This is a genomic window from Streptomyces sp. NPDC042002 (assembly GCF_055588305.1).
This window is the reverse complement of the sequence record NZ_JBVJCT010000004.1, coordinates 22904-76702: the sequence shown is the minus strand read 5'-3', so window position 1 is coordinate 76702 and position 53799 is coordinate 22904. Positions and strand designations below refer to the sequence as shown.

The 53799-nt window shown below is 71.4% G+C and carries 44 protein-coding genes and 3 pseudogenes; 24 read left to right on the top strand and 23 right to left on the bottom strand.

Features of this window, described 5'->3' with window-relative positions; all coding sequences use genetic code 11:
- Nucleotides 1-1002 (bottom strand): annotated as a pseudogene (locus ACZ6KY_RS08035) (sulfatase-like hydrolase/transferase); the annotation flags it as partial.
- Nucleotides 1003-1067: 65 nt separating this feature from the next.
- On the opposite strand from ACZ6KY_RS08035, the gene ACZ6KY_RS08030 reads away from it, so the two are divergent.
- Nucleotides 1068-1439, top strand: a complete 372-nt coding sequence (locus ACZ6KY_RS08030; RefSeq protein WP_469309470.1) for a hypothetical protein — start codon at nucleotides 1068-1070, stop codon at nucleotides 1437-1439.
- A gap of 181 nt (nucleotides 1440-1620) precedes the next feature.
- Here the strand turns inward: ACZ6KY_RS08030 and ACZ6KY_RS08025 are convergent, their stop codons facing one another.
- A complete protein-coding gene (locus tag ACZ6KY_RS08025; RefSeq protein WP_469309469.1) occupies nucleotides 1621-2286 on the bottom strand; it encodes a HalD/BesD family halogenase in 666 nt (221 codons plus the stop codon).
- A gap of 31 nt (nucleotides 2287-2317) precedes the next feature.
- On the opposite strand from ACZ6KY_RS08025, the pseudogene ACZ6KY_RS08020 reads away from it, so the two are divergent.
- A pseudogene (locus ACZ6KY_RS08020) lies at nucleotides 2318-2581 on the top strand (hypothetical protein); the annotation flags it as partial.
- A gap of 13 nt (nucleotides 2582-2594) precedes the next feature.
- Here ACZ6KY_RS08020 and alc read toward each other — a convergent pair.
- Together alc and allB are read right to left on the bottom strand one after the other, a co-directional pair.
- Nucleotides 2595-3749, bottom strand: coding sequence for an allantoicase (alc, locus tag ACZ6KY_RS08015; protein WP_469309468.1), 1155 nt, complete (start codon nucleotides 3747-3749; stop codon nucleotides 2595-2597).
- A gap of 176 nt (nucleotides 3750-3925) precedes the next feature.
- A complete protein-coding gene (gene allB, locus ACZ6KY_RS08010; RefSeq protein ID WP_469309467.1) occupies nucleotides 3926-5266 on the bottom strand; it encodes an allantoinase AllB in 1341 nt (446 codons plus the stop codon).
- A 294-nt stretch (nucleotides 5267-5560) separates the two neighbouring features.
- Between allB and ACZ6KY_RS08005 the strand changes: the two genes are divergently transcribed.
- A complete protein-coding gene (locus tag ACZ6KY_RS08005) occupies nucleotides 5561-6367 on the top strand; it encodes an IclR family transcriptional regulator (protein ID WP_469309466.1) in 807 nt (268 codons plus the stop codon).
- 174 nt (nucleotides 6368-6541) lie between these two features.
- Here ACZ6KY_RS08005 and ACZ6KY_RS08000 read toward each other — a convergent pair whose 3' ends face one another.
- Both ACZ6KY_RS08000 and ACZ6KY_RS07995 read right to left on the bottom strand, forming a co-directional pair.
- A complete protein-coding gene (locus ACZ6KY_RS08000) occupies nucleotides 6542-7228 on the bottom strand; it encodes an ABC transporter ATP-binding protein (RefSeq protein ID WP_469309465.1) in 687 nt (228 codons plus the stop codon).
- 154 nt (nucleotides 7229-7382) lie between these two features.
- Complete coding sequence (locus ACZ6KY_RS07995) at nucleotides 7383-8420, bottom strand: ABC transporter permease (protein WP_469309464.1); 1038 nt, start codon at nucleotides 8418-8420, stop codon at nucleotides 7383-7385.
- 223 nt (nucleotides 8421-8643) lie between these two features.
- Between ACZ6KY_RS07995 and ACZ6KY_RS07990 the strand changes: the two genes are divergently transcribed.
- The gene (locus ACZ6KY_RS07990; RefSeq protein WP_469309463.1) at nucleotides 8644-9909 is read left to right on the top strand and encodes a sensor histidine kinase; all 1266 of its coding nucleotides are present in this window, start codon (nucleotides 8644-8646) and stop codon (nucleotides 9907-9909) included.
- The gene (locus ACZ6KY_RS07985) at nucleotides 9906-10538 is read left to right on the top strand and encodes a response regulator (RefSeq protein WP_469309462.1); all 633 of its coding nucleotides are present in this window, start codon (nucleotides 9906-9908) and stop codon (nucleotides 10536-10538) included. Before ACZ6KY_RS07990 ends, ACZ6KY_RS07985 begins: the two co-directional genes overlap by 4 nt.
- Before the next feature lie 50 nt (nucleotides 10539-10588).
- On the opposite strand, the gene ACZ6KY_RS07980 is transcribed toward ACZ6KY_RS07985, so the two are convergent.
- The gene (locus tag ACZ6KY_RS07980) at nucleotides 10589-10912 is read right to left on the bottom strand and encodes a DUF5955 family protein (protein WP_469309461.1); all 324 of its coding nucleotides are present in this window, start codon (nucleotides 10910-10912) and stop codon (nucleotides 10589-10591) included.
- A gap of 225 nt (nucleotides 10913-11137) precedes the next feature.
- On the opposite strand from ACZ6KY_RS07980, the gene ACZ6KY_RS07975 reads away from it, so the two are divergent.
- Together ACZ6KY_RS07975 and aceB are read left to right on the top strand one after the other, a co-directional pair.
- A complete protein-coding gene (locus ACZ6KY_RS07975; RefSeq protein ID WP_469309460.1) occupies nucleotides 11138-11737 on the top strand; it encodes a nucleotidyltransferase family protein in 600 nt (199 codons plus the stop codon).
- 276 nt (nucleotides 11738-12013) lie between these two features.
- A complete protein-coding gene (aceB, locus tag ACZ6KY_RS07970; RefSeq protein ID WP_469309459.1) occupies nucleotides 12014-13648 on the top strand; it encodes a malate synthase A in 1635 nt (544 codons plus the stop codon).
- A 7-nt stretch (nucleotides 13649-13655) separates the two neighbouring features.
- Here the strand turns inward: aceB and ACZ6KY_RS07965 are convergent, their stop codons facing one another.
- Nucleotides 13656-13964, bottom strand: coding sequence for an Rdx family protein (locus tag ACZ6KY_RS07965; protein ID WP_469309458.1), 309 nt, complete (start codon nucleotides 13962-13964; stop codon nucleotides 13656-13658).
- Nucleotides 13961-14875: a HipA family kinase gene (locus ACZ6KY_RS07960; protein WP_469309457.1), complete on the bottom strand. Its 915-nt coding sequence runs from the start codon at nucleotides 14873-14875 to the stop codon at nucleotides 13961-13963. The genes ACZ6KY_RS07965 and ACZ6KY_RS07960 overlap by 4 nt, the downstream gene beginning before the upstream one ends.
- Nucleotides 14876-15596: 721 nt before the next feature.
- Between ACZ6KY_RS07960 and ACZ6KY_RS07955 the strand changes: the two genes are divergently transcribed.
- A complete protein-coding gene (locus ACZ6KY_RS07955; RefSeq protein WP_469309456.1) occupies nucleotides 15597-19826 on the top strand; it encodes a golvesin C-terminal-like domain-containing protein in 4230 nt (1409 codons plus the stop codon).
- Between the two features lie 57 nt (nucleotides 19827-19883).
- On the opposite strand, the gene ACZ6KY_RS07950 is transcribed toward ACZ6KY_RS07955, so the two are convergent.
- Both ACZ6KY_RS07950 and ACZ6KY_RS07945 read right to left on the bottom strand, forming a co-directional pair.
- Nucleotides 19884-20513 carry a DUF6461 domain-containing protein gene (locus ACZ6KY_RS07950; RefSeq protein ID WP_469309455.1) on the bottom strand — a complete coding sequence of 210 codons (630 nt, stop codon included), beginning with the start codon at nucleotides 20511-20513 and terminating at the stop codon, nucleotides 19884-19886.
- Nucleotides 20514-20602: 89 nt separating this feature from the next.
- Nucleotides 20603-22078, bottom strand: a complete 1476-nt coding sequence (locus ACZ6KY_RS07945; protein ID WP_469309799.1) for an IucA/IucC family protein — start codon at nucleotides 22076-22078, stop codon at nucleotides 20603-20605.
- Nucleotides 22079-22224: 146 nt separating this feature from the next.
- Here ACZ6KY_RS07945 and ACZ6KY_RS07940 point away from each other — a divergent pair, with 146 nt between their 5' ends.
- From ACZ6KY_RS07940 to ACZ6KY_RS07930, 3 genes are read left to right on the top strand one after another with little or no spacing between them, the layout of a single operon-like run.
- On the top strand, nucleotides 22225-23736 hold the full coding sequence (locus ACZ6KY_RS07940) for an IucA/IucC family protein (protein WP_469309454.1): 1512 nt from the start codon (nucleotides 22225-22227) through the stop codon (nucleotides 23734-23736).
- 54 nt (nucleotides 23737-23790) lie between these two features.
- A complete protein-coding gene (locus ACZ6KY_RS07935; protein ID WP_469309453.1) occupies nucleotides 23791-25053 on the top strand; it encodes a VWA domain-containing protein in 1263 nt (420 codons plus the stop codon).
- A complete protein-coding gene (locus ACZ6KY_RS07930) occupies nucleotides 25053-25898 on the top strand; it encodes a hypothetical protein (protein ID WP_469309452.1) in 846 nt (281 codons plus the stop codon). The genes ACZ6KY_RS07935 and ACZ6KY_RS07930 overlap by 1 nt, the downstream gene beginning before the upstream one ends.
- Before the next feature lie 101 nt (nucleotides 25899-25999).
- Here ACZ6KY_RS07930 and ACZ6KY_RS07925 read toward each other — a convergent pair whose 3' ends face one another.
- Nucleotides 26000-26638, bottom strand: coding sequence for a winged helix-turn-helix transcriptional regulator (locus ACZ6KY_RS07925; protein WP_469309451.1), 639 nt, complete (start codon nucleotides 26636-26638; stop codon nucleotides 26000-26002).
- Nucleotides 26639-26722: 84 nt separating this feature from the next.
- On the opposite strand from ACZ6KY_RS07925, the gene ACZ6KY_RS07920 reads away from it, so the two are divergent.
- From ACZ6KY_RS07920 to ACZ6KY_RS07905, 4 genes are all read left to right on the top strand, one after another.
- Complete coding sequence (locus ACZ6KY_RS07920) at nucleotides 26723-27931, top strand: pyridoxal phosphate-dependent aminotransferase (protein ID WP_469309450.1); 1209 nt, start codon at nucleotides 26723-26725, stop codon at nucleotides 27929-27931.
- 121 nt (nucleotides 27932-28052) lie between these two features.
- Nucleotides 28053-28703, top strand: coding sequence for a histidine phosphatase family protein (locus ACZ6KY_RS07915; RefSeq protein ID WP_469309449.1), 651 nt, complete (start codon nucleotides 28053-28055; stop codon nucleotides 28701-28703).
- Between the two features lie 54 nt (nucleotides 28704-28757).
- Nucleotides 28758-29411 (top strand): hypothetical protein, encoded by a 654-nt coding sequence (locus tag ACZ6KY_RS07910; RefSeq protein WP_469309448.1) that lies wholly within the window; start codon nucleotides 28758-28760, stop codon nucleotides 29409-29411.
- A 143-nt stretch (nucleotides 29412-29554) separates the two neighbouring features.
- Nucleotides 29555-29977, top strand: coding sequence for an acyl-CoA thioesterase (locus tag ACZ6KY_RS07905; protein ID WP_469309447.1), 423 nt, complete (start codon nucleotides 29555-29557; stop codon nucleotides 29975-29977).
- A gap of 27 nt (nucleotides 29978-30004) precedes the next feature.
- Here ACZ6KY_RS07905 and ACZ6KY_RS07900 read toward each other — a convergent pair whose 3' ends face one another.
- On the bottom strand, nucleotides 30005-30406 hold the full coding sequence (locus tag ACZ6KY_RS07900; RefSeq protein ID WP_469309446.1) for a winged helix-turn-helix transcriptional regulator: 402 nt from the start codon (nucleotides 30404-30406) through the stop codon (nucleotides 30005-30007).
- A 152-nt stretch (nucleotides 30407-30558) separates the two neighbouring features.
- Between ACZ6KY_RS07900 and ACZ6KY_RS07895 the strand changes: the two genes are divergently transcribed.
- Nucleotides 30559-32169, top strand: coding sequence for an MFS transporter (locus ACZ6KY_RS07895; RefSeq protein ID WP_469309798.1), 1611 nt, complete (start codon nucleotides 30559-30561; stop codon nucleotides 32167-32169).
- A 143-nt stretch (nucleotides 32170-32312) separates the two neighbouring features.
- Entirely contained in the window at nucleotides 32313-33128 is an 816-nt protein-coding gene (locus tag ACZ6KY_RS07890) for a chitosanase (RefSeq protein ID WP_469309445.1), read from the top strand.
- Between the two features lie 168 nt (nucleotides 33129-33296).
- Here the strand turns inward: ACZ6KY_RS07890 and ACZ6KY_RS07885 are convergent, their stop codons facing one another.
- The 6 genes and pseudogenes from ACZ6KY_RS07885 to ACZ6KY_RS07860 all read right to left on the bottom strand — a co-directional run bounded on the left by ACZ6KY_RS07885 (nucleotide 33297) and on the right by ACZ6KY_RS07860 (nucleotide 37664).
- Nucleotides 33297-34673, bottom strand: a complete 1377-nt coding sequence (locus tag ACZ6KY_RS07885) for an 8-oxoguanine deaminase (RefSeq protein WP_469309444.1) — start codon at nucleotides 34671-34673, stop codon at nucleotides 33297-33299.
- A gap of 183 nt (nucleotides 34674-34856) precedes the next feature.
- Nucleotides 34857-35834 (bottom strand): factor-independent urate hydroxylase, encoded by a 978-nt coding sequence (gene pucL / locus ACZ6KY_RS07880; protein ID WP_469309443.1) that lies wholly within the window; start codon nucleotides 35832-35834, stop codon nucleotides 34857-34859.
- 5 nt (nucleotides 35835-35839) lie between these two features.
- Nucleotides 35840-36241 (bottom strand): hydroxyisourate hydrolase, encoded by a 402-nt coding sequence (gene uraH, locus ACZ6KY_RS07875; protein WP_469309442.1) that lies wholly within the window; start codon nucleotides 36239-36241, stop codon nucleotides 35840-35842.
- A 104-nt stretch (nucleotides 36242-36345) separates the two neighbouring features.
- Nucleotides 36346-36849 (bottom strand): annotated as a pseudogene (gene uraD, locus ACZ6KY_RS07870) (2-oxo-4-hydroxy-4-carboxy-5-ureidoimidazoline decarboxylase); the annotation flags it as partial.
- 189 nt (nucleotides 36850-37038) lie between these two features.
- Complete coding sequence (locus ACZ6KY_RS07865) at nucleotides 37039-37407, bottom strand: helix-turn-helix domain-containing protein (RefSeq protein WP_469309441.1); 369 nt, start codon at nucleotides 37405-37407, stop codon at nucleotides 37039-37041.
- Nucleotides 37404-37664, bottom strand: a complete 261-nt coding sequence (locus ACZ6KY_RS07860) for a thiamine-binding protein (protein ID WP_469309440.1) — start codon at nucleotides 37662-37664, stop codon at nucleotides 37404-37406. The genes ACZ6KY_RS07865 and ACZ6KY_RS07860 overlap by 4 nt, the downstream gene beginning before the upstream one ends.
- Nucleotides 37665-37902: 238 nt before the next feature.
- Here ACZ6KY_RS07860 and ACZ6KY_RS07855 point away from each other — a divergent pair, with 238 nt between their 5' ends.
- The 3 genes from ACZ6KY_RS07855 (at nucleotide 37903) to ACZ6KY_RS07845 (ending at nucleotide 40264) form a co-directional block, all read left to right on the top strand.
- Nucleotides 37903-38742, top strand: coding sequence for a TIM barrel protein (locus ACZ6KY_RS07855; protein ID WP_469309439.1), 840 nt, complete (start codon nucleotides 37903-37905; stop codon nucleotides 38740-38742).
- A 44-nt stretch (nucleotides 38743-38786) separates the two neighbouring features.
- Nucleotides 38787-39680, top strand: a complete 894-nt coding sequence (locus ACZ6KY_RS07850) for a 2-hydroxy-3-oxopropionate reductase (protein WP_469309438.1) — start codon at nucleotides 38787-38789, stop codon at nucleotides 39678-39680.
- Nucleotides 39681-40024: 344 nt separating this feature from the next.
- Entirely contained in the window at nucleotides 40025-40264 is a 240-nt protein-coding gene (locus ACZ6KY_RS07845) for a hypothetical protein (RefSeq protein WP_469309437.1), read from the top strand.
- Between the two features lie 539 nt (nucleotides 40265-40803).
- Here the strand turns inward: ACZ6KY_RS07845 and ACZ6KY_RS07840 are convergent.
- Together ACZ6KY_RS07840 and gcl are read right to left on the bottom strand one after the other, a co-directional pair.
- On the bottom strand, nucleotides 40804-41709 hold the full coding sequence (locus ACZ6KY_RS07840; RefSeq protein ID WP_469309436.1) for an alpha/beta fold hydrolase: 906 nt from the start codon (nucleotides 41707-41709) through the stop codon (nucleotides 40804-40806).
- 99 nt (nucleotides 41710-41808) lie between these two features.
- A complete protein-coding gene (gene gcl / locus ACZ6KY_RS07835) occupies nucleotides 41809-43593 on the bottom strand; it encodes a glyoxylate carboligase (RefSeq protein ID WP_469309435.1) in 1785 nt (594 codons plus the stop codon).
- A 318-nt stretch (nucleotides 43594-43911) separates the two neighbouring features.
- Between gcl and ACZ6KY_RS07830 the strand changes: the two genes are divergently transcribed.
- Nucleotides 43912-44826 (top strand): hypothetical protein, encoded by a 915-nt coding sequence (locus ACZ6KY_RS07830; RefSeq protein WP_469309797.1) that lies wholly within the window; start codon nucleotides 43912-43914, stop codon nucleotides 44824-44826.
- 67 nt (nucleotides 44827-44893) lie between these two features.
- Here the strand turns inward: ACZ6KY_RS07830 and ACZ6KY_RS07825 are convergent, their stop codons facing one another.
- Nucleotides 44894-46501, bottom strand: coding sequence for an AMP-binding protein (locus ACZ6KY_RS07825; protein WP_469309434.1), 1608 nt, complete (start codon nucleotides 46499-46501; stop codon nucleotides 44894-44896).
- Entirely contained in the window at nucleotides 46498-48177 is a 1680-nt protein-coding gene (locus ACZ6KY_RS07820) for an AMP-binding protein (protein WP_469309433.1), read from the bottom strand. Before ACZ6KY_RS07820 ends, ACZ6KY_RS07825 begins: the two co-directional genes overlap by 4 nt.
- Before the next feature lie 132 nt (nucleotides 48178-48309).
- Here ACZ6KY_RS07820 and ACZ6KY_RS07815 point away from each other — a divergent pair, with 132 nt between their 5' ends.
- From ACZ6KY_RS07815 to ACZ6KY_RS07805, 3 genes are all read left to right on the top strand, one after another.
- Nucleotides 48310-49131, top strand: coding sequence for a helix-turn-helix transcriptional regulator (locus ACZ6KY_RS07815; RefSeq protein ID WP_469309796.1), 822 nt, complete (start codon nucleotides 48310-48312; stop codon nucleotides 49129-49131).
- Between the two features lie 151 nt (nucleotides 49132-49282).
- Nucleotides 49283-52132, top strand: coding sequence for an ATP-binding protein (locus ACZ6KY_RS07810; protein ID WP_469309432.1), 2850 nt, complete (start codon nucleotides 49283-49285; stop codon nucleotides 52130-52132).
- 571 nt (nucleotides 52133-52703) lie between these two features.
- Nucleotides 52704-53495 carry a S1 family peptidase gene (locus ACZ6KY_RS07805; RefSeq protein ID WP_469309431.1) on the top strand — a complete coding sequence of 264 codons (792 nt, stop codon included), beginning with the start codon at nucleotides 52704-52706 and terminating at the stop codon, nucleotides 53493-53495.
- Nucleotides 53496-53799: the final 304 nt, after the last annotated feature.

The following is a 53799-nucleotide window of genomic DNA, read 5'->3' as shown; positions in this document are numbered from 1 at the left end:
GCCGGTGGCGCGGTGGCGCGGTGGCGCGGTGGCGCGGTGGCGCGGTGGCGCGGTGGCGCGGTGGCGCGGTGGCGCGGTGGCGCGGTGGCGCGGTGGCGCGGTGGCGCGGTGGCGCGGTGGCGCGGTGGCGCGGTGGCCGAGCATCTCGAAGTACTGGGTGCGGTGCCGTGTCGGCGCCCCGGGGTCGTCGAAGGTGTGGGCGAAGCCGACCCCGTGCAACGGGGACTGGGTGACACCGTTGACCGTCGCGGGCGGCTCGATCCCCAGCACGTCCAGGATCGTGGGGGTCATGTCGACCAGGTGGGCGTACTGGGTGCGCACCTCGCCGCGGGCCTTGATGCTGGCCGGCCAGTGGACGAGGAAGGGATCGCTGGCGCCGCCGCGGCAGGTCTCCCTCTTCCAGCGGCGGAGGGGGGTGTTGCCCGCCCAGGTCCAACCCCACGGGTAGTGGTCGAAGTGGTCAGGGCCGCCGAGTTCGTCGATCGCCTTGATGGACTTCTCGATCGGCTCGGCGGCGTTGTTGGAGAACTGGGACTCGTTGGTCGTTCCGGTGACGCCGCCCTCGGCACCGGCACCGTTGTCGGAGACGACCATGATCAGCGTGTTGTCGAACCCGCCGATCTCCCTGAGGTAGTCCGGCAGCCGCCCGATCTGGTGGTCGGTGTGCGACAGGAACCCGGCGTAGACCTCCATCATGCGGGTGGCCAGGCGCCGCGCGTCGGGGGTCAGTGAGTCCCACTCCGGGACGTCCGGGTCGTGGCGGGACAGCACGGCGTCCGGGGGTGCGACGCCGAGGCCCTTCTGCTTGGCGAACGCCTTCTCGCGGTAGGCGTCCCAGCCGTCGTCGAACAGCCCCCGGTAGCGGTCCGCCCACTCCTTGGCCACGTGGTGCGGCGCGTGCGTGGCCCCGGTGGAGAGGTTGAGGTGGAACGGCTTGTCCGGGGCAGCCTGCTTCGCGTCGGAGATGAACGTCATCGCCCGTTCCGCCAGATCTTCTGTGAGGTGGTAGCCCTCCGTTTCCCCGGGTGGGTGCCTACGTGGTCAGCCGAGCGGTGGCCGGTCAGTAGGTGGCTCGGGTCGCCGCCCTAGATGTCGCCGACGGCGAACTCGTCGATGGTCGAGCCGTAGCTGGTGACGCCTCCGAGCAGGCATCCTGCGCTGAGTTCGACCAGGCTGCTGGTGGTGCGCCCGCGGGCGCGCGTGGTTCCCCCGGCGAAGGTGCCGGTGGCGATGGATCCGCCCTCCAGGGAGAAGGACTGTGTGTCGCCGCGGACGTCGTCTGGTCGATGACCGTGCGGCTTCCGTCGTTCCAGTTGATCGTCGCCTTGGCGTATCCGGGCCCGAAGGGGCCGGGGCAGGCAGCGGTGAGGGTGGCTTCGATCCGGACCGTGCCGCCGGTGATCTTCGGGTGTGTGGTGGAGGAGCAGATGCCCACCTGATCAGCGCACGCCGACGGCCGAACAGGGAATCTTCACGGTTCGACTCGGGATCTCCGCACGCAGCGAGCCACGTTCCGCCTGGGGCGGCTGTCTCGTCTTGCGTGACTTGTCTCCGTCTCACCCGACGTTGTCCCGCTGCCAGGGGCAATGTCCATGGAACAGCGCAGGACGACGGTGGTGATCAGTACAGCTGGGAGCTGGAAGGGGTCACAGCCCGTTGCCGGTCCGGGGTGGTGTAGGCGAAGTTGAGGACAGTACGACGCAGGCCGGGGTGGCGGAGCGGGGTGACGCGGTGGGCGGTGGTGTCGCTGCGCAGCAGATAGCCGTCGCCGGGCCGGTGGTGGGCGTGGCGGGCTGTGTTGGTCTGCAGGGTGTCCAGGTCGACGGTGTGGGGGACGTACTCCAGTAGTCCGCCGTGGTCGGGGTCGGCAGGTGCCTCGATGAACAGCACCAGGGCCAGGGGGTAGTCGTCGGTGTGAGCGCCGTGGGTGTCCCCCTGCTGGTGGAGGCTGTTGATGACGTGCCGTTCGAGCGGGTCCTTCACCGGGACGGCCTCCATGCCTGCGATCCGGCCGAGCAGGCCGAGCAGGTGCTCGTCGCGGTACAACTGCGGGATCAGCTCGGATTCCCGGGCGATGACGTGGCCGCCGAGTGTGGTCATGTGGCGGGGCGAGCGATCCATGCATTCCATGTCGAAGTCTCGCCGTGCGGCAAGTTTTCCCAGCCGTCGCACCTCGCTGTCCAGGACCGGCAGCACCTCGGGCCGCACCAGGGCCGGCAGGGGCAGGTAGCCGTCGGCGGCGAAGCAGTCACGCAGGACGCAGGTGTACTCGGGTAGGGACAACACGGACACGCCTTACCCGGCTCCGTCCGCAACCATGTCGTGTGGGTCACCTCGTCACCCATACGGCATGGTTGGTCCCGGAAACGCAACTGAGGGACAACCTCGGGTGAGACGGCAGGGCTTGCGACGTCTCACCCGGCCGCCGCTCCGCCGCGACGGACGTGTCGACGCCCGCCCGGCACTGGTCGCCGAGGAACATGACTCCAACGCCTGCAACGGCGTCCTGAACGCCCTCGGAGTCGCCGACGCCCTCATCGGCTGCGGCCGCTACCGGCGGGTCCTCGTAGCCTGCGGCGAGACCCTGGGCCGGCTCAGCCGCCCAGTTCCTGGTGGCGTGCCGTCAGGCGTGATGCGCCCTCTTCCGTCAGGGAGCCGAAGAGGCGCAGGCGGGAGATACCGCCGTCGGGGAAGATGTCCACGCGCGCGTGGGTACCGACGACGGGTTCGGCGAGGGTGAAGCGGTGGTTGGTGTCGGGCTGGAGACGGGTGCGGGGCAGGATCTCCGTCCACTCCCCCGCACCGCCTTCGCCGCGTTCTCCGCCTTCGCCGTTCCTCACCGACACCGACGCCCATCCGGCGCTGTTGCCCTTCAGGTACGCCGTGTCGATCTCGATGGCTCGGATCTCGGACCGGGCCACGAGCCGGTAGCGGATCCAGTCGTTGCCGTTGTCCCGGCGCCGGCGGGTCTCCCAGCCGTCGTCCATCTTGCGGGAACGGCCCGGCTGGATGGTGTTGGTGGCGGGTGAGTAGAAGAGGTTGGAGGCGTCCTCGACCTGTCCGCCGTTCTCCAGGGCGACCACGTCGAAGGTACCGAGGGCGGACAGCCAGCGCGGGTCGGGCACGACCTCTCCGTACACGCGCAGTCGCGCGATGCCCCCGTCGGGGTGCTGGTTGACGCGCAGGTGGGTGAAACGCTGCTCTACGGAGACGGCGAATCCGTTGGCCGCGTGACCGCCGACCGGCGTACGCGGTACGAGGGCCGTCCACTTCACGTCGTGCGCGAGGAGTTCCTCGGGAGAGGGTGAACCGGACACCGACGTGCCCTCGACCGACACCGCTTGCGGATAGTTGCCGCGGAAGTGGGCCGTGTCGATGACGATCCCGCGGATGACCCCGGGGGCACCGAGGCGTACCAGGGCCCAGTCGTGGTCCTCTGCGGTCGGCCAGGGGTGCCCGGCCGAGGCACCGCGGCGCCGGCGGGTCTCCCAGCCGTCCATGATCTTGCCCTTGTGACCGAAGCGCTCGGGGTCGAACGCGGCGGCCTCGGCCACGAGGAGGTTCTCGCGCTGGGCGAAGAACTCGTCGTTGGCGGCGACGACCCCGGCGCCGAGCTGCCGGTCCGCCAGGTTGGCGTACTGGGTGAAGGGGAAGTCGGCGGTGCGGTAGTCCGCGTACGGGTCGCCGCCTCCGTAGGGGTTCGCGTCTCCGGTGAAGGTGGCCGGAACGGGTGGGCGCTGCGCCGTCACGATGATCGATCTGCCTTTCGGGGGTCGGCCGTTGCGGATGCGGTGCGGATGCCGGAGTGCGGTGCGGATGCCGGAGTGCGGTGCGGCGGTCGGAGTGCGGTGCGGCGGTCGGTGTGCGGATCCGTGAAGCGAATCGGTTCGAGGTGAATCGCATACGGGTGGCGGGCGAGGTCAGGTCAGGGGTGGCGGGTGAGGAGGTGTCCGGTGGGCTCGGTGAACCGGCCCTCGGCGGCGATGCGTTCGCCGCGCAGCCAGGTCGACTTCACGACGCCGCTGAGGGTCCTGCCCGCGTACGCCGTCACCCGGTTGCGGTGCTGGAGCGCGGCGGGGTCGACGGTGAAGGTCTCGTCGGGGGCGAGCACCGCGAAGTCGGCGTCGCGGCCCGCCTCGATGGCGCCCTTGCGGTCGCCGAGGCCGACCAGTTCGGCCGTACGGGAGGACATCCAGCGGACCACGTCCTCCAGGCCGTGGCCGCGCCTGCGGGCCTCGGTCCAGACGGCGGACAGGCTCAGTTGAAGGCCGGAGATGCCGCCCCACGCGGTCGCGAAGTCGTCCGTCTTCAGGTCGGCGGTCGACGGCGAGTGGTCGGTGACCACGCAGTCGATCGTGCCGTCGGCCAGCGCCTGCCACAGCAGGTCCTGGTTGGCGGCCTCGCGGATGGGCGGGCAGCACTTGAACTCGCTGGCGCCGTCCGGTACTTCCTCGGCGGTCAGGGTGAGGTAGTGCGGGCAGGTCTCCACGGTGAGCCGGACGCCGTCGGCCTTCGCGGCGGCGATCAGCGGGAGTGCGTCGCTCGACGACAGGTGCAGCACGTGCACGCGCGCGTCGAGGCGCCTGGCCTGCGCGACGAGGCTCGCGATGGCGGTGTCCTCGGCGTCACGGGGGCGCGAGGCGAGGAAGTCGGCGTACTTCCGGCCGCTCCTCTGCGGGGCGGCGGCCAGGTGGTGCGGGTCCTCGGCGTGCACGATCAGCAGGCCGCCGAAGCCGGCGATCTCGGCGAGGGACCGGGCCAGTTGCTCCTGGTCGAGTTCGGGGAACTCCTCGACCCCCGAGGGCGACAGGAACGCCTTGAACCCGAAGACCCCGGCGTCGTGCAGGGGTCGCAGGTCCTTGACGTTGTCGGGCAGCGAGCCGCCCCAGAAGCCGACGTCGATGTGCGCCTTGGAGCGGGCGACGTCCTTCTTCGTACGGAGGTTGTCGACCGTCGTCGTGGGCGGGAGGGAGTTGAGCGGCATGTCGATCAGGGTGGTGATGCCGCCGGCCGCCGCGGCGCGCGTCGCCGTCCAGAAGCCCTCCCACTCGGTGCGGCCGGGGTCGTTCACATGAACGTGGGTGTCGACGAGGCCGGGCAGCAGCACGTCGTCGCCGAAGTCCTCGAACCGGGCGCCGGGTGGTACCTCGGCCTCGTGCGGGAGCACGGCCGTGATCTTCCCCGCGGCGACCGCGACCGAAGCGGCACGCGTCCCCTCGGGAGTGATGACGCGCGTCGAGCGCAGCACCAGTTCGACATCGGACACCCGGACCCCTCTCTCCGCGGCCGTTGACTCCCGCTGTCGCCGGTTTACTTCCGCGTAACGGAATTCAACTTTCTGTTGAAGAAGTCTTCACTCCGGCCCTCCCGCCGTCAAGGGTTCGTTTCTCCAGCCTCCCTCGATCCGTCCCACTCCCGCCGCCGACCTGCCCGACTCTGGAGGTTTCCACAAGGCGAAATCAGACTTCCGGCAGGCAGAATGCAGTAGTGCACAACCCGGCAGTCGATCGACTGCCGGGTAGGCTGCGTTCCTGCCCGCCCGCCCGAAAGGACCGCCGCCGTGCCGCCGTCCAGCGCCAGCACCACCGACGCCGCCAAATCATCCGCTCCCAGTGGCGGCGTCCAGTCCCTCGAGCGCGCTTTCGATCTGCTGGAACGCATGGCGGACGCCGGGGGCGAGGTCGGTCTGAGCGAGCTCTCCGCGAGCAGCGGGTTGCCGCTGCCGACCATTCACCGGCTGATGCGCACCCTGGTGGCCTGCGGATACGTACGGCAGCAGACCAACCGCCGATACGCGCTCGGTCCCCGGCTGATCCGCCTCGGCGAGTCCGCCTCCCGGCTGCTCGGCACCTGGGCCCGCCCCTATCTGGCGCGCCTGGTCGAGGAGACCGGCGAGACCGCGAACATGGCGCTGCTCGACGGGGACGAGATCGTCTACGTCGCCCAGGTGCCGTCCAAGCACTCCATGCGCATGTTCACCGAGGTGGGCCGCCGGGTGCTGCCGCACTCCACGGGCGTCGGCAAGGCGCTGCTGGCCCACACCCCGGACGACGAGGTGCGCGCGCTGCTCGCCCGTACCGGGATGCCCGCCGCGACGGAGAAGACGATCACCACGCCGGACGGCTTCCTCGCCGCGCTCGACGAGGTGCGCAGGACCGGCTACGCGATCGACGACAACGAGCAGGAGATCGGCGTCCGCTGCCTGGCCGTCTCCGTGCCCGACTCCCCGACCGCCGCCGCGATCTCGATCTCCGGCCCGGCCGGCCGGGTCACCGAGGCCGCCACCGAGAAGATCGTGCCGGTACTCCAGCAGGTCGCGGCCGAGCTGTCGGAGGCCCTGGCCAGCTCGGGCCCGGGCACCAACTGACGCGACCGGATCCCGGCTCTGTTCAGCCCGGGCCGACGTGAAGCAGGCCCGCCACCCGACCCGACCGGATCAGCCCAGGCCGGCCGGCTTTAGCCCAGGTCGGCTCGACCCGGCTCAGCTCCGGCCGACTCGAATCAGGCCCGCCCGGTCCAACCCGGGCCGACCGAGTCCGGCTCAGTTCGATCCGGACGTCGCGACGGGTGCCTCCAGGCGTCCGTCCGCCATCTCCCGTACCGCGTCCGCCTCGCCGAGGTGGGCGCGGTCGTGTGTCACGAGGACGGTCGCCGTTCCGCGTTCACGGGTGAGCCGGACCAGCAGGTCGAGCACCGCCGTGCCGCGTTCGTGGTCGAGGGCACTGGTCGGCTCGTCGACCAGGAGCACCGACGGCTCGTTGACCAGCGCGCGGGCGATGTTCACCCGCTGCCGCTGACCGCCGGAGAGCTGGTGGGGACGCCGGTGCGCCAGCTCGCCGAGCCCGACCGCGGCGAGCAACTCCCTTGCCCGGTCCGCCACTTGGCGGCGTCCGTCCAGGTGACCCATCACCTGGAGCTGCTCCAGCGCGGTCAGTGAGGGCAGCAGGTTCGGCTGCTGGAACACGATCCCGATCTCGCGCCGCCGCAGCACGGCCCGCTCGGCGGAGGTCAGCGTCCCCGTCTCCGTACCGCCGACGAGAACGCGCCCGCGCTCCGGCGTGACGAGAGTCGCGGCGACCGCGAGAAGGCTGGACTTGCCGGATCCCGAGGGGCCGACGACAGCCGTCATGGTTCCGGCCGGTACCAGGAGGCCGACACCGTCCAGAGCGGTCAGCCGGCCGTCGCCGTCCGGGTAGGTGAGGGTGATGTCGTCCAGGGTCAGGCTCATGGGGCACTCTCTCGTGGGTCGGTCCGGCACTTCGGTCCGCCGTCGCCGGGCACTCCCGGCACCTTCATCGGGCACTCCCCGGGACCGTCATCGGGCGCTCCCTGAATTCGTGTCGGGCACTCCCCGGCACTCTCATCGGGCACTCCCAACACCCTCATCGGGCGCTTCCCAGCGCGGTCAGCGGGTCGACGGCGGTGATCCGCCGGACGGACAGGCCCGCGCCCAGCGCCCCGAGGGCGATCATCACGGCGGCGGGTCCGAGCACGGTCGGCCCGTCCAGCACGAACGGCACGTCGCCACCCCGTACGAGGGCGCCGGCTCCGGCGGCGAGGCCGGTACCCAGCAGCGTCCCGGCGGCGAGCATGAGCACCGCCTGACCGAGCGCGTCCCGCAGCAGATACGGCGTGGAGGCGCCCAGCGCCTTCAGGACGGCGATGTCGGACGACCGCTGGATCGTCCAGACCGTGAAGAACGCCCCTATGACGAGTGCCGAGATGACGAAGAGGAATCCGCGCATGAGCTGGAGCGAACCGTTCTCGGCCCGGTAGGAGCCGATGGCGGTGAGGGCGTCGTCCCGGGTGAGCGTCTTCGTCCCGGCGGCACGGTCGGCCGCCGCCAGATCAACGCCGTCGGTCCGCAGCGCGATCACCGTCGCCGGGCCGGAGAGTTCCGTCCACACGACGGGGGTGTGGCTGTACGAGGCATGGCCCGCCACGGCCGCGACGGTCAGCGCGGAGCCGCCGAGCCGTACCCGGTCCCCGGGCGTGACGTCGAGCGCGGCGGCTGCCTTCTCGGACAGCACGACACGGCCGGGGGCGACCCCCGCCGGGGCGATCCCCGAGTCAGGCCGCACGGCGAAGGAGGACACCGCGGCCGTACGCTTCCCGGCGGCCGCGTTCAGAGTGCGGATGCCGATCGGCTCGGCCGAGGTGACGCCGGGCCTGTCGGCCCAGGTCCGCCCCGCGCGCGAGGACACCTCCGAGCCGGTGAAGGCCACGGACTGCCCCGCGGGTGGCGCGGCGAAGGCCAGGTGGTCGGCGGCCAGCCCGGTGACCGCCGAGGTGTTCTCCTCGGCGAGCCCGGCGGTCAGCCCGGACAGCAGCCCCACGAGCAGGGTGATCAGTACGACCACGGCTCCCATGAGGGTGAACCGCCCCTTGGCGAACCGTAGGTCTCTCCATGCGACGAACATGCCTCAACCCTGCTGCCCGGACCGTGTCCGGGGCATCGCGCCACGGCATGGTTCACCCGCGCCGGAAGAGGGGCGCCCGTGTCACCGGGAGACGGACCGGCGGGAACCGGAGGAACGACGGCCCACGGACGGGGGAGGTAGGCCGCGCGGCCAAAGGGGGCGGCCGGGTTTCAACCTTTCGGTTGACCGTGGCCGGCCCCGCCCCGCCTACCCTGGAACGACCATGAATGTCCGCCGCCACTCCCCCGTCGTCGCCACCCTGCGCCTGTGCCTGTACGTCCTGCTCGCGGGGCTTCTCCTGCTGGCCGCCCTGCGTTCCAAGGACAGCGGGCACCCGACGGCGGTCGTCCTGTCGGTCCTCGTGACCGGCGCGGTGCTCGTGGCGGGCGCGGCCGGCCCGGCGGTCCACCGTTCACGGCGTGCGGCCGCGGTGTGGGTGGCCGCCCTCAGCGCGAGCTGGCTGGTGCTCGTCACGCTCTCACCGGACGGGCTGTGGGTGGCGTTCCCGCTCTACTTCCTGCAACTGCATCTGCTGCCGGTGCGCTGGAGCCTGCCCGCGGTCGCCCTGACCGCCGGGGCGGCCATCGCGAGTTTCGTGGCGCACGGCGCGCCCCTCACACCCGGCGCGTTCATCGGCCCGCTGCTCGGGGCGGGGGTCGCGGTCGCCACGGTCCTCGGGTACGAGGCGCTGTACCGGGAGAGCGAGCGCCGCCGCGAGCTGATCGAGGAGCTCATCGCCGCCCGCGCCGAGCTGGCCGAGGCCGAGCGCGCCGCGGGCACGCTCGCCGAGCGGGAGCGGCTCGCCCGCGAGATCCACGACACGCTCGCCCAGGGCCTGTCCAGCATCCAGCTCCTGCTGCGCGCCGCCCAGCGTCTGCTGCCCGCCGGCTCCCCGGCCGCCCCGCATCTGGAGCAGGCCCGCGCGACCGCCCAGGACAACCTCGCCGAGGCCCGCCGCTTCGTACGCGCTCTCACCCCGCCCGATCTGGAACACGGCTCGCTGGCCGCCGCGCTGGAGCGGCTGTGCCGGTCGGCCGCCGTGGACACGCCGAAGGTCCACTTCTCGGTGAGCGGCCCGCCTGCCGAGCTTCCGACCCCGTACGAGGTGGCCCTGCTGCGGATCGCGCAGTCGGCGCTCGGCAACACGCTGCGCCACGCGCGCGCCGGCCGCGCGGAGATCACGCTCAGCTTCATGGACACCTCGGTCGCCCTGGACGTGGTCGACGACGGTGCCGGCTTCGCCCCCGGCGGCGTACGGCCGGACGGGAACCGTACGGAAGCGGACCAGGTGGACGGGGGCTTCGGCCTCCCCGCGATGCGCTCGCGGGCCGAGTCGCTGGGCGGGACGTTCACCGTCGAGTCGGCACCTGGACAGGGCACCGCCGTGGCGGTCACGCTGCCGCTGCCCGTCACCGGGGAGCCGCCGGAGACGGCGTCCGCGGACGCCGACCGGCTTCCGCTGCCGCGCGCCGCGGGGAGCCGCACATGACCGTTCGTCTGCTGCTCGCGGACGACCATCCCGTCGTCCGCGCCGGACTGCGCGCCGTGCTGTCCGCGGAGCCGGACTTCGAGATCGTCGCGGAGGCGCCGACGGCGGAGGCCGCGGTGGAGCGCGCCGGAGCGGGCGGCGTGGACGTGGTCCTCATGGACCTCCAGTTCGGTGCCGGGATGCACGGAGCGGAGGCCACGGCGGTCATCACGGCACGCCCCGGCGCGCCCCGGGTCCTCGTCCTCACCACCTACGACACCGACGCGGACATCCTCGCCGCGGTCGAGGCGGGCGCCTCCGGCTACCTGCTGAAGGACGCCCCTCCCGAAGAGCTCTCCGCCGCCGTGCGCACCGCCGCGTCGGGTCACTCGGCACTCGCCCCGAAGGTCGCCGACCGCCTCATGGACCGCATGCGCACCCCCGCCGCCGCCCTCAGCCGTCGCGAACTGGAAGTCCTCGAACTGGTCAAGGACGGTCTCTCGAACCAGCAGATCAGCAAGAAACTGTTCCTGAGCCAGGCGACCGTGAAGTCCCATCTGGTGCACATCTACGCGAAGTTGGGCGTGGACTCCCGCACCTCGGCGGTGGCGGCGGCCACCGAGCGGGGCGTCATCCGCAGACGGGGCTAGGTCCTCGTGCCCCGCGTACGTCTGCCGCCGGGTCCAGTGCGGGGATTCGCCTACTGGCGGGTTCGGTGCGGGGGTTCTCCGAAGAGTTCGATCGCGTTGCGGACGTCCGCGAGGCGGGTCGACAGGGCGCTGACCGAGCCGATCGCGCCCGCGACCAGGAGGAGCGAGCGGCGCAGCCGGGGGATCTCCGGGAGGCCTCCGGCGGCCATCGCGGCGAGGGCCGCGAGCTCGTCCTCGGCGATGCCGCGGTCGGGGAACTCGACCGGATGCACGGCGAGTTCACGGCGCAGCCGGGAGACGGCGGTGCGTAACTCCGCCACTCTCGGATCCTCGTCGCTGCCGGTCACTGACCTCTGTCCCAAGCTCCGCAACACAGCTCTCCCCCTCGCGCGCCGTTCTGCGTCGGTCCCTCGTAGTCGGTCCCTCGTATGTCGGCCCCAGCTCCCCGTGGCGGTGGTCGGGCGCCGGGGGACGCGGGCCAGTAAACGCCACCTGGTGCGCCGGGCGCCACCGCGCGGACCGAAATTCAGCCCCGGGGACACCGGGGTGAGGGCCCGGGTTCCGGGGCGTGCTCCGGCCCGGTCGGGTATGCAGGGAACATGACGGAGAACAAGGACGAGGTGGCCGGGCTGTTGCTGGCGGCCGGCGGCGGACGGCGTCTCGGGGGCCGCCCCAAGGCACTCCTGCCCCACCGGGGACGACCTCTCGTCGAACACGCGGTCGGGGTGTTGCGCGCCGGCGGCTGCACCCGGATCCATGTCGTCCTCGGCGCGCGGGCCGATGACGTACGGGATCAGACGTCGCTGGCCGGGTGTGTCCTCGTGGACAACCCGCGGTGGGAGGAGGGCATGGGTTCCTCGCTTCGGGCCGGGCTCGACTCGCTGACGGACTCGGGGGCGCGGGCCGCGCTGGTGTCGTTGGTCGACCAGCCGGGGATCGGCCGGGAGGCGGTGGCCCGGGTGCTCGCCGCGTACACCTCTCCGCAGACGCTCGCCGCGGCGGCCTACGACGGGGAGCGCGGCCATCCCGTGCTGTTCGGGGCCGGCCACTGGGCCGGGATCGCGGCGACCGCCACCGGCGACCGGGGAGCGCGCGCCTACCTGAAGGCCCATGAGGACGCGGTCACCCTCGTCGAGTGCGGGGATGTGGCGCGGGCGTACGACATCGACACGGAGGCCGACCTGGTCCACCTTGAGTGAGCGGGGTGGCACCCAGCGCCACCTTCTGTCGACCCGGAGAATCTCGACATCAACAAACCATTGAACTTCCACGATGAGGAAATTAGTATCCACTGTTCAGAAGCGCCCCGCCGTGTCGAGGGCGGCCGGCGCCGTCCCCGCGCGCCACGGCACCGGGTGCCAGGCGCGGTGACGCCGCCCATGGTTCGCTCGCATGACCCGTATGCGGATCGCCCGCACGCGGTTCGTCCGTATGTGGCTCGCCCGCACGTAGCTCGCTGAAGGAAGTGACAGCTCATGTCCGCACCAGCGCCGTCCCCGCTGGCCATCGTCGACGCCGAGCCCCTGCCCCGGCAGGAGGAGGTCCTCACCGACGCGGCCCTCGCCTTCGTGGCCGAGCTGCACCGGCTGTTCACGCCCCGGCGTGACGAGCTCCTCGCCCGCCGCGCGGAGCGCCGCGCCGAGATCGCCCGCACCTCCACGCTCGACTTCCTCCCGGAGACCGCCGCGATCCGCGCGGACGACTCCTGGAGGGTGGCCCCCGCTCCGGCCGCGCTGAACGACCGCCGGGTCGAGATCACCGGCCCCACCGACCGCAAGATGACGATCAACGCCCTCAACTCGGGCGCCAGGGTCTGGCTCGCGGACTTCGAGGACGCCTCGGCGCCCACCTGGGAGAACGTGGTCACCGGTCAGCTCAACCTGATGGACGCGTACACCCGCGGCATCGACTTCACCGACCCGGGCTCCGGCAAGTCGTACGCCCTCAAGCCGGACGACGAGCTCGCGACCGTCGTGATGCGGCCGCGCGGCTGGCATCTGAACGAGCGTCACCTCGTCGCCGCCGACGGAACGCCCGTCCCCGGCGCGCTGGTCGACTTCGGCCTGTACTTCTTCCACAACGCCCAGCGGCTGATCGACCTCGGCAAGGGCCCGTACTTCTACCTGCCGAAGACGGAGTCCCACCTCGAAGCCCGCCTGTGGAACGAGGTGTTCGTCTTCGCGCAGGACTACGTCGGCATCCCGCAGGGCACGGTCCGCGCGACCGTCCTGATCGAGACGATCACGGCCGCGTACGAGATGGACGAGATCCTCTACGAACTCCGCGACCACGCCGCCGGGTTGAACGCCGGACGCTGGGACTATCTCTTCTCCATCGTCAAGAACTTCCGTGACGGCGGTACCAAGTTCGTGCTGCCGGACCGCAACGCCGTCACGATGACCGCGCCGTTCATGCGCGCCTACACCGAACTCCTCGTCCGCACCTGCCACAAGCGCGGCGCCCACGCGATCGGCGGCATGGCCGCGTTCATCCCCTCGCGGCGCGACGAAGAGGTCAACAAGGTCGCCTTCGAGAAGGTCAAGGCCGACAAGGACCGTGAGGCGGGCGACGGCTTCGACGGCTCGTGGGTGGCCCACCCCGACCTCGTCCCGATCGCGATGGCCTCCTTCGACGCCGTCCTCGGTGACCGGCCGAACCAGAAGGAGCGGCTGCGCGAGGACGTGTCGGTCGCGCCCGGCGACCTCATCGCCGTCGACTCGCTCGACGCCCGGCCGACGTACGACGGTCTGGTCAACGCCGTTCAGGTCGGCATCCGTTACATCGAGGCCTGGCTGCGCGGGCTCGGCGCGGTCGCCATCTTCAACCTCATGGAGGACGCCGCCACCGCCGAGATCTCGCGCTCGCAGATCTGGCAGTGGATCAACGCCGGTGTCGTCTTCGAGCACGACGGCCGGACCGTGGCGGCCACCCCGGAACTGGCCCGTGAGATCGCCGCGCGTGAACTCGCGGACATCCGCGCCGAGACCGGCGAGGAGACCTTCGCGGCCGGCCGCTGGCAGCAGGCGCACGACCTGCTCCTGAAGGTCGCGCTGGACGAGGACTACGCGGACTTCCTGACGCTGCCCGCGTACGAGCAACTGACCGGCTGAGACGGCCTCAGTTCGCGCTGTCCGTCCGGTCCCGGTTCGCCGGTCCGTCCGAGTGGCCCAGGGATCGCTCCGGGGCCACTCGGTCGCGTACCAGGCGCTTGACCGCCGTGGGCTCGGGGAAGCCCTGCTCGCGGCGGTCCCAGATCACCTCGTCGTTGACCCGGACGACGAAGACGCCACCGGTGCCGGGCTTCAGCGACAGCTCGTCGAGCTCCGCCTCGAAGGTGGTCAGCAGCTCCTGGGCCAGCCAGGCCGCGCGGGGCAGCCAGCGGCACTGGGTGCAGTACTCGATCTGGACCCGCTGGGCGTCCGTCATCCGAGATGCACCGACCAATCCTGTTCGGCCGCCGGTTTGCCGTGCAGGTCAGGGACCTGCTTGAGCCAGTCGGGCCGCCCCCTCCGGGTCCGCTCCGCGCGATCGGCGTCCTCGGCGGCGAGCTGCTCGCGGGTGGGGAAGTCCGTGGGGAGCCAGGCCGCGGAGGCCCGGGCCCGGGCGAGGAGATAGCCGACGTACGCCTCACGGACCGCGTCGGGGCCCGAGAAGCCGGGCTCGTCCGTGAGCCAGGCGTCGGGCACCTCGGCCAGGACCGCGCGCAGCAGCTCCTCGGTCACCCGGGGCGCGAGTTCGGCGTCGGCCGCGCGGGTGTCCGGGTGATGGCCGCCGAGCGCGTGGCGCCGGAAGTCGTACGCCTTCTCCGGCGAGGAGGTGTCCCAGCGGTGGTGGAAGACGAGGGCGGCGCCGTGGTCGATCAGCCACAGTCGCGGCGGCGCGACGCCGAGGGTGGGCCAGATCATCAGGTTCGAGCTGTGCACGGTGCGGTCCACGTTGACCGTGAGGGCGTCCAGCCAGATCACCCGGCCCGCCTCCAGCGGGTCGACGGGGAACGCCCTCGCGACCTCCGGGGTGAAGTCCTTCGCGCCCGGCAGCCAGTCCATGCCCAGGTTGAGCCCGGCACTGGCCCGCAGCAGGTCCTGGACCTCCTGGTGGGGCTCGTGCCCGCCGACGGCCGGGTCGAAGTGGACGAGGACCAGCTCGGGGAACCGCAGCCCGAGGGCGCGGGCCAGCTCACCGACGATGATCTCGGCGACCAGCGCCTTGTGGCCCTGGGCGGCACCGGTGAACTTCACGACGTAGGTCCCCAGGTCGTCGGCCTCGACGAGACCCGGCAGTGAGCCGCCCTCACGCAGGGGCGCGACGTAGCGGGTCACGGTGACGTCATTCAGCATTTTCCCAGGCCATCCGAGTCCTCGGCCTCACAGTCCAGGTTTGACTCCAGGCATTGCGTGACCATGGTAACCGCGCGTCACCAGCGGCGAGGCGCGTCCCGCCGCCACGTCGATTTCTGGTCACTTCGTCGGCCATTTCCGCGCTGCCCCGCCCGGCGCAGAGGGCACCGCCTCCACTGGGGCAATCGGAGATCGCCCCACTTGGCCCCACTTATGAGTGACGAGATTTTGATCCCATAGGGGACGCCCGAGGATTTCGTCAGGAATTTTGTCGCATCTTGGCTATTTCCTGTTCGCGACGCCAGCCCCCGGAAAATACTTCGCGGGCGCATTCCCACCCTTGTTAGGGTCTGCGCCGCACGCCATCACGGCGCCGAATTCGAACGAGCCGGACCGGGCAATTCCGGCGCGGAGACACGGTCGCGGTTCAAATCCGTCCGTATCCCTACAGGCGCCTACCGACCTGACGTATGGGAGATAAGTGAGAACGCCATTCAGACGGCTGCGAATACCGGTGATACTCGTCTCGGCGACGGCTTTGGCATTACCTTTGTCGACTCAAGCCTACGCAAGCCTGTCGAAATCACCGAAGAACTCGGCTCAGGCGCAGACAGAGGCACAAGGAGGGTCGTCCCGGAAGACGCCCAAGTCGTCGGCTATCCGCGGTGCCGACCGGGACAAGATTCTGGGCAAGGGTTGGAAGACCTCCAGGGACCGGGCGGTGAACTCTGCCGCCGACAGTGACGGTTTCCACCTCTTGGTCGCCGACAGCGACAGCGGCTACGACTGGAAGACAGCGGCCGTGCTGAGTGAGCCGCAGCTTCCGGCCGACACCTGGATCGGCAACCAGTGCGTCATGGACGACCATCACGCGGCCGTCGTCTACGCTCCGCGCACCTTCACCAACAAGCCGGACCTGATGATGGGTGGCGCGTTCACCGCGATCGTGAACCTGGACAACGGCAGCGTCACCAAACTGCCGTTCACCGCGTCTCTCGCCTACTTCGACCCCACGTGCAGCCCGGCCACGCACACGGCCGTCTTCACCGCGCTGCGCGACACCAGGACGCGCCTGGTCACGGTGAACACCAAGGGTGCCACGGTCGTGGACACAACCGCCAAGGGCGAGATCACCTCCGCTGTCCCCACCGAGGACGGTGTGATCGCCGCCGCCGGAAACCAGCTCGTCCACGTCGATCACAACGGCAAGACAGCCAAGCTCGCCGCCACCAAGCACGCTCCGTACGACATCCGTCTGACCGGGGACGGCACGGTCAGCTACATCGACCGGACCGGTGACACCGACGCGTATGTGCAGACCTACGCGCACGGCAGGAAGACGACGGTCGCGAGCGGCGGGCTCACCGCGATGAACCTGCGCCAGGGCACGGACGGAACGGTCTACCTGACCGGAAAGGCCAGCCACGGCAAGAGCCTGGCGGCCAGTGGTATCAAGGCGCTGGACGTGTCACCCGACGCGGAGGTCTCCACCCGCGGACGCCTGGTGGTCGACCCGGTCGTCTCACCGACCGTACAGGCGGGCATCGACAACATCAAGGACGCCGGGCGCGGCTTCACCGGCACCGAGGCCAAGGAACCCGCGGCCGAAACAACGACCGGCCACACCAGCCACGCCCTGACTATCACCGGCACGGTGCCGGGTACGGGCAGGCGCACCAGCCAAAAGGTTGCCGAGCCCGGCAGCACCGCGGGCGCCAGGCCGTCTCCGGCACTGACTGGCTCCCCGAAACCGCAGGTGTCGACCATGTCGACGGCGAGCCTGCTGACCACGGCAGCCGACTCCCGGGCCAACGACCCCGTCGACACCGACCGTTGGTGTTCCGTCGCCCGTAACGACGTCGACACCCAGGCCCTTCAGCCGACCCCGAACCAGGTCGAGTGGGCCGTGGACATGGCGATCCAGGGCAACCTGCGTTCCGGCTACCTGACCCAGGGCGGCTGGCGCTCGCAGACCGGGATCTCCACGATCGACCCGCAGGGCCTGTTCCCGAGGCCCTCCCTGACCGGTGGCGGACGCATTCCCGCACAGGTCCAACTGGGCATCCTCGCCCAGGAGTCCAACCTGTGGCAGGCCGAATCCGGGGCCATACCCGGCCAGATGGGCAGCCCGCTCGCGGCCGTCGACGGCTTCTACGGCCACCAGAGCGGCGGCTCCCTCTCCGACTTCTGGACCATCCGCTGGGACAAGTCCGACTGCGGCTACGGCGTCGGACAGGTCACCGACGGCATGCGCAAAGCAGGCTACGAGAAGCCGAACGAGACGTCCCTCCCGGTGAGCACCCAGCGCGCGGTCGCCATCGACTACACCACCAACATCGCCGCCTCGCTCTACATCCTCGCCGACAAGTGGAACGAGGTCCACGAGGCCGGCCAGACGATCGCCGTGAACAACGACGACCCCGCCAAGCCCGAGAACTGGTTCACCGCCGTGTGGAACTACAACCTCGGGTTCAACACGAAGGCGGACGAGGGCACCAACGGCAACTGGGGACTCGGCTGGTACAACAACCCCGCCAACCCGGTCTATCCCGCGTCCCGGCTGGCCTTCATGAACACCGACCTCGACCCACTGGCCGCCAAGGACGCCGCCCACCCCCAGAACTGGCCCTACGAGGAGAAGGTGATGGGCTGGGCCGCCTGGTCCATCGACACCGGCCACTCCTACGCCACCTCCGGCCGCCAGGACTGGCCCGGCGAGTCCGGCTTCTCCTCCGCCGGCTTCCGCCCCGCCTACTGGAACGGCACCAACGGGTCCCTCATCGACCCGAGCAGCGCGAAATACCGCAGGGCCCACATCGCGCCGCCGCTCGACGCGTTCTGCAACACCAAGAACAACTGCAACACCGCCAGCCCGCCCGACTGCCCCGACGCGGACTGCTACAAGCAGTACTGGTGGCACGAGTCCAGCACCGTCTGGAAGTCCGACTGCGCCACCAGCTGCGGCTTCGAGAACATCAAATACCAGACCCTGATCAACGAACCCGGCCGCGGCACCCGACTCCAGAACGGCACCCCCGTCTGCTCCGGAGCGCCCTCGGGCGCGTCGGTCGTCGAGTCCGTGCCCTCGGGCACCAACACCTGGAGCGACTGCGGAACGACTGCGACGGACGGCTCGTTCCAGTTCACCTTCCACCCCGACCCGAACGCCACCGGACCGGGGCTCGGGCAGTACGACGCGAAGGCCGACCTGCACCAGATCGGCGGTGGCTACGACGGCCACTTCTGGTACACCCACGCACGTGACACCGACCACCTCGGCGGCGACGAGGGACGCATGACCATCCTCGGCGACTGGAAGCTGAACTCGGCCGTCTCGGGTGGCCAGGCCAAGGTCTACGTACACGTTCCCGACACGGGCGCGCAGGTCTCCAACGCCTCCTACAAGGTCATCACCCCGTTCGGCGCGGTGACCAGGACCATCGACCAGGGCGCCAATTCCAACCAATGGGTGTCTCTCGGCGCCTACAACTTCAAGAACCAGCCCCCGCGCGTACAGCTGTCCAACTCCACGGCAGACGGCGCCGCCGACAAGGACGTGGCCTACGACTCCGTCGCGTTCGTGCCCGGCGACTACAGCGACATGCCGAGCATCATCTTTCCCAACCCCGACGACACCGCGCCCATGCCCAGTTGGGAGGGCGACGTCGAGGTGGCTCACCGCAACAGGGGGCTGACGTCTGTGGCGGCCGCCATGAAGGGCGCGCCGGCCGTCGGGGCCAACACGACGTGCTCGTCGTCACGGACGAGCGGCAGCAAGGTCTGTGTCAACGTCGGCAAGGCGGTGTCGAGAACATCCCGTCTCGGCAAGAGGATGAACAAAGCCCTGACCGCAGCCGACACCACCTCGCTCGTCCCCTGGTGCGACTCCCGGACGGCCGGCCAGGACTGGTACACCCGTACGGACGCCTGCCTGAAGGCCATGTCCCCACTCGACGTGACCTTCCTGGTGAACGACAAGGTGGTCGGCACCGCGCACTTCGCGATGCAACAGGAGATCAAGCTCTACAACAACCTCGGGGAGTTCGACCAGACGCTGACCCTCGTGCCCACCGAGATCGATCCGACTCTGGGCGCGGTGACGCTGGGATGGAACGCGGGATCGACCTGTTCCGACTGCACGCAGTCCCCGCAGCGCACGGACGGGCCCCTCACCTGGGCCGGCCCGGAGGACGGCCACGTCGGAAGCGTGTCGTTCCAGACCTTGTGGAACGGCACCGGCAAGGAAGAGATCACCCTCGGGTGGGGCATCACGGGGCGCATCTCCGCCGTCCCGGAAGCGTCGGACGAGGCCGACCTCGGCAACACGCTCGGGGATCTGGACGTCCGCTGCGATGACATGACCAAGGGGGCCGCCAACGCCGGATGTGTCTTCTCCAGCTACATCCCGACCTACACGGTCAACACGGACCGCTACCCGGCGGCCGGTGCCTATTACTGGCTCATGAAGGAGAAGAACAGCCACCATTTCGGGAGCAGGGCTCACAACTCGCCACTGACCTACCTGAGAGACGGGCAGCAGGACAACCGGGATGTGGTCTGCCCCGACAGCTACGAGGGACGCGCCGAGACGCCGAACGCCAGCTGCGACGAGTTCGCCTTCGCCACGACGAACGAGAGCGCGGGTGTGCCGGCCAACGGAGTCGCCTCCGGCGACGAGTGTGCGCAGTATTACGCCGCGCCGCTGAACGACACCATCTGGACGCTGTACTTCAACGACGACTATCCCCTGCCCACCTGGTCGGAGAAGTGCGGCCGGGCCAGCATCCCCTTGGGTCAGAACACCGGCGCCATGGCGCCGTTCGGCCGTACCGGAGGCTTCGTCTGGTACAACCGGATGCTGGGAGACGACCCGTTCTGGCTGGCCACACCGGGGTTCGACCATTGCACCGCGGCGGACACCACGTGCACCTTCAAGCGCACCAACCCGTAGCCGGAATGCCGTGAGGGGGTGGCGTCCGCCCGGACGCCACCCCCTTCGTCGATGTGCTCACGCGTTACGGCTCAGCGAGTCGAGGGACGGATTTCCGCTCACCGCCACCAGCGGCAGCCTGCCGTCCTCCAGCAGATCGCGTGGCAGTGAGATTCCGAAGTGTTTCTCGATCACTCCCAGCGACATCGCGACCCGCAGGGAGTGCCGCGCGCTGCTCACCCGAAGGTAATCGCCTGTCGGAAGAATGATGCCCGCCGCTTCCAGATCCTCCTGGAGCAGGTCCGGCTGGGTTCCCCAGCGCCTGCGTTCCTCACCGAGGCCGAATGAGCACAGCAACTCACCGTCGGCGGCATACGAGAACATGGAAGGCGGGTGAAATGCCTGGGGATCGAGATTCACCGCCTCGGCGCCCTCGCGCGAAATGTCTTTGAGGACGTCGTGCCTGGTGCCGGGGGCTTCGCCGTATTCGGCGGCGAACGCCCACCCCTGCGATTCCCCGACCCGGGCGACGCCGATGTCCGCGTCGGTGAGAAGCCCGACGGCCTCCTGGGCAGTCGCCGGCGGTTTCGTTCCTCCCGGCAAGGCGCCGAGCCGGACAGCCAGTTCCTCCGGTGTGATACCGCGGGCGAAAGTAACGCTGTAGTGCCACTCGGACTCCGCCAGCCAACGCACACCGCGATTCGTCATGTCCTCATCCTGCCGCACTGGTTCGTCGCCGCGACAGCCATCCGCTCCGCGGGCCCACCCGGGAGCGCGGTCCGGCCGTGGTCCCGGCCTCAGAATCCGGCCAGTGGGTTCGGCAGCGGTACATAGCGGGCGTCGGCGCCGTCCGCGTTCGTCCAGCGGAGCAGGAGATTGGTCTTGCCCGGGAGAGTGGGCGAGGAGAGCAGCGCGGCGATCTCGGGAAGGTCGTGGTCCGTGCCGTAGCGGTGGAGTTCGTCTCGTACCGCGGGCCAGGGGTCCGTGCCGGGGAACCGTTCGGCGAGGAGGGCGGCCAGCTCGGTGAGGTGGTTGACGATCAGGCAGTAGACGAGCCGTTCCCAGCCGGCCGCACGGGTCACCCCCGGCAGCAGTTTCACGCCTTCCGCGTCCCGGAACAGGGCCTGGACGGGCGTGCCGGCACCGTCCACGGCCACCAGCGTGTTCTGCAGATGGGCCTCGACGACGACTCCGTGGCGGGTGAACGCCTCCAGCACCGGGGGCACCACCTGGCGGAGGTACGCGGCCCACCAGGCGGCGGGGTCGGTGAGCCTGTCGAGCGGGCTGCCGTCGAAGCCCTCCACGAGGGCGGCGGCGAGCAGCGGGGTCGCGCCGGGGACGAGGTGGTCGCGCAGCCCGTCGCGGACCAGGACGGCGAGTTCCTCGAAGGCGAAGTCGGCGGTGCGGTAGCCGCGGTCGCTCAGCCAGGCGGCGGGCCCCGGCCGCGCGGCGAAGGCGGCGGCGGTCGCCGCGTCGGTGGCGCGCATCGTGAGCAGGTCGTGCTTCCACAGCCGGCGGATGTCGTTGGTGATGCGGACATCGAGGCTGAACTTGACGAACAGGTCGTCCTCGGGAGCGTAGAGCGTGCGGACGGCGGCGGTCGGCCGGAGCGGGCGGGCGGTGGGTCCGAGGCGTACGAGCCGGCCGTCCGCGAAGGCGGCCCGGATCGCCGGGCGGTCGCCGGTCAGGTGGAGCTGCCAGGGGTGGGCGGGCAGCAGCCGGTAGCCCGGCGGGGCCTGGCCCAGCGCGTCGAGCGCCGTCGTGTCGCCCTCCTCGACGACCGCGTCCTCGCGCACGGCGAGCAGTTCCAGCGGGAAGCCGGTGTACGCCTCGGGGGCGTAGGGCAGCCAGTCGGTGACCGGGCCGCCGCCGCGGGTCTTGGGCGCCGGGTGGTACGGGTGCCCCATGATCAGGGACTGTTCGGAGCGCAGGTACGGGTCCTCGGGCGGCGTCGTGCGGGCGCGGGCCCGGAGGAGGGCCGCGACCACGTCCCGGCTGTCGGTCATCTCCGCGGGCAGCCCGGTGTTGGCCACGCCGGTGAACCGGCGCAGTTCCTCGGCGGCGAGTGCGACCAGTTCCGGGTGCGTGAGCCGGTGCCAGGCCCCGTCGGCGTACACCTCGGGCCCGAAGGGGCGCCGCGTCCCCCGCACGCGCAGCGGCCGGCCGCTCGCGCGCAGCCGGTGGACGCCCGGTTCCCCGGTGGGTTCCGCCAGTTCGCGAAGGAGACAATTGAGCAACGGCGCGGCGGCGTACGCGTCGGCGGCCTGGTCCATGTCACCCGTGGTGAGCTGGGTGAACACGGTCGGCTTGAAGTCCACGCGATCCACCCGGTTCGTTCGGTCCGTACGGTGCACTGGTGATCAGTATGTCTGCCGCGGCGGACGATCATGTCGCAGTGTCGTACCCAAGGAGCCCGCCTGTGCACCGTTCCTCCACGCCCGACACCGAGGCCGCGTTCGCCGAGGAACTGAGCCTCGTACGCCCCGAACTGTCGGCTCCGTACGCGGAGGCGCTGCCCGGCGCCCGGGCGGCCGTGCTGACCCGGCTGTGGCGCGCGCTGGCGTACGAGCCGCTGCCGTGGATCGCCCGCCGGGACGCGGACCACGACGGCCTCACGGTCCACCTCACCGACGGCCGCCGGCTGCGCGGACCGCGCCCCGACCCGTACGCCACCTCCGCGTACGTCACCGAAGTGCGGCTCGGCGAGCGGGCGTACGACCGTCCGGAGCTGCTCGTGGACGCCCTCGGCGTGCCGCACGGCGGTGCCTTCTCGGCCGAACTCGGCGGCGGTGTGGCCTCCTTGGCGCTGTCGCGGGCGGACCGGGCCCCCGACGACGCCCCTGGAGCGTCCGAGGAGAGCTGGGCGTGGGAGCAGCGGATCGTCGACGGGCATCCGTATCACCCCAACTGCCGTGCGCGGCCCGGGTTCTCGGTGGCCGAGCAGCTCGCGTACGGGCCGGAGCACCGGACGTCGGTGGACCTGGGTCTGGTGGCGGTGGACGACGCTCTCGTCACGGGCGCGTGGCCGAAGTGGCTGCGGGACGGGGAGCGGGTGCTGATCCCGGTGCATCCCTGGCAGAGCGCTCACGTCCTGGACGCACCGGTCCAGGAGGGCTTCGCCGCCCGCCCGTTGATGTCCCTGCGCACCCTCGCGGTGCCGGACGGGCCGCACGTGAAGACGGCGTTGAGCGCCCGGCTGACCTCGTCGGTGCGGGACATCTCGGTGTACTCGGTTCAGACGGCGGGCACGGTCTCGGCGTTCATGGAGGAGATGACGGAACGCCTGGACGCGCCGCTGCACATCACCCGCACCCTCGGCGCGGCCACCGCCGGATTCCCAGATCTCGCGGCGGTGGTGCGGGAGTCGCCGGACGGGTACGCCGGTACGGGCGAGCGGTGTGTCCCGGTGGCCGCCCTTCCGCTGACCTCGCTGCCCGAAAAGGCCTCCTGGCTGGCCGAGTTCACCCGACTCGTCCTCACCGTGGGGCTGCGGCTGCTGGAGCTCGGGGTGGCCCTGGAGGCGCACGGCCAGAATCTGCTCGTGGTCCTGGACCGCGCGGGTTCCCCGGTCCGGCTCGTCTACCGCGACCTGGCCGACATCCGGGTGAGCCCGGCCCGGCTGGCCCGTCACGGCATCCCGGTCCCGCGGCTGTCCGGACGCATCGTGACCGACGACGAGACCGCCCTGCGCCGCAAGCTCTTCGGATCCCTCGTCGGCGGCGCGCTCGGCGCGACGGCGGGCTCGACGGCCGCGCTCCGCGAGGCCCTTGAGACGGTCGCGCCGGATCTCCCGCGCACCGCGGACCTCCCCGCGCTCCTCGGCGAGCCGCTCCCCACCAAAGCGCTGACATTGATGCGGCTGTCCCCCGAGACCCCCGGTGACCTGTGGACACGGCTCCCTCAGCCGCTCGCTGGACCCGGCTCGTCGTGACGCGGGACACCTCTCGTTTTTACGCGCGGCACCTTTGATCAATAGGATCCGCCGATGATCACAAGACAACGGCTGGCGGCGGGCGTCTGCGCCCTGCTCGCCGCCCTGGCCGCCGGGATCGCCTTCCCGGCCGGAGCGGTCGCCGACGAAACCACGGCTGCCGCTCCCAAGGTCGAACTCCTGCTGGACGTCAGCGGTTCGATGCGTGCCCGGGACATCGACGGCGAGTCGCGGATGTCCGCGGCGAAGCAGGCGTTCAACGAAGTGCTCGACGCGACCCCGCAGGAGGTCCAGCTCGGCATCCGCACCCTCGGCGCCAACTACCCGGGGAACGACCGCAAGACGGGCTGCAAGGACACGGCCCAGCTGTACCCGGTGGGGACCCTGGACCGCACCGAGGCCAAGACCGCCGTCGCGACCCTCAACCCGACCGGCTGGACCCCGATAGGCCCCGCCCTGCTCAAGGCGGCCGACGACCTCGACGGCGGTGAGGGCACCCGTCGCATCGTGCTGATCAGCGACGGCGAGGACACCTGCCAGCCGCTCGACCCGTGCGAGGTGGCCCGCGAGATCGCGGCCAAGGGCATCAACCTGACCATCGACACCCTGGGTCTTGTCCCCGACGTCAAGGTGAGCAAGCAGCTGAGCTGCATCGCCGAGGCCACCGGTGGCACGTACACCTCGGTGGAGCACAAGGAGCAACTCAGCGGCCGGGTCAACCAGTTGGTGGACCGCGCCGCCGACCCGGTGGTGAAGCCGGTGGCCGTGCAGGGTACCGACTCGTGCACCGGCGCTCCCGTCGTCAAGTCGGGCATCTACACCGACCGCGAGGAGTTCGCCCAGCACCGCTGGTACCGCGTGGAGGTCGCGCCCGGCAAGGAGCTGCGCGCCTCGGTGAGCATCGCGGCCGACCGTCAGGTCAACCCGGACTACGGGGTGCTGCTGCGTGCCGTCACCGTGCACGGCCGGGAGATCGTGCGCGGCGAGGCCGCCGGGAACGGCCGTACCGACGTCGTCTCGACCGGTCTGCGCTACCCGAAGGCCGAGAGCGACGACGAGAACGCGCCCGCCGAGGTCGTGTGTCTGCAGGTGTCCAACTCCTTCTCGGCCGCGCCGGGTGTGAAGACCACGCCCGGACTGCCGCTGGAACTGACCGTCGATGTCGTCGGCGGCCCCGACCAGGCGGCCGACGTGGCCTCGTTCGGCCTCGGGCGCGGCTGGTGGCTGCTGGGCGCCCTGGTGCTCACCGGCTTCCTCGCGGGTGTGCTGTGGGGCTGGATCTCTCGCTGGCGGTTCTCGGTCTGGAGGACCAACTGATGCGTATCCGACGTGTGCTGAGCACCGCCGCCCTTCTCGCGGGGGTCGCCGCGGCGCCCGCGCTGCTCGGCGCGGCCGCTGCCCCGGCCTTCGCCGACGCCTCACCGTCCCCGAGCGCGTCGGGTGACGACGCCGCGCCCACCGAGGCCGGGACGTCGTTCCGTACGGCGACCGAGGTCGAGCAGGGGGTGCAGGCCACCGCCGGCGCCTCCGCGGGTGACTACCTCTACTGGCAGTTCCCGGCGGACGCCGGGCAGCGGCCCACCGTGAAGGCGACGGTGAAGCTGCCCGAGGCGTCCAAGCGCTCCTCCGCCGAGACCTGGCAGATCGACGTGTACGACGGTCTGCGGCGCCGCCAGGCCTGCCAGTACGGGTCGCAGACCCGGACGGCGGCGACGGACGCGTCCACCGTGGAGCTGTCCTGCACCCTGCGCACCGTCCGCGCCTGGTCGGAGACCTGGGCCAACGACCCGCTGCCGGGCACCTATTACATCCGGCTCACCGCCACCGGTCTCGGGGCGGCCGATCTGGGCCTGCCGATGAGCACGGAACTCCGGGTGGACTCCAAGGACATCGGCGGTTCGGCGGCGGTCGACGGCTCGCTCGCCAAGCCGCTGGTCCCGGGTATCGCCGTGACGTCGGCGCAGTCCGACGACACCTCCGGCGACGGTTCCGGCTCCAGGACGGCGGTGCTGTCCTCGCTCCGGCCCGACGGGTCCGGCTGGTGGTCCGACCGCTGGGTGTGGACGGCGATCGGCGGCGTCCTCGCGGCCCTCGCGGGCATCGGCGGATACGCGCTGACGCGGGGCCGCGGACGCCCTTCCCGGATTCCGCCGGGCGCCTGACCCGTACGGCTCGCCGAGGCCCGCCCCGCTCCCCGCCAGGGAGCGGGGCGGGCCTCGGTCCGTAAGACCTCAAGACGTGCGGCAGGAGGGCGTCCGCGGCGTCACGCCTCGCGGAGTGCCTTGGCGAGGGGTCCGTCGCCCGTCACGTCGACGCTCCGTTCGCGCAGCGCGTCGAGCAGGGTCGAGGTCCCCCGGTTCACGGCCTCGCACGTCCGCGTGTCCAGCGTCAGCCGGGCGTCCGGCTCCCGCGGAGCGGGCCCGTCCCCGTAGAGCGGCTCTTCCCCGGCGCCCAGCCAGACATGGAACCGGCCCTCGTCCAGGTGGACTTCGACCAGCCCCTCCCCCGCCCCGGCGACGCCCAGCCCCCGCAGCAGCGGCAGCGCGAACCAGTGCGCCCGTACGGCGTCGGTGGGCCGCCGCTCGCCCAGCGCGGGCGCGCCCCACTCCCCGAGCGCCTGGAGGACGGACAGCAACTCCCGCCCGCGTGCGGTGAGTTCGTAGACGTAGGCCGCGCCCGGAGGCGGCAGGCGCCGCCGCGTGGTCAGGCCGTCGCGCTCCATGTCCTTGAGCCGGGAGGCGAGGACGTCGGTGCTGACGCCCGGCAGATCGGCGTGCAGATCGGTGTAGCGGCGCGGTCCGCCGAGCAGTTCGCGGACGATCAGGAGGGTCCACCGGTCCCCGACCGCGTCGAGGGCACGGGCGGCGGAACAGTACTGGTCGTAGCTTCGGCGCGGTGACATGCGACGCAGTCTAGCTATCTTGTTGGACTTTCCAAGCTCTCACTTGGTAAAACCAAGCAACACCACAACCGGAGGGCGCAGCGCATGGAGTTCCGGCAGTCGAGCAAACTCAGCGAGGTCTGTTACGAGATCCGCGGCCCGGTGATCGAGCACGCCGACGCACTGGAGGCGGCGGGCCACAGCGTGCTGCGCCTGAACACCGGCAACCCCGCCCTCTTCGGATTCGAGGCGCCGGAGGAGATCCTCCAGGACATGATCCGGATGCTGCCCCGGGCGCACGGCTACACGGACTCGCGCGGTGTCCTGTCCGCCCGCCGGGCCGTCGCCCAGCGCTACCAGGACCGGGGCCTGGAGGTCGGCGTTGACGACGTCTTCCTCGGCAACGGCGTCTCGGAGCTGGTCTCCATGGCCGTACAGGCCCTGGTCGAGGACGGCGACGAAGTCCTCATCCCCGCACCGGACTTCCCGCTCTGGACGGCGGTCACCACGCTCGCCGGCGGCAAGGCGGTGCACTACCTCTGCGACGAACAGTCCGAGTGGTACCCGGACCTGGACGACATGGCGGCGAAGATCACCGACCGGACCCGCGCGGTCGTCATCATCAACCCCAACAACCCGACGGGCGCGGTCTATCCGAAGGAGATCATCGAGGGCATCCTCGATCTCGCCCGCCGGCACGGCCTGATGGTGTTCGCCGACGAGATCTACGACCAGATCCTGTACGACGACGCCGTGCACCACTCGGCCGCCGCCCTCGCGCCCGACCTGGTGGTCCTCACCTTCTGCGGTCTGTCCAAGACGTACCGCGTCGCCGGCTTCCGTTCCGGCTGGCTGGTCGTCACGGGCCCCAAGCAGCACGCGCGCAGCTATCTGGAGGGGCTGACGATGCTGGCCTCCATGCGGCTGTGCCCCAACGCTCCCGCGCAGTACGCCATCCAGGCCGCGCTCGGCGGCCGCCAGTCGATCCACGAGCTGACCGGACCCGGCGGGCGCCTCCGCGAGCAGCGCGACCGCGCCTGGGAGAAGCTCAACGAGATCCCCGGCGTCTCGTGCGTGAAACCCAAGGGCGCGCTGTACGCGTTCCCGCGCATCGACCCCGCCGTGCACCCGATCCACGACGACGAGAAGTTCGTCCTCGACCTGCTGCTGCGCGAGAAGATCCAGGTCGTCCAGGGCACCGGATTCAACTGGCCGCGCCCCGACCACTTCCGCATTCTCACCCTCCCGTACGCCGACGACCTGGACGCGGCGATCAGCCGGATCGGGCGGTTCCTGAGCGGGTACCGGCAGTAGGGAACCGGGCGGAGGGAGTGGCCGGGGTGGGGCCGGTCGGAGGAGCCGGTGCTGCGGCCGGGCCCGGCCGGTGTCACCGTACGAGGGACAGCAGCTGACGCAGGGACGGAAGGGCGCGGCGATGGGTGACCTGCTCCTCGTACGGCACGGTGAGACCGAATGGTCGTTGTCCGGGCGGCACACGGGGTCGACGGATGTCCCGCTGACCGACAACGGCCGCGAGCAGGCGCGGCGGCTCGGTCCGCTGATCGCCCGGCACCACATCGCGGCGGCGTTCGTCAGCCCGATGCGCCGGGCGCGGGAGACGGCCGAGCTGGCCGGGATCGTCGGCACACGCGTCGACGCCGACCTCCGCGAGTGGGACTACGGCGGGTACGAGGGGGTCACGACCGTCGAGATCCACCGGGAGCGGCCCGACTGGTTCCTGTTCACGGACGGCGTCACGGCCGGGCCGCCCGAGCACCCCGGGGAGACCCCGGACGAGGTCGGGGCGCGCGCCGAACGGATGCTGGCCAGGATCGACGCGGCGCTCGCCGAGTCGGAGGGCAGCGTGGTCGTCGTCTCGCACGGGCACTTCCTGCGGGTGCTGACCGCGCGGCGGCTCGGGCTGAACGCCCGGTCCGGCGCCCTCTTCCAGCTCGCCACCGGGACGATGAGCCGGCTGAGCACGGAGCACCGGCGGCATGTGGTGGCCGGCTGGAATGTCAGACCCGACGCGTACTGTTCCCATGGACCGCTCTCCCCGGCGGGAGAGGGTCCGGAGGAACACTGAGCCGCGGCCGGGCAGGAGCGCCGTGGCACCACCCGGTGGTGGAGGGAGCGCGCCGTGACACGACCGCCGACCGCCGCGCAGCGGCGCCTCATCGATGCCGCCGACCCCCTGACCGGGCGGCTGAAGGGCACCGAGGCCCAGCTCGCCGCCCTGGTGAAGCGGGGACTCGCGTTCCGCCATCCGCGCCCGCCGCGCGACCACTTCCTGACACCGGCCGGGCATCGGCTGCGCGATTCGCCCGGGATACCCGCGACTCCCGAGACTCCGGAGCCGGCCGGCGCCGCCGAGGTGTCCGCCGGGGCGGCGTCCGGGGTGTTCGCCGCGCGGATCGGCGGCGAGGAGGGGCCCGAGCCGGGCCCCGCGCGGCTGCGGGAGGTGCACAGCGCCTGGCAGGGGCTCCTGGAGCTGCGCCGGATGACCCGTCCGGACGGCGCCACCGACCTTCCGTGCGCCTGGGAGCGTACGCATCTGGTGCGGGCCGCCGCGCTCGCGCTCGAGGCGGCGGGGCACCGGCCCGCCGGAGCCGAGGGCGGCGGCTACCGGATACGGGCGACACCGCAGCCGGAGGCCGTCGCCGTCTACGAGCCGGACCCGGAGGCGCTGCGAGCCTGCGCGGCCACCCTGGAGAAGGCGGGCTGGCAGGTCGGCGAACACACGGAACCGCGCACGGGCGTCCGGTACGCGCTGGCCTCACCCCGGCGGACGTGAGGCGCGTGCGGCGGCAGTACCCCAAGGGAGCCCGGCAGTCGCGGTCGGGCAGCCAGGCAGGCAGTTCCAGAGTCGTGGAGGCAGCCGTGGCCGGGTAGGCAGTCGCAGTCGTGGAAGCAGTCGCAGTCGTCGAAGGGAAAGTCGTGGCAGAGCCGTTTTTCGTCCCCGTGACCGTTCGCGGATACGAGACCGATGTGCAGGGGCATCTCAACCAGAGCGTGTATCTGCAGTACGCCGAGCACGGCCGCTGGTCCCTGCTGCACGCGGCGGGGATCAGCCAGGCGGAGCTGGGCGACCGGCGCGTGGGCCCGGTCGTGCTGGAGACGACGATCCGCTACCGGCGCGAGCTGCTCGCCGGCGACGAGGTCGAGGTGACGTGTGCCTTCATCTGGGGTGAGGGCAAGAGCTTCCGCATGGAGCAGACCATCCGGAAGGCTGACGGCACGGTGTCCGCCGAGATCACGGCGGTCTGCGGTCTGATGGATCTCACGCAGCGCAGGCTCCTGCCGGACCCTCGGGATGTCTTCAAGTCCCTGGCCACCGACCCCAGCTACTTCGAGTCCTGACCCCAGCGGGCCGCGCCGCCGGGCGGTCTACGCGTCGACCGACTCCGGCCGGTGCTCGGCGTCGTAGGCCGCGCGGGATTCGGCGATCGTGACACGGTGCCGCTCGGCCCAGTCGGTCAGGGAGAGCAGCGTCACGTGCAACTCACGGGCCACCGGCGTGAGTTCGTACTCGACCTTCGGCGGTACGGTCGGATACACGGTGCGGGTGACGAGGCCGTCGCGCTCCAGGTTGCGCAGGGTCAGGGTCAGCATGCGGCGGCTGATCCCCTCGACGCTGCGCTCCAGTTCGGTGAAACGGATCGGGCCGTGCGCGGCGGCCACGATGATCAGCACGCTCCATTTTCCGGCGACCCTGTCAAGAACCTCGCGGACCGGGCACGCCTGCGCGAGCACTGCCTGCGAGGTAACACCGGTGTTCCCCTGGGACATGGAGGTGCCTCCTTACGCCGGTCTCCCATGGTCACTGACGATGTACCCCGTTACAAGTCGTGCCCCAAGGGAGAACGTCCATGGAACCGACCCGGCGCATCTCGACGCGGTGCGAATCGACGCGGTCCATGGAGAACACGGAGGTCACCGTCATGCCGTCCCGGACCGAACAGCCGAGGTCGTCGACACCACGAACGTACTCCCGGTGGGCCTCGCTCGTCGTCCTGTGCGCGGGCACGCTGATGACGATCCTGGACGGGAACATCGTCACCGTCGCCATGCCCGCCGTCCAGAGCGACCTCGGCTTCTCCGCCGCGGGTCTCGCCTGGGTCGTGAACGCCTATCTGATCCCGTTCGGGGGGCTGCTGCTGCTCGCGGGCAGGCTCGGCGATCTGGTGGGCCGCAAGCGGATGTTCACCGCCGGGCTCGCCGTGTTCACCGCCGCGTCCGTGCTGTGCGGGGTCGCCGACGGGCCGGGCATGCTGGTCGCGGCCCGCGCCCTCCAGGGTGTCGGCGGGGCGATGACCTCGGCGGTGGTCCTCGGCATGCTGGTGGCGCTCTTTCCCGAGCCCCGCGAACAGGGCCGCGCCATCGCGGTGTTCAGCGCGGTGGGGGCCGCGGGCGGGGCCCTCGGCACCTTCCTCGGCGGCGCGCTGACGCAGGCCCTCGACTGGCACTGGATCTTTCTCATCAACCTGCCGATCGGCCTGCTGGCCTTGGTCGCCGCACTGCGGATTCTCACCCCGGACACGGGAGCCGGCCTCGGCGGCGGCGCCGACTATCCCGGCGCGGCCCTGGTCACCAGTGCCCTGATGCTGACGGTGTACGCGATCGTCGGCGCCGGGGAGCGCGGCCTCGGCGGCACACTCGCTCTCGGCCTGCTCGCGCTCGCCCTCTTCGCCGGGTTCACCGTGCGCCAGGCGCGGGCCGCCCGTCCCCTGCTGCGGCTGCGACTGTTCCGCTCCCGGACCCTGACGAGCGCGAACGGTGTGCAGATCCTCATGATCGCCGGGATGTACGGCTTCCAGTACCTCGGCGCGCTCTACCTGCAACGCGTCCTCGGCTACAGCGAGTTGCTCACCGGCACGGCGTTCCTGCCCGCGCCGGTCACCATCGGCGTGCTGATGCTGAGCCTGTCGGCCCGCACGATCACCCGCTTCGGCCCGTACCGCGTCCTGCTCGCCGGACTCGCCCTGATCACGGCGGGCCTGGCCCTGCTCGGCCGGGCCCCGGTCGAAGGGTCGTACGTCACCGACGTGCTGCCCCCGCTGCTCCTGCTCGCGGCGGGATTCGCGGCCGCGATGCCCGCGGTGACCGGGCTCGCCATGTCGGGCGCCCGCGCGGAGGACGCCGGCCTGGCCTCCGGGCTCTTCAACACCACGCAGGTGGTGGGCGGTTCACTGGGTCTTGCCGTGCTGACGACCCTGGCGGCGAGCCGCACCGAGCGGCTGACCGGCGCGGGCGAGCACCTCGTCGCGGCGACGGCGGACGGCTACCGGCTGGCGTTCACGGTGGCCACGCTCATCGCGGCCACCGCCTTCATCCTGGCCGCCACCCTGCCGCGCCCCCGCCGGAGCCCGTCAACTCCCTCGCCGGAGGCGGCACCTGAACCGGAGAACAGGCCGGAAGCGCGCACGAGGGCGACTGCGGACCAGGGGGCAAAGGCGCGCACGCCGGCCCCCACGGACGAAAGCACGCAGGCCCGGGCGGCGGCCCCCACCGACGAGCGTCCGGAGCGGCGGGCCACGCCTGCCACTCAGTAGTCCCGCGCGGCGGCCCGCGCGGCTCGACAGCCGACCCCGAACCCTCAACTCCCCCTCCCCTGACGGGTATACGCCGCCCTCAATCTCTGGTAGGAAACTTTCCTAACAGTACGCGGCAACACCACTCCCCCATCGGAGGTACCGTGCACACCCCCCACATAGGCACTTCGCGTCGCACTCTGCTCACCCTGATCGGAGCATCGTTGGTGGCGGGCCCCCTGATCGCCACCCAGTCCGCGACGGCCGCCGCGGTCGGCCTGGACGACCCGGCGAAGAAGGAGATCGCCATGAAGCTGGTCTCCAGCGCGGAGAACTCCTCGCTGGACTGGAAGGCGCAGTACAAGTACATCGAGGACATCGGCGACGGGCGCGGCTACACCGCCGGGATCATCGGCTTCTGTTCGGGCACCGGTGACATGCTCGACCTCGTCGAGCTGTACACCCAGCGCAAGCCCGGCAACGTCCTGGCCAAGTACCTGCCGGCGCTGCGCCAGGTGAACGGCGGCGACTCCCACCAGGGCCTGGACCCAGGATTCCCGGCCGACTGGCGCAAGGCCGCCCAGGACTCGGCGTTCCAGCAGGCCCAGAACGACGAGCGCGACCGCGTCTACTTCAACCCCGCCGTGGCGCAGGGCAAGACCGACGGCATCGGTGTCCTCGGCCAGTTCACGTACTACGACGCCATCGTGATGCACGGCGACGGGGACGACAGCACCAGCTTCAGCAACATCCGGCGGCGCGCGCTGGCGAAGGCCAAACCGCCGGCCCAGGGCGGCGACGAGGTGACGTATCTGAACGCCTTCCTCGACGCCCGGGTGTGGGCCATGAAGCAGGAGGAGGCCCACTCCGACACCACCCGGGTCGACACCGAGCAGCGGGTCTTCGTACGCAACCGCAACCTGAACCTCAACACACCGCTGGACTGGAAGGTCTACGGCGACAGCTACCACATCGGCTGACGGGCCCAACAGGGCGGAGGGCGCGGCACGTTCCTCGTGCCGCGCCCTCCGTGCGACCGTCCCAGGCGCGCACGTCCATGCACGCCCCGGCTGCGGCCGCCGTGGACCCCGCTCGGGTCCACGGCCACCGGCCGAGGGCCGTCCCCCTCGGCCGGAGTTCCGTGGTGCTCAGGCCTGCGCGGCGATCCGCGCCAGGCGCTGTGCCTCGTCCCGCGTGGAGCGGGCGATGGCGTCCTCGTCGACGTGCAGCAGGTGGCCGTCCTCGACGACCGGCCTGCCGTTCACGAGCGAGAGGGTGACCGGGGCGGCGGCGCCGAAGACCAGCGCCGTCACCGGGTCGGCGATCGAGGCGTGTGCCAGCGTGTCCAGCTTCCACAGCACGAGGTCGGCGAGCTTGCCCGCCTCCAGGGAGCCGATCTGGCTCGCGCGGCCGAGGACTTGGGCCCCGCCGTAGGTGCCGAGGCGCAGCGCCTGACGGGCGTTCAGGGCGGCCTCGCGGTGGGCGCCGAGCCGGTTGATGAGCAGGGCGTTGCGCAGCTCGGTGTGGAGTTCGCCCGACTCGTTCGACGCGGTGCCGTCGACGCCGAGGCCGACCGGGATGCCGGCCGCCAGCATGTCGGGGACCCGGGCGATACCCGCGGCCAGCCGGGCGTTGGAGGAGGGACAGTGCGCGACACCGGTCTTCGTACGGGCGAAGGCGGCGATGTCGGAGTCGTTCATGTGGACGCAGTGCGCCATCCACACGTCCTCGCCGAGCCAGCCGGTCGACTCGAAGTAGTCGGTCGGGCCCATGCCGAACAGTTCCTTGCAGAACTGCTCCTCCTCCACGGTCTCCGAGCCGTGCGTGTGCAGCCGTACCCCCTTGCGGCGGGCCAACTCGGCCCCCTGCTTCATGAGTTCGGTGGAGACGGAGAAGGGCGAGCAGGGTGCGACGGCGACCTGGACCATGCTGTCGAAGGACGCGTCGTGGTGCTCGTCGACGGTCGCCTCGGTGGCGGCGAGTGCCCCTTCGAGGGTCTCGACGGCGAAGTCCGGCGGCAGTCCGCCGTCCTTCTCGCTGCGGTCCATGGAGCCGCGGGCGAGCGTGAAGCGGACACCCGTCTCACGGGCGGCCCGGATGATGGCGCCGGACAGGTCTCCGGAACCCTCGGGGAAGACGTAGTGGTGGTCCATGGCGGTGGTGACGCCGCCGCGGGCCATCATGGCGAGGGAGCCTTGTGCGGCCGCGTAGGCCATCGGCTCGTCGATGCGCGCCCAGGTCGGGTAGAGCGCGACGAGCCAGTTGAAGAGGTTGTGGTCCGTGGCGAGGCCGCGGGTGATCCACTGGTAGAAGTGGTGGTGGGTGTTCACCAGTCCGGGCGTGGCCAGATGCCCGGTGCCGTCGACGCGGCGGACCACGTTCTCCAGGTTCCCTGGGGCCTTGCCGGCGCCCACCGACTCGATCCTGTTGTCGGCGACGACGATGTGGCCCGAGGCGTACTCGGTGTCGCCCGCGTCCACGGTCGCGATGGCGCAGTTCTCGATGACGATGCGCTGGACTGCCACTGCGGTTCCTCGTTCTTCCCATTGGCGGACGGATCCGGGGGCCGAGCGGGGTGACGACCGGGTCCGTGGTGCTGTGGTTGCGCAGATGCCCCCGCTCTCCCCTGGGACGTGACGCCGGCGCCCGCGTCGGGGGTACAGCGGCAGTACCGCGGGGCGGTCCGGGTAGGACCGCCGGGTGCGGTCCTACAGGTTGGTGAGGTCCACCGGGATGCGCGGCTCGCAGCCGTCGCGCAGGACGGTGCCCTCGATGAGCCCGTACGGGCGGTCGGCCGCGAAGTACACAGCTCCGTCGGCGGTATCGTTCTCCAGGCCGAACGGCGTCAGGTCCACCAGGAAGTGGTGCTTGTTCGGGAGCGAGAAGCGGACCTCGTCGATCTCGCCGCGGTGGTCGATGATCCGCGCGCCCATCTGGTACAGGGTCTGCTGGAGCGAGAGGGAGTAGGTCTCCGCGAAGGCCTGGAGCATGTGCTTCCTGACCTGGTCGTAGGACTTGTCCCAGTCGGGCATCTTCTGCTCGTCGCCGGTCCAGTTGAAGCGCCAGCGGCTGGAGACCTGGGTGGCCAGGATCCGGTCGTACGCCTCCTGGAGCGTCGTGTACTTGTCCTTGGCGTAGCCCCAGAACTCGGAGTTCGTCGAGTTCATCACGACGAGGTCCTTCAGGCCCGAGACGACCTCCCAGGTCTCACCGTCGTAGGTGATCTGGGTGACGCGCGTCTCCTGACCCTTGCGCACGAAGGAGTGCTTGGCCTCTTCCGCGCCGACGGCCCGGGAGCCCGCGTCCGAGGCCTCGATACGCTCCCAGGCGTACTCCTCGATACGGATGCGCGCCCGCTTGATCGGCTCCTGGCTGGTCACGAAGTGCCGGGCCAGTTGGATACCGAACCGCTCGGCGGACTCGATGCCGTACTCCTTGGCGAACGCGTACACCGTGTTCTTGGTGGTGTCCGTCGGCAGGACGTTCGCGTTGGAGCCCGACAGGTGGACCTCCCGCATGTCGCCGCCCAGCGCGACGGACACGTTCAGGTCCTTGATGTGATGGGTGCCGCCGTCGCGGGTGATCTTGACGACGCGGTTCTCGGCCTTGCCGTACTGGTTCTGGCCCAGGAGCACAGGACGGCCGCTGCCGGAAGGGTCAGTGCCGCGGGGGGATGGGTCGGTCATGTCTGCTAGCTCCCTCGGTAAACGGAGTAGCCGAACGGGTTGAGCAGCAGCGGTACGTGGTAGTGCTCGCCCGGCCTGACGGCGAAGGTGATCGTCACCTCGGGGAAGAACGTCTCGCTGTCCCGATTCGCGGGGGCGTCCTGCTGCGCATCGGCTTGCTGTGTCGCTGAATTCGACTCGAAGTACTCCTCGACCGCGAAGTCGAGCCGTACGTGGGTCGTGCCCTCCGGCAGGGCCGGAAGGTCCTTGCACCGGCCGTCCGCGTCGGTCGCGGAACCGCCGAGCGCCCGCCAGTCGCCCTCGCGCCCCGCGCGGACGGCGAGCTGGACGGCGACGCCCTCGGCGGGGCGGCCCACGCTGGTGTCCAGGATGTGGGTGGACACGGAGGCCGTGGTGTCGGTGCTCATGCCTCTTCTTCCTGTACGGGACCGCCGGGTTCTTCGGGTACGGGACCACCGGTCCCCTTCTGTACGAGACCGCCGGGCTCTTCTCGTACGAGACCGCCCGACGCTTCCTCTACGAGATTGCCGAGCCGGATGCGGTTGATCTTCCCCAGTTCGACGCGGACGATCTCGCGCTCCCGCTCGGCCGGGTTGCCGATCCGCTCCCTGACCGCGTCGCGCATCTGCTCGCCGGTCCGGCCGGTGGCGCAGATGAGGAACACATGGCCGAACTTCTCCTGGTAGGCCAGGTTCAGTTCGAGCATCTCCTCCTTGAGCGCGGCGGAGGCGCCGGCCATGCCGCGCTGCTCGCGGGAGGAGGTCGGGTCGCCGGGTTCCGGCCGCCCGATGGGCGGGTGCCCGGCCATCGCCTCCGCCAGGTCCGCGGTCGTCAGTTCGGCCGTGGCGGCGTCACTCGCGGCGTACAGGCCGTCGGCGGTCGCGTAGGGGCGGGCGGCGATCAGCCGCTCGGCCCACGCGCGGGAGGCGCACGCCTCGTGGAGGACGGCGAAGGCCGCGCGTTCCTGAAGGTCGTTGAAGCGGGCGAGGCCGCCAGATGTCGTACTCGACGTCACGGGAAGCCTCCGTGGCCTTGTGCTGGACGGGCTGCGGACAGCTAACGCCCCCGGAATCACCACGTCAACACTTTGTTGAAAACTTCGGGTTACAAAAATCCCGCCGCCAAAAACCGCCGCCCGGTCGTTCCGGACGGCGGCGGGTGACGGCGGGCGGACCCCTGCCGTCCTGAGGCGCGCCTTCGCCGGTCAGGCGTCCTTTTCGCGATTCAGGTAGTTGTAGACGGTGAACCGGCTCACGCCGAGCGCGCTCGCCACGGTCTCCACACCGTGCCGCACGGAGAAGGCTCCGCGCGCTTCCAGTATGCGCACGATCTCCTGCTTGGCCCTGCGGTCGAGCTCCGCGAGCGGCTTGCCCCGCTTGCGCTCCAGGGCGGCGAGGATGTGGTCCAGCGAGTCGGCGAGCTGGGGCAGTCGTACGGCGACGACGTCCGCGCCCTCCCAGGACAGCACCACGTCATCGACGCCGGCCAGCTCGGGCGGCAGCATCTCGCCCCCCATGGCGTCGACCAGGGGCTTGACCGCCGCGACGAAGGGGTCGTCCCCGATTCCGGTCACTTATCGCCCTCCCCGGCCGCGCCCACGACGTTCACCTGGAGCGAGACCCGGGTGGCGCCCGCCTCCAGGACCTTGCGCAGCAGCGCGTCGACCGCGGCGAGCACGGTGTCCGCGCCGCCTTCCGCGGTGTTGCCGAACGGGCCCACGTCCACGGCGTCCAGTTCGGCCGCCTCGATCACCTCGCGGGCGACCAGGGCGTGCCGGGGGGCCTCGTCGAGATCGAAGGGCTCGGTCGTGAACTCCACTCTCAATCGCACGGGCTCAACCTACTGCGCGCCGCGGACATCCCGGCAGCCCCTCGCGGCCCGAGCGGCCGCGAGCACGCCGTACGGCACGGGTCACGGCCGCGGATTTCCGTCGGCACCCCTTGACAAGCTCCGACACACGACGGCAATCTTCCATTAAGCAGAAAAGAACTTCCGCAATACGGAATAACCTGAATCACCGGCCCGGCCGACAGCACGGCCGCCAGTACGGAAGGGAGCGCCGACCCCCATGGGCTTCGCGGACCAGCGCTTCAACGTCAACCTGTCGATCCTCTTCACGGAACTCCCGCTCCTGGAGCGCCCCGCGGCCGCCGCGGCGGCGGGCTTCACCGCGGTCGAGCTGTGGTGGCCCTGGGGCGACTCCCCCACCCCCGCACAGTCCGGACTCGACGCCCTGAAGAAGGCCGTCGAGGACGCGGGCGTCCGGCTGACGGGGCTGAACTTCTACGCCGGACAACTGCCCGGTCCCGACCGGGGCGCTCTGTCGATCCCCGGCGAGGAGTCGGCGAGGTTCCGCGCCAACATCGAGGTGGCCGCCGGGTTCGCCGGGTCGCTGGGCTGCACGGCGCTCAACGCCCTGTACGGCAACCGCGTCGAGGGCGTGGACCCGGCCGAACAGGACGCGCTCGCGCTGGAGAACCTGGTCCTCGCGGCGCGCGCCGCCGACCGGATCGGCGCGGTCCTCCTCGTCGAGACCCTCAACGAGCGCGAGTCGCCGCGCTATCCGCTGGTGAGCGCACCGGCCGGCGTCGGCGTCGTCGACAAGGTCAACGCGGCGACCGGCCTCGGCAACGCCAGGTTCCTCATGGACCTCTACCACCTCTCCATGAACGGCGAGGACCTGCCGCGGGTGATCGCCTCCTACGCCGACCGGACCGGCCACGTACAGATCGCGGACAACCCCGGCCGCGGCGCCCCGGGCACCGGCACCCTCCCCCTGGAGGAGCTCCTCGACCAGCTGGGCAAGGCCGGTTACGAGGGCTGGGTCGGTCTGGAGTACAAGCCGGGCGACCGGCCGAGTGCCGAGTCCTTCGACTGGCTGCCCGCCGCCGCCCGAGCCGCCCGCTGAGCGGCTCCCCGATGACGTGACAGAGATTCCAGAGAGGCACCTTCATGAGCAACGACCTCCCCAAGGTGGCATGGATCGGTCTCGGCATCATGGGCTCGCCCATGGCGGAGAACCTGATCAAGGCCGGGTACGACGTCACCGGTCACACGCTGGAGCGGGACAAGCTGGAGCGCCTGGCCGCCGCGGGCGGCACCGCCGCCGCTTCCATCGCCGAGGCCGTGCGGGACGCCGACGTGGTGATCACGATGGTGCCCGCCTCCCCGCAGGTCGAGGCCGTCGCGTACGGCCCCGACGGCGTCCTGGAGAACGTGAGGTCCGGCGCGTTGCTGGTCGACATGTCCTCGATCACCCCGCAGACCTCGGTGGACCTCGCGAAGGCCGGCGCCGAGAAGGGCGTTCGCGTCCTGGACGCCCCGGTGTCCGGCGGCGAGGCCGGTGCGGTCGAGGCCGTGCTGTCGATCATGGTCGGTGGCGAGCAGGCCGACTTCGACGAGGCGGAGCCCCTCTTCGAGGCGCTCGGCAGGACCATCGTGCTGTGCGGTCCGCACGGTTCGGGCCAGACCGTGAAGGCGGCCAACCAGCTCATCGTCGCCGTGAACATCCAGGCGTGCGCCGAGGCCGTGGTCTTCCTGGAGCGGTCCGGCGTGGACCTCAAGGCCGCGCTCGACGTCCTCGGCGGCGGTCTCGCGGGCTCCACCGTGCTGGCCCGCAAGAGGGACAACTTCCTGAACCGCGACTTCAAGCCGGGCTTCCGCGTCGACCTGCACCACAAGGACATGGGCATCGTCACGGACGCCGCCCGCACCGTGGGCGCCGCGCTGCCCGTCGGTGCCGTGGTCGCCCAGCTCGTCGCCAGTCTGCGCGCGCAGGGCGACGGCGGCCTGGACCACTCCGCACTGCTGCGCGCGGTCGAGCGCCTCTCCGGCGCGCGGATCTGAACCACGGCCCCGCACGACAGGACCGTGGGCGAGGCGAGGACCGCGGCGGCATGCGAGCCAGTGCGGTGGTGGAGGTCCCGTGACGCCGCTTCTCGACCTGAGAGAAGCGGCGTCACGGTTCCGTCGCATCCGCCGCGGTCCCAGCCGCACCGGCCGACAGCACCCGCCCGCACCCGTCGGCAAGTGCCCCAGGACTCCGTCCGGCGGCGCGAACGTAATGTCGCGCCCAGGCTCGCGCCGTCGGACGGCGACAACCGCACAGCTCACGCGGCGGACCGGAGGACCGGGCTCCGGGTGCGGATTCCGGCCGCGCGCAGCAGCCTGGGACCATGGAGGCTGACGGCATGGATTTCCCCAGGATCGTGGTGCACACGCCGGGACTGGACGGGTCGCGGCGGGTCACCGAGGGCGACCGGGCGCTCGGCATCGCGTACCACCTCGACGACGTGGTCGAGATCCTGCGCCAGGCGGACGTCGACCTCGACGCGATCGAGGTCGAGGAGAGCGACATCATCGACTGGCAGGGCGGCGGTCCGGACGACTGGCCCGGCCTCTCGGAGCATTCGGAGCACTCGGACGGATGAAGACCGTGGACACCGGCCCGCCGGACGTGAGCCCCGAGCCCCGAGCTGCGAGCCGAAACGGGCGGCGAACGGACCCTGTCCGTACACAAGCGGGCGTAGAACGTCTACGGAACCCTCAAATCAACCTCTGAACACCGCCCCAGGGGCTTCTCCTCACGCCGGATGAGGCACATTCTCGGCACACGGGGCCCGCCGGCACGGGGGCGGCGGGTCCCGAACGGGGGTACGGGGGAAGCCCCATGAGTGGGAGCGCGGCGGTCAGGCTCGGGCCTCGGACCGTCGCGCTGCCGCGTGGTGGGCCGGCGCGGCCGTGACGGTCGCCGAGCCCGCCCCGCATCCACGGGGCGCGGTGGCCGCGGGACGGCCGGGCGCGCAGCGGACCTCGGCCCCGTCCGCGGCCGGTGTCCTGCCCACGGTGACCGTGTACGGCGATGGCGCCCTGACCGTCCTGGTGCCGCGGTTCACCGCATCCGCTGGCCCGGCCGGCCGCAGGAGAGGGCAGGAGCGCGGACTGCCCTGGGGCGGCGGAGGCAGTGGCTTCACTGGCGGCGGGGCCGGCTGGGGAGGCGACTGCTCGTACTGACCGCCCGCGGGTCCTTCAGGAACGGCAGGATGTGCCGCAGGAACAGACCCGGGCGTTCGTTGTACGGCTCGTGGGCGGTGGGCAGCAGAACGCTCAACGTCCCTGCGGGGAGCATGCGTTGGGCGCGGCGGCCGTCGAGGAGGGCGGGGACGACCGGGTCGCGGCTGCCCCACAGGAGCAGGATCGGCACATCCAGGGCCGCCGGGTCCGCCAGGCCGAAGTCCGGGCCGGCGAGACCGCGCCACACGGCGCAGTGCACCGCCAGTCTCCGCTCGTCGTGGGGCAGTTGACGGACGCGGGCGTACGTCTCCCGCGCGCTCGGCGTGCCCAGCCGGCCCAGATAGGCGCGGGCCAGCGGGACGACCAGCCGGCGGGCGCGGGCGGGGCGGCCCATCACCTCGCGGCAGAACCAGCGGGTGAACGCGGTGTGCCGGGTGAAGCCCGCCGGGTCGACCAGGACGAGCGCGGTGACCGACGCGGCGCGGGGGCCCTCGGCGAGGCGGCAGGCGACATAGCCGCCGACGCTGTTGCCGAGCACGGCGACCTCCCGCACGCCCTGCTCCTCGGCGAGCGCGTCGATCACCCGTTCCGCGACCTCCACCAGCCCTTCGGGCGTGACCAGTTGGGGTTCGGGCGCGGTGGAGTCGCCGTACCCGGGCCAGTCCACGACGAAGGTCCGGTACCGGTCGGCGAGGGCGGGCAGCACGGCGTCGAAGTCACGGCCGTCCCCGGGGTTGGCGTGCAGAAGCAGCAGCGCGGGGGCGTCGGGCGGGACGGCAGCCCCCTGCGGGCGTGCTCCGGGAAAGGGGGGAAGGCAGCGTACGGCGATGTCGCCGAGGGGGGTGGGGACGGTCATCCGCATGGGGCGAGCATGCCGGACCCGCCCGTCCCTGGGAACAACGCGCAAGGGCGGCCCATCAGTTGGAGCGGGCCGCCCTCGGCGTGCGGACGAGCGCCCGCGTCAGACCTTCAGCGTCCGGATCGAGGTGGGCGCGTGGCCGGGCTCGGTCGCGATCTCCTCGAACTCCACGACGTTCCCGATGTCGTTCGTCCTGCTCATGGCGATGTTGGTGACGCGCTCCAGGACCGCCTCGACGACGACCGGGACCTGGAACTCGGCGGCGAGCTTCTTGGCCCGCTCGAAGGCGGCGCCGAGTTCGCCCGGGTCGGTGACGCGGATCGCCTTGCAGCCGAGACCCTCGACGACCTTGACGTGATCAACGCCGTAGACGCCGAGTTCCGGGGAGTTGATGTTCTCGAACTCCAGGTTGACCTGGAAGTCGATGTCCAGGCCGAGCTGCGCCTGCCGGATCAGGCCCAAGTAGGCGTTGTTCACCAGGACATGGACGTACGGGATCCGGTGCTGGGCGCCGACGGCCAGTTCCTCGATCATGAACTGGAAGTCGTAGTCGCCGGAGAGGGCGACGACCTGCGCGTCGGGGTCGGCCTTGGCGACGCCGAGCGCGGCCGGGATGGTCCAGCCGAGCGGGCCCGCCTGGCCGCAGTTGATCCAGTGGCGTGGCCGGTAGACGTGCAGCATCTGGGCGCCGGCGATCTGCGAGAGGCCGATGGTGGTGACGTACCTGGTCTCCGGACCGAAGGCCTTGTTCATCTCCTCGTAGACGCGCTGCGGCTTGATCGGGATGTCGTCGAAGTGTGTCCGGCGCTGGAGGGTGGCGCGCTTCTCCTGTGCGAAGGCGGCCCAGGAGGAACGGTCGGGCAGCCCGCCTGCCTCCTTCGACTCCCTCGCCACCTCGACGAAGAGCTCCAGGGCGGCCCTGGCGTCGGAGGCGATGCCGAAGTCCGGGGCGAAGATCCTGCCGAGCTGGGTGGGTTCGATGTCGACGTGCACGAACTTCCGTCCGGCCGTGTAGACATCCAGCCTGCCGGTGTGGCGGTTGGCCCAGCGGTTGCCGATGCCGAGGACGAAGTCGGACTCCAGGAAGGTCGCGTTGCCGTAGCGGTGCGAGGTCTGCAGGCCCACCATGCCGGCGTTGAGCTCGTGGTCGTCGGGCAGCACGCCCCAGCCCATGAGCGTCGGGACGACCGGGGTGCCCGTCAACTCGGCGAACTCGACGAGGAGTTCGCAGGCGTCGGCGTTGACGACTCCGCCGCCGGCCACGATGAGCGGGCGCTCGGACGCGTTCAGCAGCGCGAGCGCCTTCTCGATCTGGGCGCGGGTCGCGGCGGGCTTGTACGCCTGGAGCGGCTCGTACGTGTCGGGGTCGAACTCGATCTCGGTGAGCTGGACGTCGATGGGCAGGTCGATGAGAACCGGCCCGGGGCGCCCGGAGCGCATGAGGTGGAAGGCCTGCTGGAAGACGCCGGGAACCTGCGCGGCCTCCAGCACGGTGACGGCCATCTTGGTCACGGGCCCCGCGATCGAGGCGATGTCGACGGCCTGGAAGTCCTCCTTGTGGATCACCGCGGTCGGCGCCTGGCCGGTGACGCACAGGATCGGGATCGAGTCGCCGGTCGCGGAGTAGAGGCCGGTGATCATGTCGGTGCCGGCGGGGCCCGAGGTTCCGATACAGACACCGATGTTGCCCGGGTGCGTGCGGGTGTAGCCCTCCGCCATGTGCGAGGCGCCCTCGACATGCCGGGCGAGGGTGTGGCTGATCCCGCCGGACGCCTTGAGTGCCGCGTAGAAGGGGTTGATCGCCGCGCCCGGGACGCCGAACGCGTCGGTCACGCCCTCGCGCTTGAGGATCTCGACTGCCGCGCGGGCAGCGGTCATACGAGCCATGGAGTACTCCTGCTTCGACTGTCGGATTCGCACTCCCGTCGCGCCCCGCGGAGAGTCTCTTATTCCGTATTGCGGAAACTAACTTCTACTATCTGGAAGTAATGTAGGTGTCGGGGCAAGGAGCGTCAAGAGCGGGCGGCGCGCCGGACCGGACCGGTGCGCGTCGCGGCGTTTCGCTGCCGGACGCCGTCCGGCAGGAGGACGATGGACGCGCTGACCCGACGTGACCTTCTGGAGCGGTCCATGGCCGAGAGCGTGCCGGTGCGGTGCCCGGCCTGCCGTCGCGAGCACCTGTACGCGGCCCCGTCCTATCCGTGCGTGTGCGGAGCACCCGTGACGGCCCCTCTCGACCGCCTCGCGGAGCCGGCCCCCGTCACCCACCGCGCGTGGGACGACGACTGGGTCCCGGTCCGCTGCGAGGCCTGCGACCGCGAGAGCGAGTGGCCGCACCCGGAACTGGGCTGCTCCTGCGGAACGACACTGCGGATTCCGCTCCGCGGGGTACGAGCGGCGCGAGCCGCCCGCCCGCCGCGGCACGCGGAGACCACGCCGGACACGCCCGGCATCACGCAACGCGCCGGCACCGACCCGCCCGTGCCGGGCGACGAGACCGGCCGGCGAGGCGCCGGAGAGACCGGCCCTCCCGACGGCGGCCAGGCCGACCGCCAGACCGGTTCCCCTGCCGGAGCCGACCATCAGGCGCCGGACAACGACCAGGAACAGGCACAGGACCAGGACACCGAGGTCGGTTCGGCTCGGGGCTCTGTGCGGGCGCGGACCTCGGACCGGGGTGCCGGGGGCGACGCGTCCCGGGGCGTCGGCGGGCGCGGGCGGGGCGGCTCGCCCGGCGACAGGCCGGCGTTCCAGCCGGTCACCATCCGGACCGCACGCGATGTCGTCACCGCAGCCGCGCTGTATCTGGGCTGGCTCGGCTATCGCGGCATCCGGCGCGCGGACCAGCGGCCCCCGTCCGGGATCGGGCTCGCCGCGCGCGGCATCCTGGCCCAGGTGGACCCCACCGTGCGGCCGGCCTCGCTGCGCGACGTGGAGTGCCTGTGGCTGACCGCCATGACGGAGTCGGCGGACTGCGTGTTCTTCTCCCTCGCGGGGTACGCCGACGACGCCCGCGCCCGCGCCGACACCCTCGGCGTCCCCCTCTTCGTCCTGGACCTCACCGGCACCCCGCAACCCGTGAACAGCCCGGCCGACGACCTCATCGCCGTCACGGGCTGACCACCGGGCAGGGACAACGGCAAGGGCATGGCACGAACACGGGCGCACGCACGGGCACCCCGGGTGCCTACTCCCCGTACGTCTCCCGTAGTTCGATCTTCCGTACCTTCCCCGACACCGTCATCGGGAAGGTCTCCAGGACACGCAGCCGGCTGGGGATCTTGTAGTGCGCCAGCCGGCCCTCGCAGAAGGCGCGCAGCTCGTCCAGGGTGAGGGGGTCGGCCGGATCGCGCGGGATGACACAGGCCAGCACCTCCTCGCCGTAGCGCTCGTGGGGGATGCCGACCACCTGGACGTCGGCGATCTTCGGGTGGGCGTACAGGAACTCCTCGATCTCGCGCGGGTAGATGTTCTCGCCACCCCGGATGATCATGTCCTTGATACGGCCGACGATCTCGACGTACCCGTCCTCGCGCATCACGGCCAGGTCGCCCGTGTGCATCCAGCGCCCCGCGTCGACGGCCTCGGCGGTCTTCTCGGGCTCGTTCCAGTAGCCGAGCATCACGCTGTAACCGCGGGTGCAGAGTTCTCCGGCGCTGCCGCGCGGCCGGGTCACCCCGTCCACCGGGTCGACGACCTTCACCTCCAGGTGCGGCAGGACCCGGCCGACCGTGCCCGTGCGGTGTTCCAGGTCGTCGTCCCGGCGGGTCTGGAGCGAGACGGGCGAGGTCTCCGTCATGCCGTAGCAGATGGAGACCTCCTCCATGTGCATCTCGGCGACGACCCGTTTCATCACCTCGACCGGGCAGGGCGAGCCCGCCATGATGCCGGTGCGCAGGGTGGACAGGTCGTACGCCCCGAAGTCCGGGAGGTTCAACTCCGCGATGAACATGGTGGGTACGCCGTAGAGCGACGTGCACCGCTCCTGCTGTACGGCCCTCAGTGTCGCCGCCGGGTCGAACGAGGGCGCGGGGATGACCATGCACGCGCCGTGCGAGGTGGCGGCCAGGTTCCCCATCACCATGCCGAAGCAGTGGTAGAAGGGCACGGGGACGCAGACCCGGTCCTGCTCCGAGTAGGCGATCGACTCGCCCACGAAATAACCGTTGTTGAGGATGTTGTGGTGGGAGAGGGTGGCCCCCTTGGGGAAGCCCGTCGTGCCCGAGGTGTACTGGATGTTGATGGGGTCGTCGCAGGACAGCTCGCTCCCGCGGACGTGGAACTCCTCGTACAGGTCAGGGGTTCCGCGCCTCAGCAGCGCGTCCCAGCTCGGGTCGCCGATGTACACGGTCTCCCGCAACCGCGGGCATCTGCCCCGCACTTCCTCGACCATCGTCCGGTAGTCGCTGCTCTTGTGACTGAGGGAGGCGAAGAGCAGTGAGATCCCGGCCTGGTTGAGGACGTACTCCACCTCGTGGGTACGGTACGCCGGATTGATGTTCACCATGATCGCGCCGATGCGGGCGGTGGCGTACTGGACGAGCACCCACTCCGGGCAGTTGACCGCCCAGATGCCCACCCGGTCGCCCTTGGCGATTCCGCCGGCGAGCAGCGCGTAAGCCAACTCGTCGATGTCGGCGCCGAATTGGGCGTACGTCCAGCGTCGGCCCGAGGGCACGTCGACGAGCGCCTCACGGTCCGGCCAGGCCGCGACCGCCCGGTCGAGGTTGGCCCCGATGGTGTCGCCGAGCAGCGCCGTGCCGCTCGTCCCGTGCGCGTACGACAGTTCACTCACCGGAAGTCCTCCTCGCGGTACTCGGCGTCCGAGCCGACGGCCGTGGCCTCGCGCAGCTCGATCCGGCGGATCTTGCCGGAGACGGTCTTGGGAAGTTCGCCGAACTCCAGGCGGCGGATGCGCTTGTACGGCGCGAGGACCGTGCGCGCGTGCTCGAAGAGCACCTTGGCGGTGTCGGGGCCCGGCTCGTACCCGGCGGCGAGGACGACGTACGCCTTCGGGACGGCGAGGCGCAGTTCGTCGGGGGCCGGGACCACGGCGGCCTCGGCGACCGCCTCGTGCTCCAGGAGCGCGCTCTCCAGCTCGAAGGGCGAGATCTTGTAGTCGGAGGATTTGAAGACGTCGTCGCTTCGCCCGACGTAGGTGATGTAGCCGTCGGCGTCGCGCGAGCCGATGTCCCCGGTGCGGTAGTAGCCGCCCGCCATCGCCTCCGCCGTACGGTCGGGGTCGCCGTGGTAGCCGGTCATCAGACCCACGGGATGCCCGGACAGGTCGAGGGAGATCTCGCCCTCCGACGCGCCGGGCGCGCCCGAGACCGGATCGAGCAGTTCGACGCGGAAGCCCGGGCTCGGCCGGCCCATGGAGCCGGTCTTGAGGGGCTGGCCGGGGCTGTTGGACACCTGGACGGCGGTCTCGGTCTGCCCGAAGCCGTCCCGGACGGTGACGCCCCAGGCGCGCCGCACCTGCTCGATGACCTCGGGGTTCAGCGGCTCGCCCGCGGCGACGACCTCGCGCGGCGGGGTCCGCAGCAGGCTCAGATCGGCCTGGATGAGCATGCGCCACACGGTGGGCGGGGCGCAGAAGGTGGTGACGCCGGCCCGGTCCATCTCGGCCATCAGACGGCCCGCGTCGAAGCGGGTGTAGTTGTACAGGAAGACGGTCGCCTCCGCGTTCCACGGCGCGAAGAGGTTCGACCAGGCGTGCTTGGCCCAGCCGGGTGAGGAGATGTTCAGATGGACGTCCCCGGGCTTGAGCCCGATCCAGTACATGGTGGCCAGGTGGCCGATCGGGTACGAGACGTGGGTGTGCTCGACCAGCTTGGGCTGGGCGGTGGTGCCCGAGGTGAAGTAGAGCATCAGGGGGTCGTCCGCGTGGGTGGGACCGTCCGGCTCGAAGGCGGCGTCGGCGGCGGCCGTCTCCTCGTACGCCTGCCAGCCGGGGCGGGTGCCGCCGACCGCGATCCGGGTGTAGCCGCCGGGTACCGCGTCGAACTTCGCGGTGTCCTCGGCCCGGACGACGACGTGCCGCACCCGGCCGCGTTCGACCCGGTCGGCCAGGTCGGCGGGGCCCAGCAGCGGGGTGGCCGGGATGACGACGGCGCGCAGTTTCATCGCGGCGAGGGCCGTCTCCCACAGCTCGACCTGGTTGCCGAGCATGACGAGGACACGGTCCTCGGCCCGTACGCCCTGGGCGCGCAGCCAGTTGGCCACCCGGTCGGAGCGCTCGGACATCGCGGCGAAGGAGACCTCGACACTCCCGCCGTCCTCCTCCACGATGTGCAGGGCGGTGCGGTCGTTGTCCCGCGCGATGGCGTCGAACCAGTCGAGGGCCCAGTTGAAGTGCTCCGGGCGGGGCCAGCTGAAGCCCTCGTAGGCCGTGGCGTAGTCCTCGCGGTGCTCCAGCAGGAAGTCCCGCGCGGCGCGGAACGCGTCCGCCCTGCCCGTTGTCGCCGTCATGTGTCCTCCTCGTTGCCGGACCGCCGCCTACCATCGTGTATTCCGTGATGCAGGTCTCACCACCCCCGAACGGGGGGTGCGCCGCGATGAAGGGAAGAGCAGGTGACAGCAGACACGGCCGAGTCGGTGGAAATGCGTGCCGCGCTGGTGCGGCTGCGCCGCGCCACGGGGCTGCCGGTCGCCTTCGGCGGCCTGGTCGACTCCGGCGGCCGGCTGGTGCGCATCAGTGAGCTGAGCGGTACGGCGACGCCCGCGCTGAGCGCGCTCGCGGTCTCCTCGGGCAACGGCCTGGGCGGCAAGGCGGTGGCCCTCGCCCGGCCCTGCGCGGTGAGCGACTACTCGGCCTCACGGCAGATCAGCCACGAGTACGACACGGCGGTGGCGAGGGAGGGGCTGTGTTCGGTCCTCGCGGTTCCCGTGGTCGTACGGCGCCGGGTGCGCGGGGTGCTGTACGGCGCCCTGCGGACGGCCCAGCCCCTGGGTGACCGGACGCTGGGGGCGGCCGTCGCGGCGGCCCGGGACGTGGAACAGGCGCTGGTCGTCCGGGACGAGGCACGCGATCTGCTCGGCGTCGTCCGCGAGCCCGGCCCCGCGACGGGAGCGACGGGAGGCGCGGCGTGGGAGGAGGTGCGCGAGGCGCACGGGACGCTGCGGGCGCTGGCGCCACGGGTCGCCGACCCGGAGCTGCGGGCCGAACTCCTGGCCGTGTGCGGCCGGTTGGCCGACGCGGTGGCACCGTCCGCGGGGGTGCCGCGCGAGGTCGGACTCGCTCCGCGCGAGCTGGATGTCCTCGCCTGTGTCGCGTCGGGCGCGACCAACGCGGCCGCCGCCGAGCGGCTCGGGCTTCGTCCGGAGACCGTGAAGGGGTATCTGCGTTCGGCGATGCGCCGGCTCGGCGCGCACACCCGTCTGGAGGCGGTCGTCGCCGCGCGCCGGGCCGGCGTACTGCCGTAGCGGACCACCCGGCCTGGCGCTCACCATTCAACCGTCTGGACCCTGAAATGACTTATGCGCGACCGTTGTTATTTCCCTCACCACTCAGACTGTCCGAAATTCAAAGAGACATTGCCTAATATTGGCCAGGACACGACACACGAGGGGAGTGGTGACCGTGCGAGGGGACTTCAAGGAACCTGCGAGACCGCGCCCCGACCTGGTCATCGGCCGGGAGGAACTCTTCGCGGCGGCTCGTGAGCAGCTCTCCGGCGGTGGCAGTGTGCTCGTGCACGGACCGGCGGGAATAGGAAAGTCGACCGTCCTGCGGGCGTTGGCCGCCGAATGCGCCGAATCGGCACGGACCGTCTTGCGGTGCTCGGCCACCGAGTCCGAATCCCATCTCCCCTTCCTCGCGCTGGCCGACCTCCTCGGTCTGGTCGTCGACGAGATAGCCGACCGGCTGCCCGCGCCGCAGCGCACCGCCCTGGAGTCGGCGCTCACCGGCCGCGGCGAATCCACCCTCCAGCGCGACGGTCTCGCGCTGCGGCTCGCGGTGCTGTCGGCGTTCCGCGCCCTCGGCGCCCAGGGGCCGGTGCTGATCGTCGCCGACGACCTGCAGTGGCTCGACCCGGCCAGCGCCGAACTGCTCGGCTTCGCCGCCCGCAGGCTCGGCGGCACGCCGGTCCGCATGCTCTGCGCGGTCCGTACGGACACCGAGCCGCAGGCACAGGACCACGACCGCTTTCTCCGCGCGTCCGTTCCGGAGACGCTGGCCCTGCGGGTCGCCCCGCTGGCCCGCGCCCAGGTGGCCGAACTCCTCGGGCAGCGCGGCTACACCGGCCTGCCCCGCTCCACCGTGCGCGACATCCACCGCACCAGCGGCGGCAACCCGCTCTTCGCCCTGGAGCTGGGCCGCGCCCTCGCCGAGTCCCCGACCCGGCCGAGTCCGGGCGAGCCGCTCCCCGTACCGACGTCACTGCGCGCGCTCGTCCTGAGCCGGCTGGACATGCTGTCCGCCGAGGCCCGCCGCACCCTGTTGGTGGTGAGCGCGGGAGCCCGCCCGACACTGGCCCTGCTGCACGCCGCGGGCCGGGAGAACGCCGAGGCGGAGACGGCCTCGGCCACCGCGCTCGGGCTGCTCGCCACCGAACGTGAGACGCCCGGCATACGGTTCGCGCACCCCCTCGTCTCGGCCGCCCTGTACGCGGAGGCCGACGCCCAGGAGCGGCGCGCCGCGCACGCCGCGCTGTCCCGCGCGGCCTCCGATCCCATCGAGCGGGCCAGGCACCTCGCCCTCGCCACCACCGGCACGGACCCCGCGGTCGCCGCCCGGCTCGGCGAGGCAGCGGCCGCCGCCCGTGACCGCGGCGCCCCCTCCGTCGCCGTCGGGCTCGGACTGCTCGCCGCCCGGCACACCCCGGCCGACACCCGGCCGAGCCCGGACGAACGGCGCCTTCAGGCGGCCGAGGACGCGCTGACGGCCGGGGAGACGGACCTCGCGCGGGACATCGCGCGCCAGGTGCTGTCCCGGGCCACCGCCCCCACGGACCGGGTCCGGGCCTGGATGGTCGTCGTCGACGCCGCCGGACAGGCCATGTCGGAGATCGACGCCGTCTTCCCGCAGGCGCTCGCCGACGCGGGCGACGACCCCGGCCTGGTCGCCCTCGTCCGCTACCAACTCGCCTGGCGGGCGCTGCTCATGGACGGCGAGATGACCAAGGCCCGCGAGGAGGCCGCCCGGGCCGCCCGGCTCGCGGCACGCGCCGGGGACCGGCGCACCGAACTCCTCGCGCTCGGCTTCCAGGCGCAGATGGAGACCCTGATGGGGCACCCGGACGCGCCGTCGACCATCCAGCGGGCCATGCGCGAGCCGCAGGACCCGCGGGTCGCCTGCGACCACAACGGCGCCGGTGCCGCCCGCTTCCGCTGGCTCATCATGGGCGACCGGCTCGCGGAGGCCCGTACGGCCATCACCGCGCTGCTGCGCGAGGCGCAGCGGCGCGGCATGGTCGAGAGCGAGCTGCACTTCCTGCGCGGCCTCGCCGAGACCGAACTGCGCTCAGGGCACTGCGGCCGCGCCCTCGACCTGGCCCGGGAGAGCCTCAGGCTGGCCCGTGACACCGGCATCGGCGAGGCGGCCACCGCCATGTTCACCTCGCTCGCCGAGGCCGCGGGCGGTGACGTGGACCGGGCGCTCACCCTCGCCCACGAGGCCGTGGACCGCGCCGAGGAGGACGGCGACCTGGTCTACCTCTCGCGCGCGCTCGGCGCCCTCGGGCACGCCCAGCTGGTCGCCGGGGACGCGTCCGCCGCGGTCCGCTCCCTGCGCCGGGTCCGGGAGTTGGAGGAGGGACTCGGCGTCATCGACCCCGCCCGGGGCCGCTGGCACGGGGACCTCGCCGAGGCCCTGGTCAGGATCGGCGAGACCGCGGAGGCGCAGGACGTCATCGACGTGACCCGCCGACGCGCGCTGCGGCTGGAACGCGAGAGCGTGCTCGCCGTACTCGACCGCGCCGAGGCCCTGGTCCGGGCCGCGCGCGGCGAACAGGGGCCGGCGGAACGCCAGTTGGCCTCCGCGCAGGACCGCCTCGCCAAGCTGGGCTACGGCCTGGAGGAGGCCCGTGCCGCGTACGCCCTCGCCGGTCTGCGAACCCTCCCCCAAGCCCTCGGCTCCGCTCGGGCAGGGGGGACCCCCGTCCCGGGGCCCACGTCCTACGACGAGGCGGCCCGCCTGTTCCGCCGGTGCCGCGCGCTGCCGTGGCTGCGTCAGGTCGAGACGGCGTCCGCGCCTCCGCCGGCCGCGCCGCCCCTCGCCTCCGCCGCTCTCGGCACCCTCGCGGCGACCGAGCGCCAGGTCGCCGCCCTCGTCATGGAGGGTGCCACCAACCGCGAGATCGCCGCGCGGCTGTTCATCAGCGTCAAGACCGTGGAGGCCACGCTCACCCGGGTGTACCGGAAGCTGGGGATTCGGTCGCGGGTCGACATCGTACGACTGGCGGCGGAGCGCAGGACGGACTGAAGCCTCCGGCCGCCGACCGGGGTCTCCCCCGCTCCGGCTGGGACCCCGCTGCCCGCCGGATGCCGGCTGGGCCTTCCGCCGAACGGTGACGCGGCCTCGGGCAGGCAGCGAGCGAACCCGTGAGGCCACGGACCGGAAGCTGTGACGCTGCCTCCGGCGGGAAGCGGGCGGGCCGGTGGGGGTTCGGGCCGGACGGTGACGCGGCCCGGCGGGAAGCGGCCGGACCGGTGAGACTGCGGGCCGGAACGGTGACGCTCCGGCCCGGAACGGTACAGCCGCGGGCCGGGACGGTAGAGCTTCTGGGTGACTCCTCCGGGTGAACGGGCGTAGGACGGGCGGGGCTCCAGGGCCGGGACCAACCGGACGGCGCCCGCGTCAAACACCGCTAGCTCCGGGCAAGGGTTTTCCCTCCCCCATCTCCACTAGGGGGTTCCCTCATTGGGAGGGAGCGGTCCCACGCCCTAGCGTGTGGCCGTGCCGCTCGCTCGGGCACACGACACCTCACCCAGAGGCGTCGTGACTCACCCCCCACACCCGTGCGTCCCCCCACCGGCAACTTTCAAGGAGACCGATGTTCGGGCTCAACCGCGCCAAAAAGACCGCCGCCGTCTGTGCGGCGGCCGCCGCTGCCGCCACGACCACGCTGCTCGGCGCCCCCTCCGCCGCAGCCGCGCCCCAGCCCATCGTCGGCGGCACGACGACCACCACGACCGCGTACCCGTTCATGATGCAGATCACCGACGCCTCGCAGAACCAGTTCTGCGGCGGCACCCTCGTCGCCGCCGACAAGGTCGTGACCGCCGCCCACTGCATGTCCGGCGAGAGCACGAGCAGCATCCGCGTGGTCGGCGGCAGAACGTACCTCAACGGCACGAACGGCACCGTCAGCAAGGTCAGCAAGATCTGGATCAACCCCGACTACACCGACGCCACCAACGGCGACGACGTGGCCGTACTGACCCTGTCGACGTCGATGTCGTACACCCCGGCGAAGTACGTCGCCTCCTCGGACACCGGCCTGTACGCGACCGGCACCACGGCCCGCATCGTCGGCTGGGGCACCACCTCGGAGAACGGCAGCTCCTCCAACCAACTGCGCACCGCGACCGTGCCGACCGTGTCCGACTCCAGCTGTGCGAGCTCGTACGGCTCCGACTACGTGGCCTCCGACATGGTCTGCGCCGGCTACACCGCGGGCGGCGTCGACACGTGCCAGGGCGACAGCGGCGGCCCGCTGCTCATCGGCGGGGTGCTGGCCGGCATCACCTCCTGGGGCGAGGGCTGCGCGGAGGCCGGCTATCCGGGTGTCTACACCCGCCTGACGACGTTCTCCAGCCTGGTGACCACCCAGGTCAACTCGTAGTACCCGATGATCTCCTGAGTACCCCTCAGGTAAAAGCCGAGGGGCGTTGCGAGCCTCCACGAGCGGTCCGCAACGCCCCTCATCCACTGAGGTCACCAGCCCGTTCTCCACAAGGGCCGCCCCCCTTCGGTGACCCGCACACTTGCCGGCGGACGACTGCTTCCCCGCAGCCCCCCAACCGTCCGCCGGCACCTCGGGGCGGGGGGCGGGAGGGGCACGGCGCCCGCCGCGACAAAGGCTCCAGGACACGGGTTCCAGGCCGTTTGACCGCGCCCAACCCAAAGGCTTCCCCCCCCCCCCCCTT

What these genes read in the sequence shown, in the direction of transcription:
- ACZ6KY_RS08000 (WP_469309465.1), bottom strand. Translation starts at nt 7,228, where the DNA reads ATGAGCCTGACCCTGGACGACATCACCCTCACCTACCCGGACGGCGAC.
- ACZ6KY_RS07995 (WP_469309464.1), bottom strand. Translation starts at nt 8,420, where the DNA reads ATGTTCGTCGCATGGAGAGACCTACGGTTCGCCAAGGGGCGGTTCACC.
- ACZ6KY_RS07990 (WP_469309463.1), top strand. Translation starts at nt 8,644, where the DNA reads ATGAATGTCCGCCGCCACTCCCCCGTCGTCGCCACCCTGCGCCTGTGC.
- ACZ6KY_RS07985 (WP_469309462.1), top strand. Translation starts at nt 9,906, where the DNA reads ATGACCGTTCGTCTGCTGCTCGCGGACGACCATCCCGTCGTCCGCGCC.
- ACZ6KY_RS07975 (WP_469309460.1), top strand. Translation starts at nt 11,138, where the DNA reads ATGACGGAGAACAAGGACGAGGTGGCCGGGCTGTTGCTGGCGGCCGGC.
- aceB (WP_469309459.1), top strand. Translation starts at nt 12,014, where the DNA reads ATGTCCGCACCAGCGCCGTCCCCGCTGGCCATCGTCGACGCCGAGCCC.
- ACZ6KY_RS07965 (WP_469309458.1), bottom strand. Translation starts at nt 13,964, where the DNA reads ATGACGGACGCCCAGCGGGTCCAGATCGAGTACTGCACCCAGTGCCGC.
- ACZ6KY_RS07960 (WP_469309457.1), bottom strand. Translation starts at nt 14,875, where the DNA reads ATGCTGAATGACGTCACCGTGACCCGCTACGTCGCGCCCCTGCGTGAG.
- ACZ6KY_RS07950 (WP_469309455.1), bottom strand. Translation starts at nt 20,513, where the DNA reads ATGACGAATCGCGGTGTGCGTTGGCTGGCGGAGTCCGAGTGGCACTAC.
- ACZ6KY_RS07945 (WP_469309799.1), bottom strand. Translation starts at nt 22,078, where the DNA reads ATGGACCAGGCCGCCGACGCGTACGCCGCCGCGCCGTTGCTCAATTGT.
- ACZ6KY_RS07935 (WP_469309453.1), top strand. Translation starts at nt 23,791, where the DNA reads ATGATCACAAGACAACGGCTGGCGGCGGGCGTCTGCGCCCTGCTCGCC.
- ACZ6KY_RS07930 (WP_469309452.1), top strand. Translation starts at nt 25,053, where the DNA reads ATGCGTATCCGACGTGTGCTGAGCACCGCCGCCCTTCTCGCGGGGGTC.
- ACZ6KY_RS07925 (WP_469309451.1), bottom strand. Translation starts at nt 26,638, where the DNA reads ATGTCACCGCGCCGAAGCTACGACCAGTACTGTTCCGCCGCCCGTGCC.
- ACZ6KY_RS07920 (WP_469309450.1), top strand. Translation starts at nt 26,723, where the DNA reads ATGGAGTTCCGGCAGTCGAGCAAACTCAGCGAGGTCTGTTACGAGATC.
- ACZ6KY_RS07915 (WP_469309449.1), top strand. Translation starts at nt 28,053, where the DNA reads ATGGGTGACCTGCTCCTCGTACGGCACGGTGAGACCGAATGGTCGTTG.
- ACZ6KY_RS07900 (WP_469309446.1), bottom strand. Translation starts at nt 30,406, where the DNA reads ATGTCCCAGGGGAACACCGGTGTTACCTCGCAGGCAGTGCTCGCGCAG.
- ACZ6KY_RS07895 (WP_469309798.1), top strand. Translation starts at nt 30,559, where the DNA reads ATGCCGTCCCGGACCGAACAGCCGAGGTCGTCGACACCACGAACGTAC.
- pucL (WP_469309443.1), bottom strand. Translation starts at nt 35,834, where the DNA reads ATGACCGACCCATCCCCCCGCGGCACTGACCCTTCCGGCAGCGGCCGT.
- uraH (WP_469309442.1), bottom strand. Translation starts at nt 36,241, where the DNA reads ATGAGCACCGACACCACGGCCTCCGTGTCCACCCACATCCTGGACACC.
- ACZ6KY_RS07855 (WP_469309439.1), top strand. Translation starts at nt 37,903, where the DNA reads ATGGGCTTCGCGGACCAGCGCTTCAACGTCAACCTGTCGATCCTCTTC.
- ACZ6KY_RS07850 (WP_469309438.1), top strand. Translation starts at nt 38,787, where the DNA reads ATGAGCAACGACCTCCCCAAGGTGGCATGGATCGGTCTCGGCATCATG.
- ACZ6KY_RS07845 (WP_469309437.1), top strand. Translation starts at nt 40,025, where the DNA reads ATGGATTTCCCCAGGATCGTGGTGCACACGCCGGGACTGGACGGGTCG.
- ACZ6KY_RS07840 (WP_469309436.1), bottom strand. Translation starts at nt 41,709, where the DNA reads ATGCGGATGACCGTCCCCACCCCCCTCGGCGACATCGCCGTACGCTGC.
- gcl (WP_469309435.1), bottom strand. Translation starts at nt 43,593, where the DNA reads ATGGCTCGTATGACCGCTGCCCGCGCGGCAGTCGAGATCCTCAAGCGC.
- ACZ6KY_RS07820 (WP_469309433.1), bottom strand. Translation starts at nt 48,177, where the DNA reads ATGACGGCGACAACGGGCAGGGCGGACGCGTTCCGCGCCGCGCGGGAC.
- ACZ6KY_RS07815 (WP_469309796.1), top strand. Translation starts at nt 48,310, where the DNA reads ATGCGTGCCGCGCTGGTGCGGCTGCGCCGCGCCACGGGGCTGCCGGTC.
- ACZ6KY_RS07805 (WP_469309431.1), top strand. Translation starts at nt 52,704, where the DNA reads ATGTTCGGGCTCAACCGCGCCAAAAAGACCGCCGCCGTCTGTGCGGCG.